64 protein-coding genes, 2 rRNA genes, 1 pseudogene and 1 other annotated feature (1 of these 68 running past the window's edge) are annotated in these 57,671 nt (G+C 34.3%); of the genes and pseudogenes, 55 read left to right on the forward strand and 12 right to left on the reverse strand.

Translation table 11 applies throughout. The annotated features are described in order from the left end of the window. Both BUB32_RS00030 and rrf read left to right on the forward strand, forming a co-directional pair. Nucleotides 1–193: ribosomal RNA gene (locus BUB32_RS00030) — 23S ribosomal RNA — on the forward strand; the annotation flags it as partial. Nucleotides 194–223: 30 nt separating this feature from the next. After that, nucleotides 224–332: ribosomal RNA gene (gene rrf / locus BUB32_RS00035) — 5S ribosomal RNA — on the forward strand. A 45-nt stretch (nucleotides 333–377) separates the two neighbouring features. On the opposite strand, the gene BUB32_RS00040 is transcribed toward rrf, so the two are convergent. Next, entirely contained in the window at nucleotides 378–596 is a 219-nt protein-coding gene (locus BUB32_RS00040; RefSeq protein ID WP_003871399.1) for a sulfurtransferase TusA family protein, read from the reverse strand. A gap of 12 nt (nucleotides 597–608) precedes the next feature. Next, nucleotides 609–1,502 (reverse strand): LysR substrate-binding domain-containing protein, encoded by an 894-nt coding sequence (locus BUB32_RS00045; RefSeq protein ID WP_029687704.1) that lies wholly within the window; start codon nucleotides 1,500–1,502, stop codon nucleotides 609–611. Nucleotides 1,503–1,692: 190 nt separating this feature from the next. Between BUB32_RS00045 and BUB32_RS00050 the strand changes: the two genes are divergently transcribed. From BUB32_RS00050 to BUB32_RS00120, 15 genes are all read left to right on the forward strand, one after another. Continuing rightward, nucleotides 1,693–1,935, forward strand: a complete 243-nt coding sequence (locus BUB32_RS00050; protein WP_029687703.1) for a sulfurtransferase TusA family protein — start codon at nucleotides 1,693–1,695, stop codon at nucleotides 1,933–1,935. A gap of 20 nt (nucleotides 1,936–1,955) precedes the next feature. After that, complete coding sequence (locus tag BUB32_RS00055) at nucleotides 1,956–2,972, forward strand: thiosulfate transporter TsuA (RefSeq protein WP_072966312.1); 1,017 nt, start codon at nucleotides 1,956–1,958, stop codon at nucleotides 2,970–2,972. Nucleotides 2,973–3,024: 52 nt separating this feature from the next. Beyond that, nucleotides 3,025–3,378: a DsrE/DsrF/TusD sulfur relay family protein gene (locus BUB32_RS00060; protein WP_072966314.1), complete on the forward strand. Its 354-nt coding sequence runs from the start codon at nucleotides 3,025–3,027 to the stop codon at nucleotides 3,376–3,378. A gap of 12 nt (nucleotides 3,379–3,390) precedes the next feature. Then, the gene (locus tag BUB32_RS00065; protein ID WP_072966315.1) at nucleotides 3,391–3,750 is read left to right on the forward strand and encodes a DsrE family protein; all 360 of its coding nucleotides are present in this window, start codon (nucleotides 3,391–3,393) and stop codon (nucleotides 3,748–3,750) included. Between the two features lie 12 nt (nucleotides 3,751–3,762). Continuing rightward, the gene (gene tusB, locus BUB32_RS00070) at nucleotides 3,763–4,041 is read left to right on the forward strand and encodes a sulfurtransferase complex subunit TusB (protein ID WP_072966317.1); all 279 of its coding nucleotides are present in this window, start codon (nucleotides 3,763–3,765) and stop codon (nucleotides 4,039–4,041) included. A 208-nt stretch (nucleotides 4,042–4,249) separates the two neighbouring features. Then, nucleotides 4,250–4,627: a glycine cleavage system protein GcvH gene (gene gcvH, locus BUB32_RS00075; protein WP_029687698.1), complete on the forward strand. Its 378-nt coding sequence runs from the start codon at nucleotides 4,250–4,252 to the stop codon at nucleotides 4,625–4,627. Nucleotides 4,628–4,776: 149 nt separating this feature from the next. Continuing rightward, on the forward strand, nucleotides 4,777–5,724 hold the full coding sequence (locus BUB32_RS00080) for an ROK family protein (protein WP_072966318.1): 948 nt from the start codon (nucleotides 4,777–4,779) through the stop codon (nucleotides 5,722–5,724). A gap of 10 nt (nucleotides 5,725–5,734) precedes the next feature. After that, the gene (locus BUB32_RS00085) at nucleotides 5,735–6,307 is read left to right on the forward strand and encodes a DNA-3-methyladenine glycosylase I (protein WP_072966320.1); all 573 of its coding nucleotides are present in this window, start codon (nucleotides 5,735–5,737) and stop codon (nucleotides 6,305–6,307) included. A 140-nt stretch (nucleotides 6,308–6,447) separates the two neighbouring features. Then, entirely contained in the window at nucleotides 6,448–6,672 is a 225-nt protein-coding gene (locus BUB32_RS00090) for a sigma factor G inhibitor Gin (RefSeq protein ID WP_084726965.1), read from the forward strand. Nucleotides 6,673–7,025: 353 nt separating this feature from the next. Then, complete coding sequence (locus tag BUB32_RS00095) at nucleotides 7,026–8,447, forward strand: aminotransferase class I/II-fold pyridoxal phosphate-dependent enzyme (protein ID WP_072966323.1); 1,422 nt, start codon at nucleotides 7,026–7,028, stop codon at nucleotides 8,445–8,447. Continuing rightward, the gene (gene tmk / locus BUB32_RS00100) at nucleotides 8,444–9,055 is read left to right on the forward strand and encodes a dTMP kinase (protein ID WP_042834307.1); all 612 of its coding nucleotides are present in this window, start codon (nucleotides 8,444–8,446) and stop codon (nucleotides 9,053–9,055) included. The genes BUB32_RS00095 and tmk overlap by 4 nt, the downstream gene beginning before the upstream one ends. A 13-nt stretch (nucleotides 9,056–9,068) precedes the next feature. Continuing rightward, nucleotides 9,069–9,398: a cyclic-di-AMP receptor gene (locus BUB32_RS00105; protein ID WP_042834306.1), complete on the forward strand. Its 330-nt coding sequence runs from the start codon at nucleotides 9,069–9,071 to the stop codon at nucleotides 9,396–9,398. Between the two features lie 10 nt (nucleotides 9,399–9,408). Then, complete coding sequence (locus BUB32_RS00110; RefSeq protein ID WP_072966324.1) at nucleotides 9,409–9,849, forward strand: YaaR family protein; 441 nt, start codon at nucleotides 9,409–9,411, stop codon at nucleotides 9,847–9,849. 8 nt (nucleotides 9,850–9,857) lie between these two features. Beyond that, complete coding sequence (gene holB, locus BUB32_RS00115) at nucleotides 9,858–10,832, forward strand: DNA polymerase III subunit delta' (RefSeq protein ID WP_072966326.1); 975 nt, start codon at nucleotides 9,858–9,860, stop codon at nucleotides 10,830–10,832. Nucleotides 10,833–10,834: 2 nt separating this feature from the next. Beyond that, nucleotides 10,835–11,716, forward strand: coding sequence for a PSP1 domain-containing protein (locus BUB32_RS00120; protein ID WP_072966328.1), 882 nt, complete (start codon nucleotides 10,835–10,837; stop codon nucleotides 11,714–11,716). Nucleotides 11,717–12,021: 305 nt separating this feature from the next. On the opposite strand, the gene BUB32_RS00130 is transcribed toward BUB32_RS00120, so the two are convergent. The 4 genes from BUB32_RS00130 to arcA form a co-directional block, all read right to left on the reverse strand. Then, nucleotides 12,022–12,417 (reverse strand): DUF1634 domain-containing protein, encoded by a 396-nt coding sequence (locus BUB32_RS00130; RefSeq protein ID WP_029687688.1) that lies wholly within the window; start codon nucleotides 12,415–12,417, stop codon nucleotides 12,022–12,024. Nucleotides 12,418–12,421: 4 nt separating this feature from the next. After that, on the reverse strand, nucleotides 12,422–13,255 hold the full coding sequence (locus BUB32_RS00135) for a sulfite exporter TauE/SafE family protein (protein WP_072966331.1): 834 nt from the start codon (nucleotides 13,253–13,255) through the stop codon (nucleotides 12,422–12,424). Between the two features lie 75 nt (nucleotides 13,256–13,330). Then, nucleotides 13,331–15,502: an alkaline phosphatase family protein gene (locus BUB32_RS00140; RefSeq protein WP_072966333.1), complete on the reverse strand. Its 2,172-nt coding sequence runs from the start codon at nucleotides 15,500–15,502 to the stop codon at nucleotides 13,331–13,333. A gap of 182 nt (nucleotides 15,503–15,684) precedes the next feature. Next, nucleotides 15,685–16,908 (reverse strand): arginine deiminase, encoded by a 1,224-nt coding sequence (arcA, locus tag BUB32_RS00145; RefSeq protein ID WP_072966334.1) that lies wholly within the window; start codon nucleotides 16,906–16,908, stop codon nucleotides 15,685–15,687. Between the two features lie 138 nt (nucleotides 16,909–17,046). Between arcA and BUB32_RS00150 the strand changes: the two genes are divergently transcribed. From BUB32_RS00150 to BUB32_RS00160, 3 genes are all read left to right on the forward strand, one after another. Then, nucleotides 17,047–17,793, forward strand: coding sequence for a tRNA1(Val) (adenine(37)-N6)-methyltransferase (locus BUB32_RS00150; protein ID WP_072966336.1), 747 nt, complete (start codon nucleotides 17,047–17,049; stop codon nucleotides 17,791–17,793). Nucleotides 17,794–17,795: 2 nt separating this feature from the next. Continuing rightward, the gene (gene rsmI / locus BUB32_RS00155) at nucleotides 17,796–18,617 is read left to right on the forward strand and encodes a 16S rRNA (cytidine(1402)-2'-O)-methyltransferase (protein WP_072966338.1); all 822 of its coding nucleotides are present in this window, start codon (nucleotides 17,796–17,798) and stop codon (nucleotides 18,615–18,617) included. A gap of 136 nt (nucleotides 18,618–18,753) precedes the next feature. After that, nucleotides 18,754–19,623, forward strand: a complete 870-nt coding sequence (locus BUB32_RS00160) for a cation diffusion facilitator family transporter (RefSeq protein WP_072966351.1) — start codon at nucleotides 18,754–18,756, stop codon at nucleotides 19,621–19,623. Between the two features lie 36 nt (nucleotides 19,624–19,659). Here BUB32_RS00160 and BUB32_RS00165 read toward each other — a convergent pair whose 3' ends face one another. After that, entirely contained in the window at nucleotides 19,660–19,911 is a 252-nt protein-coding gene (locus tag BUB32_RS00165) for an AbrB/MazE/SpoVT family DNA-binding domain-containing protein (RefSeq protein ID WP_003867347.1), read from the reverse strand. A 177-nt stretch (nucleotides 19,912–20,088) separates the two neighbouring features. Here BUB32_RS00165 and BUB32_RS00170 point away from each other — a divergent pair, with 177 nt between their 5' ends. From BUB32_RS00170 to BUB32_RS00205, 8 genes are all read left to right on the forward strand, one after another. Beyond that, nucleotides 20,089–20,673, forward strand: a complete 585-nt coding sequence (locus tag BUB32_RS00170) for a nucleoside recognition domain-containing protein (protein WP_072966353.1) — start codon at nucleotides 20,089–20,091, stop codon at nucleotides 20,671–20,673. 5 nt (nucleotides 20,674–20,678) lie between these two features. After that, nucleotides 20,679–21,200, forward strand: coding sequence for a spore maturation protein (locus BUB32_RS00175; RefSeq protein ID WP_072966355.1), 522 nt, complete (start codon nucleotides 20,679–20,681; stop codon nucleotides 21,198–21,200). 81 nt (nucleotides 21,201–21,281) lie between these two features. Beyond that, nucleotides 21,282–22,685: a CCA tRNA nucleotidyltransferase gene (locus BUB32_RS00180; RefSeq protein WP_072966358.1), complete on the forward strand. Its 1,404-nt coding sequence runs from the start codon at nucleotides 21,282–21,284 to the stop codon at nucleotides 22,683–22,685. A gap of 164 nt (nucleotides 22,686–22,849) precedes the next feature. Next, nucleotides 22,850–23,081, forward strand: a binding site (T-box leader). Continuing rightward, entirely contained in the window at nucleotides 23,080–25,026 is a 1,947-nt protein-coding gene (gene metG / locus BUB32_RS00185) for a methionine--tRNA ligase (RefSeq protein ID WP_072966360.1), read from the forward strand. It overlaps the preceding feature by 2 nt. A 12-nt stretch (nucleotides 25,027–25,038) precedes the next feature. After that, nucleotides 25,039–25,806: a TatD family hydrolase gene (locus tag BUB32_RS00190; protein WP_072966362.1), complete on the forward strand. Its 768-nt coding sequence runs from the start codon at nucleotides 25,039–25,041 to the stop codon at nucleotides 25,804–25,806. 186 nt (nucleotides 25,807–25,992) lie between these two features. Then, nucleotides 25,993–27,024 carry a ubiquitin-like domain-containing protein gene (locus tag BUB32_RS00195; RefSeq protein ID WP_072966364.1) on the forward strand — a complete coding sequence of 344 codons (1,032 nt, stop codon included), beginning with the start codon at nucleotides 25,993–25,995 and terminating at the stop codon, nucleotides 27,022–27,024. Between the two features lie 36 nt (nucleotides 27,025–27,060). After that, on the forward strand, nucleotides 27,061–27,882 hold the full coding sequence (rsmA, locus tag BUB32_RS00200) for a 16S rRNA (adenine(1518)-N(6)/adenine(1519)-N(6))-dimethyltransferase RsmA (protein WP_072966367.1): 822 nt from the start codon (nucleotides 27,061–27,063) through the stop codon (nucleotides 27,880–27,882). A 69-nt stretch (nucleotides 27,883–27,951) separates the two neighbouring features. Continuing rightward, nucleotides 27,952–29,010: a hypothetical protein gene (locus BUB32_RS00205; protein WP_072966369.1), complete on the forward strand. Its 1,059-nt coding sequence runs from the start codon at nucleotides 27,952–27,954 to the stop codon at nucleotides 29,008–29,010. Nucleotides 29,011–29,046: 36 nt separating this feature from the next. On the opposite strand, the gene BUB32_RS00210 is transcribed toward BUB32_RS00205, so the two are convergent. The 4 genes from BUB32_RS00210 to sigI form a co-directional block, all read right to left on the reverse strand. Next, nucleotides 29,047–29,286, reverse strand: a complete 240-nt coding sequence (locus BUB32_RS00210; protein WP_042834288.1) for an HPr family phosphocarrier protein — start codon at nucleotides 29,284–29,286, stop codon at nucleotides 29,047–29,049. A 423-nt stretch (nucleotides 29,287–29,709) separates the two neighbouring features. Then, on the reverse strand, nucleotides 29,710–30,978 hold the full coding sequence (locus BUB32_RS00215; RefSeq protein ID WP_072966372.1) for an S-layer homology domain-containing protein: 1,269 nt from the start codon (nucleotides 30,976–30,978) through the stop codon (nucleotides 29,710–29,712). Then, nucleotides 30,979–32,127, reverse strand: coding sequence for an anti-sigma factor domain-containing protein (locus BUB32_RS00220; RefSeq protein WP_072966374.1), 1,149 nt, complete (start codon nucleotides 32,125–32,127; stop codon nucleotides 30,979–30,981). It lies immediately after the preceding gene. Then, a complete protein-coding gene (sigI, locus tag BUB32_RS00225) occupies nucleotides 32,124–32,780 on the reverse strand; it encodes an RNA polymerase sigma factor SigI (protein ID WP_072966376.1) in 657 nt (218 codons plus the stop codon). Before sigI ends, BUB32_RS00220 begins: the two co-directional genes overlap by 4 nt. Before the next feature lie 117 nt (nucleotides 32,781–32,897). Here sigI and BUB32_RS00230 point away from each other — a divergent pair, with 117 nt between their 5' ends. Continuing rightward, nucleotides 32,898–33,953 carry an Mrp/NBP35 family ATP-binding protein gene (locus BUB32_RS00230; RefSeq protein ID WP_072966379.1) on the forward strand — a complete coding sequence of 352 codons (1,056 nt, stop codon included), beginning with the start codon at nucleotides 32,898–32,900 and terminating at the stop codon, nucleotides 33,951–33,953. Nucleotides 33,954–34,268: 315 nt separating this feature from the next. Here the strand turns inward: BUB32_RS00230 and BUB32_RS00235 are convergent, their stop codons facing one another. Continuing rightward, on the reverse strand, nucleotides 34,269–34,625 hold the full coding sequence (locus BUB32_RS00235) for a NifB/NifX family molybdenum-iron cluster-binding protein (protein WP_072966381.1): 357 nt from the start codon (nucleotides 34,623–34,625) through the stop codon (nucleotides 34,269–34,271). A gap of 139 nt (nucleotides 34,626–34,764) precedes the next feature. Between BUB32_RS00235 and BUB32_RS00240 the strand changes: the two genes are divergently transcribed. The 26 genes and pseudogenes from BUB32_RS00240 to BUB32_RS13010 all read left to right on the forward strand — a co-directional run. Further along, nucleotides 34,765–35,283, forward strand: coding sequence for a hypothetical protein (locus BUB32_RS00240; RefSeq protein ID WP_072966383.1), 519 nt, complete (start codon nucleotides 34,765–34,767; stop codon nucleotides 35,281–35,283). Between the two features lies 1 nt (nucleotide 35,284). Next, nucleotides 35,285–36,766 (forward strand): AAA family ATPase, encoded by a 1,482-nt coding sequence (locus BUB32_RS00245; protein ID WP_072966385.1) that lies wholly within the window; start codon nucleotides 35,285–35,287, stop codon nucleotides 36,764–36,766. A 619-nt stretch (nucleotides 36,767–37,385) separates the two neighbouring features. Continuing rightward, nucleotides 37,386–39,272 carry an NADH-quinone oxidoreductase subunit 5 family protein gene (locus tag BUB32_RS00255; protein ID WP_072966388.1) on the forward strand — a complete coding sequence of 629 codons (1,887 nt, stop codon included), beginning with the start codon at nucleotides 37,386–37,388 and terminating at the stop codon, nucleotides 39,270–39,272. Beyond that, nucleotides 39,269–40,123, forward strand: a complete 855-nt coding sequence (locus BUB32_RS00260) for a respiratory chain complex I subunit 1 family protein (RefSeq protein WP_072966391.1) — start codon at nucleotides 39,269–39,271, stop codon at nucleotides 40,121–40,123. The genes BUB32_RS00255 and BUB32_RS00260 overlap by 4 nt, the downstream gene beginning before the upstream one ends. A gap of 5 nt (nucleotides 40,124–40,128) precedes the next feature. Beyond that, nucleotides 40,129–40,596, forward strand: coding sequence for an NADH-quinone oxidoreductase subunit B family protein (locus BUB32_RS00265; RefSeq protein WP_042834279.1), 468 nt, complete (start codon nucleotides 40,129–40,131; stop codon nucleotides 40,594–40,596). Next, nucleotides 40,593–40,970: an NADH-quinone oxidoreductase subunit C gene (locus BUB32_RS00270; protein ID WP_072966393.1), complete on the forward strand. Its 378-nt coding sequence runs from the start codon at nucleotides 40,593–40,595 to the stop codon at nucleotides 40,968–40,970. Before BUB32_RS00265 ends, BUB32_RS00270 begins: the two co-directional genes overlap by 4 nt. After that, nucleotides 40,963–42,045, forward strand: coding sequence for a hydrogenase large subunit (locus BUB32_RS00275; protein WP_072966395.1), 1,083 nt, complete (start codon nucleotides 40,963–40,965; stop codon nucleotides 42,043–42,045). The genes BUB32_RS00270 and BUB32_RS00275 overlap by 8 nt, the downstream gene beginning before the upstream one ends. Before the next feature lie 9 nt (nucleotides 42,046–42,054). Then, nucleotides 42,055–42,426, forward strand: a complete 372-nt coding sequence (locus BUB32_RS00280) for a 4Fe-4S binding protein (RefSeq protein WP_042834277.1) — start codon at nucleotides 42,055–42,057, stop codon at nucleotides 42,424–42,426. A gap of 1 nt (nucleotide 42,427) precedes the next feature. Further along, nucleotides 42,428–42,769, forward strand: coding sequence for a hydrogenase maturation nickel metallochaperone HypA (gene hypA, locus BUB32_RS00285; protein WP_003868943.1), 342 nt, complete (start codon nucleotides 42,428–42,430; stop codon nucleotides 42,767–42,769). A 1-nt stretch (nucleotide 42,770) separates the two neighbouring features. Next, complete coding sequence (gene hypB / locus BUB32_RS00290) at nucleotides 42,771–43,427, forward strand: hydrogenase nickel incorporation protein HypB (protein WP_072966397.1); 657 nt, start codon at nucleotides 42,771–42,773, stop codon at nucleotides 43,425–43,427. Then, on the forward strand, nucleotides 43,385–45,640 hold the full coding sequence (gene hypF, locus BUB32_RS00295) for a carbamoyltransferase HypF (RefSeq protein WP_072966399.1): 2,256 nt from the start codon (nucleotides 43,385–43,387) through the stop codon (nucleotides 45,638–45,640). The genes hypB and hypF overlap by 43 nt, the downstream gene beginning before the upstream one ends. Before the next feature lie 2 nt (nucleotides 45,641–45,642). Continuing rightward, the gene (locus BUB32_RS00300; protein ID WP_003868946.1) at nucleotides 45,643–45,885 is read left to right on the forward strand and encodes a HypC/HybG/HupF family hydrogenase formation chaperone; all 243 of its coding nucleotides are present in this window, start codon (nucleotides 45,643–45,645) and stop codon (nucleotides 45,883–45,885) included. After that, nucleotides 45,860–46,921, forward strand: a complete 1,062-nt coding sequence (gene hypD / locus BUB32_RS00305; RefSeq protein ID WP_072966401.1) for a hydrogenase formation protein HypD — start codon at nucleotides 45,860–45,862, stop codon at nucleotides 46,919–46,921. The genes BUB32_RS00300 and hypD overlap by 26 nt, the downstream gene beginning before the upstream one ends. Nucleotides 46,922–46,936: 15 nt before the next feature. Then, the gene (hypE, locus tag BUB32_RS00310; RefSeq protein WP_072966403.1) at nucleotides 46,937–47,926 is read left to right on the forward strand and encodes a hydrogenase expression/formation protein HypE; all 990 of its coding nucleotides are present in this window, start codon (nucleotides 46,937–46,939) and stop codon (nucleotides 47,924–47,926) included. A 31-nt stretch (nucleotides 47,927–47,957) separates the two neighbouring features. Beyond that, complete coding sequence (locus tag BUB32_RS13205; protein WP_268807528.1) at nucleotides 47,958–48,089, forward strand: hypothetical protein; 132 nt, start codon at nucleotides 47,958–47,960, stop codon at nucleotides 48,087–48,089. A 106-nt stretch (nucleotides 48,090–48,195) separates the two neighbouring features. Beyond that, entirely contained in the window at nucleotides 48,196–48,546 is a 351-nt protein-coding gene (locus BUB32_RS00315; protein ID WP_072966405.1) for a response regulator, read from the forward strand. A 125-nt stretch (nucleotides 48,547–48,671) separates the two neighbouring features. Then, a complete protein-coding gene (locus BUB32_RS00320) occupies nucleotides 48,672–49,523 on the forward strand; it encodes a class II fructose-1,6-bisphosphate aldolase (RefSeq protein ID WP_072966407.1) in 852 nt (283 codons plus the stop codon). A 311-nt stretch (nucleotides 49,524–49,834) separates the two neighbouring features. After that, nucleotides 49,835–51,361, forward strand: coding sequence for a transcription termination factor Rho (gene rho, locus BUB32_RS00325; RefSeq protein ID WP_072966408.1), 1,527 nt, complete (start codon nucleotides 49,835–49,837; stop codon nucleotides 51,359–51,361). A 62-nt stretch (nucleotides 51,362–51,423) separates the two neighbouring features. After that, on the forward strand, nucleotides 51,424–51,633 hold the full coding sequence (gene rpmE / locus BUB32_RS00330; protein WP_003867319.1) for a 50S ribosomal protein L31: 210 nt from the start codon (nucleotides 51,424–51,426) through the stop codon (nucleotides 51,631–51,633). 69 nt (nucleotides 51,634–51,702) lie between these two features. Further along, nucleotides 51,703–52,284 carry a thymidine kinase gene (locus BUB32_RS00335; protein ID WP_072966411.1) on the forward strand — a complete coding sequence of 194 codons (582 nt, stop codon included), beginning with the start codon at nucleotides 51,703–51,705 and terminating at the stop codon, nucleotides 52,282–52,284. A 15-nt stretch (nucleotides 52,285–52,299) separates the two neighbouring features. After that, the gene (locus BUB32_RS00340; protein WP_072966412.1) at nucleotides 52,300–53,226 is read left to right on the forward strand and encodes a DUF1385 domain-containing protein; all 927 of its coding nucleotides are present in this window, start codon (nucleotides 52,300–52,302) and stop codon (nucleotides 53,224–53,226) included. Next, on the forward strand, nucleotides 53,213–54,052 hold the full coding sequence (prmC, locus tag BUB32_RS00345) for a peptide chain release factor N(5)-glutamine methyltransferase (protein WP_072966415.1): 840 nt from the start codon (nucleotides 53,213–53,215) through the stop codon (nucleotides 54,050–54,052). Before BUB32_RS00340 ends, prmC begins: the two co-directional genes overlap by 14 nt. Before the next feature lie 48 nt (nucleotides 54,053–54,100). Further along, nucleotides 54,101–55,171, forward strand: a complete 1,071-nt coding sequence (prfA, locus tag BUB32_RS00350; protein WP_072966417.1) for a peptide chain release factor 1 — start codon at nucleotides 54,101–54,103, stop codon at nucleotides 55,169–55,171. Between the two features lie 614 nt (nucleotides 55,172–55,785). Then, entirely contained in the window at nucleotides 55,786–56,505 is a 720-nt protein-coding gene (locus tag BUB32_RS00355; protein WP_072966420.1) for a ZIP family metal transporter, read from the forward strand. Nucleotides 56,506–56,532: 27 nt separating this feature from the next. Beyond that, on the forward strand, nucleotides 56,533–57,597 hold the full coding sequence (locus tag BUB32_RS00360; protein WP_072966422.1) for an L-threonylcarbamoyladenylate synthase: 1,065 nt from the start codon (nucleotides 56,533–56,535) through the stop codon (nucleotides 57,595–57,597). After that, nucleotides 57,594–57,671: pseudogene (locus BUB32_RS13010) on the forward strand (low molecular weight protein arginine phosphatase); its annotated part runs 327 nt beyond the window's last position; the annotation flags it as partial. The gene BUB32_RS00360 and the pseudogene BUB32_RS13010, both read left to right, overlap by 4 nt.

The raw sequence follows: 57,671 nt of genomic DNA on the forward strand, positions 1-57,671 counted from the left end.
AGGTGCACAGCTGGGTAGCCAAGTTCGGAGTGGATAAACGCTGAAAGCATCTAAGCGTGAAGCCCGCCTCAAGATTAGGTTTCCCACCCGAAAGGGGTAAGACACCTCGAAGACCACGAGGTAGATAGGCCGGGGGTGTAAGAGTGGAAACACTTTTAGCTGACCGGTACTAATCAGTCGAGGACTTGACCTTTGGCTTTGTGCAGTTTTGAAGGTCTAGATTTCCGGTGGCGATAGCGGAGGGGAAACACCCGTTCCCATTCCGAACACGGAAGTTAAGCCCTCCAGCGCCGATGGTACTGCTTTCGCGGAAGAGTAGGTCGCTGCCGGTAAAATTTTATAAAGCCCCCTTTATAAATAAACTCCTTTATAGGAGTTTATTTTTTTATATATACTTCCCAGACGCCAGTTAACACTTCCTCTATTTTTAAAGTGCAACCTATTTTAGAAAAGTACGTTTCTATATTGTCCAAGCTACAGCGATGGTCTACAACCACTTTTAATACATCTCCTTCTTTCATTTCTTCATATTTTTTTCTAGTTTTTAAAAGAGGCAAAGGACAGATTTCCCCCATACACATGATTTCATGAACCAATTTGCATCACCTTTAGCAGAAAAAATTTTTACCGCTGTTTTTTATAAAGTCGATGAAATCGGACTTGGATTTTTTGTAAATCTTTTTATTGTATATGATTGAATAAGTGTAATTAAATTCTATGTTTTCAACCTGAACTATAGACAAGGTCTTAGTATATAATTCTTTCTTTATGGCTATATAGGGTAAAATAGACAGACCGTGTCCTGCTGCTACAGAGGACTTTATCGATTCAATAGAGGGAGATTCCATTTCAATTTTTAATTTTTTGATGTCAATTCCATTGGCTAAAAGTGTTTCTTCAATTACTTTTCTTAGAGCGCATTTTTTATGTATTATAAAAAAATTATAACGCAATAATTTGTTTTTTAACAAGCTTTTTTCTTCCCAATTACCACTTGCGACAAAATGCATTTTGAATTCTCCCAGAGGAATGCAGGAAATATTTTCATCTATGTAACAGCCTTCTATAAACCCAATATCTATTCCTCCTTCTTTGATGTTATAGATCACTTCTGGTGTGAAATTGTGTTCCACATGAACTGTAACATTCTTATACCTTCTCTTAAATTCGTGAAGTGTGCAAGGAAGAGCATATTGGCCAATAGTGGGGCAAGAGGAAATTGTAAGCCTGTTCATGCAGTCGTTTTCGCAGCACTCTAAGTCCTTAATCATATTATCATATAGATTTAATATCCTCTCTGCGTACTGATACACCAATTCTCCAGCTACGGTAGGAATAACTCCTCTGTTACTGCGCTTTAAAAGAATAGCTTTTAAGTCTTTCTCTAATGCTTTTATTTGTTGACTTATGGCCGGCTGGGAGAGATACAATTCTTTTGCTGCTGAGGAAATGCTCTTATAGTATACGGTTTTATAAAATGCTCTCAAATTTTCAATATTCACAATGACCCCCCCTGTTTGTTAAAAAGCTATCGCAGTACAACGTTTTGCTTGATTAAGTTTTATTATACTACAAAGTTTGTTATAAGTAAAACTAATATCACATAATAATTTCAAATAATATATAGGGAAAATTTTATAGTATAATAAAATTGAAATGTTAAAATGATAACAAAGTGAGGAGGTATGTAAAATGGGAAATGATGTTAAACCTACCTATACTTTAGACGAAAGAGGAGAGGTGTGCCCTGTTCCTGATGTAGACACGAGAAGAAAACTTAAGGAGATGAAATCAGGAGAAATTCTTGAAGTGTTAATTGACTATGCACTTTCCAAAGAGAGAATTCCATCTGGGGTTAAAGAAATAGGAGGGGAAGTCATCTCTATTGAGGAAATTGGACCAAGTGAGTGGAGAATTCTCATTAAAAAGCTTTGATAAGATGAGGGGGAGATTTTATGGATCCGAGGTTACAGGGGCTTTTAGTTGGTATTCTTTTTGGAATTGTTCTGCAAAGAGGTAGGATTTGCTTTAACTCAGCTATAAGAGATGTGAAGATGACAAAAGATAATTATCTTGCAAAATTAGCCTTACTTGCAATACTGGTGGAGACAGTAGGGTTTCAATTAGCTGCTCAATTAGGCTGGATTAAATTGAATCCAATAGCTTTTGTACCTCTTGCACAGATAATTGGAGGATTTTTATTTGGTATGGGTATGGTCTTGGCAGGAGGATGTGCCAGTGGTATTACTTACAGGATAGGTGAAGGTTATATAACAGCTTTTGTAGCCGCAGTATTTTTTGGTGTCACTGCTTCTGCCGTAAGAGGAGGGCCTCTATCATTTGTAAATAGTTGGATGGGGAAACCCATAACTACTGCTAATAACCCTGGAGGATTTTACGCTGCAAAAGATGGAGCTGTCAATTTAACTTTGGCAAATCTTTTGAATATTAATCCATGGATTGTAGCAATTATTTTTGCATTGTTGCTTCTCATAGTACTGGTATTTTGGAAGACCACTGAAAGAAAAGTTTCAGGATTCGATTGGGTTACAGGCGGTATTGCATTAGGACTTGTAGGAATTATAGCATATCTTTCTCAGAAGTCATATCCCCTTGGCATAACAGGAGGCTGGGTGAATCTTTTTAGAACCACTACTGCAAATTTAGACCTCACTAAGCCTATTCCGTACAACTGGATGGGCATGGAGATAGTTGGTATTATAGTAGGAGCATATCTGGCGGCACTTTTTGCGAAAGAATTCAGATTGAGAGTTCCAAAAGACCCAAAAACTTTTGTTCAGGTAGCAATAGGCGGTATTTTAATGGGATTTGGTGCAGGGAGTGCTGGAGGATGTAATATAGGGCATATTCTTTCGGGACTTCCCCATTTAGCTATAAGTTCAATAGTGTTTACAATCTTTGCAGTATTGGGAAACTGGTTTATGGTTTGGTACCTTTTTGAGAGAAAATAAGTGGGAGGGCGGCTTTGCCCTTCCCACAAAATTTTAAGAGGAGGGAATAAATATGCATATAGCAATACAAGTAAATGTGCCCCCTTATACAAATGAAGACATGGATACAGCAATTCATTTAGCAGAAGTTTTTGTGAAAAGAGGGCATAAGGTGTCAATATTTTTGTTTGCTGATTCTGTTCTTGCAACAAATAAACTAGTAAAACCCATGAAAATTGATAGAAATATTCCATTAAAACTTCAAGAACTTTCAGATAAGGGAGTAGAGGTTCACATTTGCGGTCTTTGTGCACAATACAGGGGAATTACAGAAGATATGAAAATTGAAGGCTCAGATTTTTCCGGAGTGCCGGAGATGGCAGCACTTATTTACAATTCCGATAGGTACATCAATTTACTGCCATAGGAGGTGTAAAGAATGAAAAAAGTTTTATTTGCAGTGTACAATTCGCCCGTTGGAAGTATCTGGATAAACGAGGCTCTCAGAAGTGCTTTTGGTATGTACGGAGAAGACCTTGAACCGGTTGTACTTTTTGTAAACGAAGCAGTTCTTGCAGTTCGCAAACAATGCAAACCAGAAATAATTGGATGTTTACCGCTATCCATTACATTTAAATATTTGGAAAAATACAATACTCAAGTATATGCAATAAAAGAAGACCTTGAAAAATATAGCATAAAAGAAAATGAAATTGAACCTCATTGGAATTTAAAGACGATAATAAAAGAAGAACTTCCAGAGTTTGTACATTCTTTCGATAAGGTAGTATTCTTTTAGGAGGGAAAAGATATGGCGTTGATAATTGTTAAGAAAAGTCCGGCTAATCAACTTCCAGAATTTTTGTTGAAACTTGCACTGCCCCAGGATAAAGTTATTTTCATACAGGATGGGGTCATTTTTGCAATTGAAAAAAATCTAAAGGATCTTGTAAAAGAAGGGGTTGAGCTCTTCGCGCTTAAAGAAGATTTTATTGCAAGAGGATTTGAAGAGAGTGAAAGCCCAATTCCTTTGATAGATTATGAGGAATGGGCTGATCTTATAGAAAGGGATGAGAAAATAATTTCTTAGAGGGATGATTGTGCTGGCTCATGTTGCTTCAGCACAAGCAGAAGTTGCGGTAGGTAATATTTTTGGCGAATCAAACGCAATAGATTATCTGATTTGGTGAGTCTGTGCACAAAATGTAATTTTCTTAAATACAAACTATTATTAAAAACTTAAAGTTTGGGAGCTTTTTGAATGAACAAAATATTTCATGGAATAGGGGGTTTTTAAAGTGAAAGTTTTGGAGGGATTGTACTATTCTAAAGACCATGTATGGCTTAAAATAGAAGGAGATAAAGCATATATAGGAATAACTGACTATGCACAGGATTCTGTAGGAGATATAGAATATATTGAATTACCAGAAGTAGAGACTGAATTCACTGCCGGCGATGTACTTGGAGTACTAGAATCTGCAAAAGCAGCCTCTGACGTTTATATACCAGTGGATGGAAAAGTAGTTGAAGTAAACAACAATATTCTTGATGACCCTTCTTTAGTAAACAGTGATCCTTATGATAGTTGGCTTGTATTAGTAGAACTTAAAAATAAATCACAAGTTGAGAATTTAATGACAGCCGAAGAATATAAAAAATTATTAGGAAAATAATAAAAGAGAATGCCTGAAAAGGCATTCTCTTTTTGTGTGTTGACTTTATTAATAATTTTAGTAATGTTATAATTATTTAAAGGTTTTTTATTCAGAAGGGTATATATGTAATTTTTTGAAGGTAGTAATATGGCAATGGAGGGATAAAAATGGCGAAGATCTTATGCGGTGTGGACTTAGGTGGGACAAAGATAAGTACAGGGCTTGTAGATGAGAAGGGCAATATCATAAAGAGCATCAAAATACCTACTATGGCAGAAAAAGGGCCAGAAGAAGTAATTAAGCGAATCGAACAAAGTGTTTATGACGTTTTAAAAGAAGCAGGATTAAAAATATCTGATTTAAAAGGAGTTGGGATTGGATCTCCAGGGCCCCTTGATGCCAAAAGGGGGGTAGTTATAAGCCCACCTAATCTTCCAGATTGGGACAATGTTCCCATTGTGGATATTTTATCTCATAAGCTGGGAGTTGAAGTAAAATTAGAAAATGATGCAAATGCTGCAGCTATTGGAGAACATTTATTTGGCGCAGGAAGAGGTATAGACAATTTTGTTTATATAACTGTAAGTACTGGGATTGGTGGTGGCGTAATAATAGAAGGGAAACTTTATAGCGGAGAAAATTCTAATGCAGCTGAGATTGGGCACCATACTATAAATTTTAATGGGCCTCGATGTAATTGCGGAAATTATGGGTGCTTTGAGGCTTTTGCTTCTGGTACGGCTATTGCGAAATTTGCTCAAGAAGGAATTCAAAATGGGAAAGATACAATGATAAGGGATTTAGCCAAAGATGGAGTAGTAAAATCGGAACATGTATTTGAAGCGGCAAAATTGGGAGATGAGTTTGCGGAAGAATTGGTTGACAATGAAGCTTTTTATCTTGGAGTGGGAATTTCAAATATCATGGCTTTTTATAATCCAAAAAGAATTGCCATAGGTGGTGGCGTATCCACACAATGGGAGATGCTATATGATAAAATGATGGAAACAATAAAGAAAAAAGCTTTGAAGCCTAATGCCGAAGTATGTGAAGTAGTAAAAGCAGAGCTTGGAGAAAACGTGGGCGTTTTAGGAGCGGCAGCATTACTTTTATAAGAGGTGAAATATGGATAGGTGTCCTTGGTGCCTTAGTGACGACATTTACATAAAATATCATGATGAAGAATGGGGAGTGCCTGTTCATGAGGATAAAAAACATTTTGAGTTTTTGGTTTTAGAATCGGCACAAGCGGGTCTTAGTTGGATTACTATTTTAAGAAAAAGAGAAAATTACAGGAAAGCCTATGCTGACTTTAACCCTATAAAAGTGTCACAATATGATGAAAAGAAAGTGGAAGAACTCTTAAAAAATAGTGGAATTATAAAAAACAAAAAGAAAATAGAGGCTTCAATACACAATGCAAAAAGGTTTATAGAAGTACAAAAAGAATTTGGAAGTTTTGATCAATATATTTGGGGTTTTGTAAATTATAAACCTATAATAAATGCGTGGGAAAAAATTGAAGATATACCTTCTAAAACTGAATTATCAGATAAAATCAGCCAGGACCTTAAAAAGAGAGGATTTATTTTTATAGGTTCTACTATCATATATTCCTATATGCAGGCTGTAGGTATAGTAAATGACCATTTAATAAGCTGCTTTAGATATAAGGAGTTAATTGAGCCTTTTAAATAATACAGGCAGGGCTTGGTGCAATTTGCATTGAGACTTGCTTTTTTCTTTTGCGAAAAAATATAATGAAATTAGGAAATACAAAAAATGGTGAATATATTTTTGCACAAAAGGGAATAATTACATTAGAAAAATTTTGAAAGATGGTGTTGCATATGGAAATCATAGTAACAAAAAGGAAATGCTTTATATGCGAACAGGAATCACGAGATGGAATAGAAGTGCTAGGGAAATTTCTTTGCGCAAATTGCCAACAAAAATTGATAAACTTATCTCCTTTTGATGAAGGTTATGATTTTTACAGGCAAAAGATGATAGACATATGGGAAGGCTATATGAAAGACATAAAATATGGAAACCGGATATGAATCCGGTTTCAGTTTGTTGACAAAGCAAAAAAATATTCAAAAGGAGATATTTTGTATCGTCGCTCCGATGTTCCAAAGCTACAAAACTAAACTCAACCTTCGGGTTCCGGCAGGGTACCGGGCACATTCGACATCCTTGTCTTAGTGCCCGCTTCCGCCATCCTTGGCTTCAGCCCTGCCTCCACCCTCGGTCTTGTTAAGTTTTGTTGCCGCTTTGTCACAAGTCACTCCTTATACAAAATATCTCCTTTACGAAAGTTTGTCTACAGTCTGAAACCGGATATGAATCCGGTTTTCATATTTTTATGGTATAATCAAAATAACGAAAAATTATGATTATACGGAGGTATTGTATGACAGCTCCATTATATGAAGCACTTATGAGTTATGTAAAAAACCAAATTATACCTTTTCATATGCCAGGCCATAAACAAGGAAGTACTTTTCCAGGAGAATATCTCGTTAATTTGGCAAAGATTGATCTAACAGAAGTACCAGGACTTGACAATCTTCACAATCCTGAAGGTCCCATACTGGAGGCACAAAAACTTGCAGCAAAAGCTTTTGGGGCAAGAGAGTCTTTTTTTCTTGTAAATGGGACGACATCCGGCATATACGCAGCGATGTACGCAGCTTTAAATCCTGACGATAAAGTGCTTATAATGAGGAATTCTCACAAATCTGTGTACAATGGCCTTGTACTAACAGGAGCAGTACCTGTCTACATAAACCCGGAAATTGATTATGAAGACGGCATTCCAATGGGAGTTGATATAAACAAACTGGAAGAATATTTAAAAAAGGATGAGTCTATAAAAGCAGTAGTGATGACTTATCCCAATTATTACGGGTTCTGTAGCGATATCATAGGAATTTCTGACATTGTTCATAAATATAATAAAATTTTAATTGTAGATGAAGCCCATGGAGCTCACTTTCCTTTTTCTAATAATTTGCCTCTTTCTTCTATACAGGCAGGAGCAGATATTGTGGTACAGAGTGTACACAAAACCTTGTCTTCTTTTACTCAAAGCTCTATACTCCATTTAAATTCCGATAGAATAGACATAGATCGCTTAAAGTATTCCTTAAGCCTTTTTCAATCAACCTCTCCTTCTTACCTTCTTATGTCTTCTCTTGACCTTGCAAGAGATTATATGGAGAAAGAAGGCAAAAAAAGATTAGAAAAAGCAATTATTCTTGCTGATTATGCAAGATATGAGATAAACACTCTTGGGGAAATAAGGTGTTTAGGAGAAGAAATAGTAGGTAGCTTTGGCATTGTTGACTTTGACAGAACTAAACTTACTGTAAGTGTAAAGAAGTTATGTATAACGGGGCCTGAAGCAGAAAGATTTTTGAGAGAGAATTTTAATATACAAGTAGAGATGGCTGATACTTTTAATATGCTTGCCATGGTTACATTAGCGGATGATAAAGAAAAGGTTGACCTTTTAATAAAGGGGATAAAAGGGCTTGAAAATGTAAAAAAAGATAAAAAAACAGCTGAAAAAGTGGCAGCTTATCCTGATACTCCAGAAATGGTTTTAAAACCTTCTGAAGCGGTAAGGCAAAAAACTAAATTAATATCTTTAGAAGAAGCAGAAGGTCGTATTTCTGCTGATTTTATTATTCCTTATCCTCCAGGTGTTCCGCTTATTTGTCCAGGAGAGCGCATAAAAAAAGATATGGTAAAATATATAAATGTGTTATATAATAAAGGTATTAAGGTATTAGGTCTTAAAAATAACAACCTATTGGTGTGTGAAATATGAGAGGAAAATTTATAAGCTTTGAAGGAATAGATGGATGCGGTAAGACTACTCAGATAAAATTTCTGAAGGAGTATCTTTTAAAACAGGGTTATAATATTTTGGTATTGAGAGAGCCCGGAGGCACAAAAGTTGGAGAAAAAGTTAGAGATATTTTATTGGATAAAAATAATTTCATTTCTCCAGTTACAGAGATGCTTTTATATGCTTCTTCTAGAGCTCAGCTGATGGAGGAAAAAATTTTACCGGCCATTGAAGAGGGTAAAATTGTACTCTTAGACCGTTTTGTGGATAGTTCTTATGTATATCAGGGTTATGCGAGGGGCTTAGGGATAGAAAAGGTTAAGATAATTAACGAAATAGCTACAATGGGGATTTTGCCTGACGTAACAATTTATATAGACATTACTCCTGAAGAAGCAATGAAAAGACGAGGCAAAAGAGAAGCAGATAGATTAGAGAGAGAAAGTTGGGATTTTCATAAAAAAGTAAGAGAAGGTTATATTAAGTTAATTAAAGAATTTCCTCAAAGGTTTGTATTTATAGACGGAATGCAAGAGCTTATGAAAGTGCATCAAGACATACTTGATGTAGTAAAAAAATATTTGTAAGGAGGGTCATAACATGAAATTAGTATTAGCTATTGTGCAGGACGAAGATGTAAGGAGACTTATGGATGGCTTGACTGAGGGAGGATTTAGCTTTACGAGAATAGCATCTACTGGGGGATTTTTAAGGTCTGGCAATACAACCTTGATAATAGGTGTAGAAGACGAAAAATTAGATGATGTTATCAGCATAATAGAGAAAAAATGTAAAACTCGCGATAGAATAATTACCTCTCCTACACCTATGGGTGGTGCTACAGACATTTTTCTGCCACAAGCAGTTGAAGTTACGATTGGTGGAGCTACAGTTTTTGTAATAAATGTAGAAAAATTCTTCAGAATTTAAGGTGTTTGACATGAGAATTGAAGAGGTAAAATCTCCGAAGATTTCATCTGATATAAAAAGTGAGTACAATAAGTCTTATAGAGTTACTAAAAGATTTATTGATACTTTTGATGAAGAATTAGATCAATTTCATCAAGACAAATTAAATGGGATTTTATCAGAGATAGACAGTGCAGCACAAAAATTAAAAGAAAATTTGACTTTGCAGGACTTAATTAATTACAAAAAACTTGTAAAGAAGTTTTTGCAAGAAACGACAAATGGTATGTTAAAATACACAAAAAAAGAATATGTCGACTCAAGAGGTAGGAAGAAAATTTATTCTCTAGTTGAAAAAGTAAATGACAAATTAGAAAAACTTACAGAAGAGTTTTTAAAAGACTCCAAACACTTGGAACTTTTAAAAATGATAGATGATATAAGAGGATTATTAATAGACATATATTCATAGGTGATAACGTGTATAGGATTTATGGGCATGAAGCCGTATTAAATATTTTTAAAAATATAATATCTCAAAATAAAATTTCAAATGCCTATTTGTTTGTAGGGGAAGAAGGATTAGGGAAAAGATTTATGGCAGAGTATTTTGCCATGATGATAAATTGTAAAGGGGAAATTGAAAAGCCTTGCTTTAGGTGTAGTTCTTGCCTCAAGATAGTGGATAAAAATCATCCAGATGTGTTTTTTATAGAGCCGGAGGAGAATTCTATAAAAGTAGATACTATAAGATATATAACTAATGAAATTAATATAAGACCTTATGAAGCTAGCAAAAAGATTTTTATTATAGACAAAGCTGATAAAATGACTGTAGCAGCTCAAAACGCCTTTCTCAAAACTTTAGAAGAACCTCCTTTATATGGACTTTTTATATTGATTGCATCCCAACAACAAGAGCTTTTGCCTACAATTGTTTCTCGCTGTAATATAGTCCGTTTTAATAAAGAAAGTAAAAATACGATAAAGAATTATTTAATGCTTGAACACAATATCTCTGAAAAAGATGCGGAAGTGTTATCTCATATTGCTGATGGAAATTTTGCTCAAGCCAACAAATTAACTGATAATGAATATTTAAATTTTAGAAGAGAGACAATACAAGAAATAGAAAAGATTCTTACGACAAAGGGATTTGAAGTGATAGATGAGTTTGAGTTTTTTGATAAAAATAAAGACAATATAGAAGAAATTTTAAAAATTCTACTTTCCTATATGAGAGATTTGTTAGTTTTTAAGGCTACAAAAGATGCCTCTTTCATAAAAAATATAGATTTTTTAGATAAAATACAGAAAATGGAATCTCAATTGACTATCGATAGACTTAACAATATAATTAATAGAATAGAGCAATTTAACTTACAAATTAATTCAAATATAAACTATCAATTGGCGGTAGAGAATCTACTCTTAGATATGGCGGGAGGTTTATAATTTTGGTTACTGTTGTAGGTGTGAGATTTAAAAAAGCAGGGAAGATATATTATTTTGACCCCGGGGATTTGTCAATAAAAGTAGGCGATAAAGTTATAGTTGAAACAATAAGAGGAATAGAATTTGGCGAAGTAGTTGTCGGTATAAAAGAAGTACCAGAAGAAGAGATTGTGGCTCCTTTAAAAAAAGTAATAAGAATTGCGACGCCAGAAGATGTAGAACATTATTATGAAAACAAGAAAAAAGAAGCTGAGGCTTTTGAAATATGTCTTCAGAAAATCGGGCAGCATGGTTTGGAAATGAATTTAATTGATGTAGAATATACTTTTGATAATACCAAAGTCATATTTTATTTTACTGCAGAAGGTAGAGTAGATTTTAGAGAATTAGTGAAGGATTTGGCTGCAGTTTTCAGGATGAGAATAGAACTAAGGCAAATAGGGGTAAGAGATGAAGCAAAAATCATAGGAGGTTTAGGACCTTGTGGAAGGCCTCTATGTTGTACCGCCTTTTTAGGGGAATTTGAGCCTGTCTCTATCAAAATGGCTAAAGACCAAAATTTATCTTTAAATCCCACCAAAATATCAGGTATTTGCGGGCGATTAATGTGCTGTTTGAAGTATGAACAGGAGATGTATGAGAAAATTAGAGCAGAGCTTCCTAAAGTTGGTAGTATAATAAGAGCTGGAGATAAAGAAATGAAGGTTGCAGAAGTAGATGTAATTAGGCGAAAACTTAAAGTAAAAATGAAAAATGTAGAAGGAATAGAGATAATAAAAGAGTATGATCCTGAAGAAGTGGAAGTTATAGAAGAAAGAGAAGAAACTGAAGAAACCTACGAGGAGAAACTATTTGGGGAGGACTTGGAGAAAATAGAGGAATAAATTTCCTATATTCAGACTGTAGACAAACTTTCGTAAAGGAGATATTTTGTATAAGGAGTGACTTGTGACAAAGCGGCAACAAAACTTAACAAGACCGAAGGTGGAGGCAGGGCCGAAGCCAAGGATGGCGGAGGCGGGCACCTTAAGGCATGGATGCCGATTGTGCCCGGTACCCTGCCGGAACCTGAAGGTCGAGTTTTAGTTTTGTCGCTTTGGAACATCGGAGCGACGATACAAAATATCTCCTTTTGAATATTTTTTTACTTTGTCAACAAACTGAATAGAGGAATAAATTTCCTCTATTTTTATTCTATTTTTCCAAGTATAAAGCTTATTATCAAGATTATAAAAACAAGCGTAGTAATACCCGTGTATAAATAATCTTTTTCGTATAAAAAAGTAATTATCGAAACGGCCACACGAAATGCAGGGGTTAATATAAGCAATAAAAGTCCGGTAAGGATAATAGCATAAGGCTTTAAAGATATGAAACCTTTTAAAATTTCCCCTGGGGAAGTGGGATAATAACCAATAGGATATCCACTTTTCCCTGTTATTATAAGCATTAAAAGTCCTATAAGAATGACAAACGCGCTGGTTTTAACCCCTATATTTAAAGCCTTGCTTATTATAAGCTCCATAGCCATTATTTTTTCATTTTCTTTTTTTAATATTAAATCTTTATTGCTTTCCCTTTCCATAGTTTTATACCCCCAAGCCTTTTATAAGCATTTGAATAGAGATGTAAGCAAGTACAGGTATAAATATTTTCCTTATAGTGGTATTTCTAAGTTTTTCCATTATTCTTGTTCCTAACGTTGCTCCTAATAGAACTCCTAAAGCTACTGGACCGGCTATTTTTGGGTCTATATAACCTCTCATTAAATACACACCTGCACTGGCTGCAGCTGTAACACCAATCATGAAATTGCTTGTAGCAGTAGAGACTTTCATAGGCAATTTCATGAATAAATCCATTGCCATAACTTTAAAAATACCACTTCCTATTCCTAATAGTCCGGATAAAACACCGGCAGCATACATCGTTCCAAATCCACTGTAGACTCCTGCTACTTTGTATTTTACTTCTTTATTTAACACTTTATCAAAATAAGATCCTTCTAATTTCAATTTTTTAGCCAAAGGGTGAGATACGACATTTTGAGGTAATTCTTCATGCCTTTTTCTAAGCATAGCTAAAGCCGAATACAAAAGCACAATGCCAAAAATTATATAAAGATATTTTGGACTTATCAATCCAGCAAGGTAGGCTCCTGTTATAGCTCCTGTAGTTGTAGCGATTTCCAGAAACATTCCTATTCTCAAATTTGTAATCTTGTCTCTTACATATGCGACTGCTGCCCCACTGGAAGTTGCGATGACTGAAACTATACTTGCACCTATAGCATATTTGATGTCTACACCTAATAACAAAGTAAGGGCTGGGATTACGATTATTCCTCCTCCTAGTCCTAAAAGAGCTCCAAAAATTCCTGCTATAAAAGAAAAAGCGAGAATTTCTAGGGAGGTTAAAACCACATTATCATCTCCTTTTTTACCGGGTTACTTGCTACAATAATAAATTATAACATATACTTTAAAAGGAACAAAAAGTTATACTTTTCTTTGAAGAAGTAGTAAAATAGGAGGTATTGCATATATACATGTAGTAGCTGCTGCTACAATGCCAGCATCGTTGAAGGCAAGAGCAAAAAGCATACCTACGATACTGCCAAAAAATCCGTAATACACGTATTTATAATTTTTGAAGATGTTTTTAAGTACACCCGTTGGCCTATATGATAGTATAAATAGCACTAAAATAGATATTATAAGTACCCATGACCATATAGTGTATCTTATAAGTTTAAGTTCCATTTGAAGCTTTCTTGCAAAAATTTGGAATAAAGAATTTATACCTTCACTTCTTACAATAATAGCTGTTTGAGCCATATGGGTAGTAGTTCCAAAAAACATTGAGGCTATAAACATCAAAAATAGCAATATTACCATAGAGATAAACATTATTAAAAAGGTCTTTTTATTTATTTTTACTCCAAAGAGCATCAAAATTGTGGAACCAAAAGCCATAAAACCAGTTATAAATCCCCCGACTTTTGCTCCAAATTTAGGTAGAACCATTAACCAAAATGCAACAGTAAAAAGGATAACGCCTAAAATTTTTACGCTTTTGGTTTTATATTTTTCAATTAATGCCATAGTTCCCATAATTGAAGAACCTATCAAGACTCCCATGTATTCATTTCCTATTCCATAGAACCTAGCTCCGCTTATAACGTCATATCCTAATATAGAGTTTTTCATCAAAGGAGAATTAAGTAACAAGTCTATTATTATTGTGATTGTGGTTACTAAACTTATTACCATTAGTCTGTCTAAATCATTTTTTACAAAATACATGATTAACCCGTCAATTAATCCAGTTAAAACGACAACAGCCACAATGTTTAAGTAAAGAGATAAGGGGCCTAATAAAGGCAGAATTAAAAATGTCAGAGGAACAGTCATTACTCCCAAAATTATGGGTGTCAAATACTTTAAATATTCCTTTTTTAAAAACAATAGACCTATATAAAGTATTAGCACAATAACTACAAGTAAAACATAATTTTTTAACACTAATGGCCTAGCATTGTGGACAGAAACAATCATTTTATCTGCGTTAATGAGATAACCAAGGGCATTTTGGTATTTGATGCTTTCAATTGGATGTCCCAACATTTCTACAGGAGGTTCTATGTTAAAGTATGATAATATTGTTGGTGCTATGTCTAAATTTGCAATAATTCCTTGGCGCTTTGTAGTATTAGAAGTTGCAAAACCTTGTGAATAAGAAGGGCCTGCTATTATTACAGGAGTAATTAAATTGTCAATTTGTATATCTTGATTAGAAGGATAAGGAGTCACGACAATAAATAAATCTTTAGACAAATCCAAATCAGATAATATTTTACCTATGAGTTTATCAGATTCATATAATGCCTTTTCTCTGTAACGCTGAGCCAAGGAAGGGGTAGTATATTTAGAAAATACATCTGCCCTTAAAAGGTCCCCTGGGTCTATAATTATGAGGCCGCCATTCTTACTGTATTCTACAAATTTATTGTAGAGTTTTTCATAATCGGCTTTTATCATATAAGGACTATTATCATCTTTTATTAATAAATCTTCGCTAACATCTCCTTGGGCTATCCCGTTTTTGTCCATACCAATTAAAGGAGCATATCTGTTATATAATATTCCTGAAGAAGTTTTTATATCAGAGTTTCCTAATACGTGAACATAAATTCCATTTCTTTTTAAAAGTTCACCTAACAATCCCGGCGTAACAGTATAATTTAAAGTAGAAGTTTGATTTATTAAATCTTGTATTCCTAAGTTAACTATATTACCTTCTTGTGGAAGTTTCCCGGTATAAAGGTGATATAATTTTTCTGCAGAAGTATAGCCATAAACTTCATCCTTGTTAAAACATAGGCTACCCATTTCACCAGCTGAAGCTCGGGTACCTGTTCCTATGGTGAGATAAGAAGAAGGTTCTGAATAACTTCCTGCTGCTCTTGTATTCATAAGTGCTAAAGAACCCATGTCTAATAACTTTTTTATATTTGGAAGATTGTATTTAGCAAAGTCATTAATACTTGTCCTATCTAAAATAAAGAGCACTGCTATTTTATTCTTTGTTGGAGATGCAAAAGAAATTGAAGGGGAAACTATAAAGAAAATAAACACAAGGCACAAAAAAATTGCAAAAAATTTTTTCATAAATTATCCTTCCTTTTCAATTAGTAAATTGACACTCAAACATTATACCATTAAATTATTAAAAATTTATTAACAACAGAAAGGTTAAATCTATTAATTTGTTAGTAACTTTTCAATGTAGATAAAAAAATCCCCTTTTTTATGCTTTAAATTTGTGCATAAAAAGGGGACTGTGATTTAATTTATTCTCTTAAAAGGGGCATAGTCATACAACGAGGGCCGCCTCTTCCCCTTGAAAGTTCCGACCCTTCAATAGGGATTACCTTTATTCCTTCTTTTTCCATTATTTTATTAGATATTTCATTTCTGGAATAGGTTACAATAACTCCCGGAGAGATAGCTAAAGTGTTTGTACTGTCATTCCATTGTTCTCTTGCAGAAGTTATTGCATTTAACCCGCCAGTTGGTATTATATCTATTGTGTAGAGATTTAGCGCATTTTTTAATGCTGTTTGCAAATCTTTTTCTTGATGTATAGAGAAACCTTTTTCCTCTTTTATGATGCTAAATACTCTCAACTCGTTTTTTATTCCCGGATAAAAAACAAATCTGTTTATATCAACCATCGTGAAAACTGTATCCAAATGCATATAAGAACGGTTTATAGGGATTTGCACCACCAATATTCTTTCGACAGAGGAACCTTTTTCAAATAAATTATGGGCTAATTGCTCTATTGCCTGAGGAGTTGTTCTTTCACTACATCCTACGGCAATTACTTTTTCACTTAATACTAGCACATCTCCGCCCTCTATGGAATGAGGATAGCTATCATCATACCACCAAGGAATATTATTTTTTCTAAAAATTTCATGATATTTATAAATGTATTTTAATATTAGAGTTTCTGGTTTTCGCGCTGCTGTTTTCATAGAACTTATCATTAAACCGCCATCTATCATTGCTCCGGGGTCTCTTATAAAATAAAGATTTGGTAAGGGCTTTATATAAAAATAACTATCTTGGTATATGTATTCTGCTAAACCCATCATAGATTTTTTTATCTTTATTTCATTTAGAGCCAAACCTGCAATTGCTATTTCGGCAATCTCGTTTGAAGATTTTTCTTTAAGGAATTCTTTTAAATAGTTATTGATTTTTGGAGAGGTAACTCCATTTACTTGAAGTAATTCCTCAATAAATTTTTCTTTTACATCTTCTTCTTTTAATATTTCTTCTAAGAGATTTTGTAAATACAGTACTTGGACTTCATTTTGCTGCAATACTTTTGCAAAGTTGTCGTGTTCTTCTTGGATTCTTCTAACCCAAGGGATATCGTCGAAAAGAAGCTCGGATAAATTTTGAGGGGTCAATCTTTCCAATTCTTTCCCTGGCCTGTGCAAAATCGCTGTTTTTAATTTATTTATTTCTGAATTTACGCGGGGAGCAGTAACTACTTTTGTCAACTTTTCATCCTCCTAATGTTTAAATTCTTTATATAGTATACTGTGCACTACTTCAATTTTCAATACGTATTTAAAAAGTTAATAAAAACTTTTGGCAATTGTGATAAAATAAATCAAGAATATTATAGAGGTGATAAAATGTTAAAAAATGGTGAAAGATTAGATGAATTAAACTTGAAAGATTTAGTTATAATTCAACACAAGGATAAATTTAAATTCGGAATGGATGCGGTATTGCTTGCTAATTTTGTTACTGCTAAAAAAGGAGATAAAATTGTAGATTTAGGATGTGGATCTGGCATAATACCTATTTTAATTGCTGCTAAAACTCAAGATACCTTTATTTACGGTGTTGAGATACAAGAAGATATGGCGGATATGGCTACAAGAAGTGTAGCTATTAATAAAATGGAAGAAAGAATAAAAATAATAAAAGGCGATGTAAGAGGATTAGAAAAGATATTAGGATATGAAAAATTTGATATAGTGACTTCAAATCCTCCCTATATGCCAGTAAAAACGGGATTTGATAAAAAACAAGAGTCGGAAAATATCGCGAGATACGAAATATATGGAGGACTTGAGGAATTTATAAAGGCTGCTTCGAAACTTTTAAAATTTGGAGGAAAATTTTTTATGATTCATAGAACAGAAAGATTAGTTGACATTTTGTATTTTTTAAGAAAATACAATTTAGAACCTAAAAAATTGAGATTTGTGCATCCTTATGTAGATAGTAAACCCAATCTTTTGCTAATAGAATCAAAAAAAGGTTCTCAGCCAGGTTTAAACATATTGGCTCCCCTTTATGTGTATGAAAAAAGTGGGGAGTATACAAAAGAAATTATAGAAATATACTCTAAAACGCAATTAGAGGAGGAATAAAGATGGAAAATTCTGGGGTATTATTTTTATGTCCCACTCCTATTGGTAATTTAGAAGATATAACTTTAAGAGTTTTAAAAACTTTAAAAGAAGTTGATATTATAGCTGCCGAAGATACGAGGCAAACTCTTAAACTTTTAAATCATTTTGACATAAAAAAACCTCTTACCAGTTACCATGAACATAACAAAAGGACAAAAGGGATAAAACTTATAGAGGAACTAAAAAAAGGGAAGTCAATTGCCTTAGTTACAGATGCAGGTACACCGGCAATCTCAGATCCTGGGGAAGACCTTGTGAAACTTTGCATAGAAGAAGACATAAAAGTTGTATCATTGCCTGGTCCAACTGCTGCAATTACTGCCTTAGTTGCTTCAGGATTAGATACTTCTTCCTTTGTCTTTGAAGGTTTTTTGCCGACAAAAAATAAAGAAAGAGAAGAAAGGCTAAACCGTATTTCAAAAGAAGAGAGAACTGTCATACTTTATGAGGCACCTCATCGTTTAAAAGAAACTCTCCACGAATTGAAATCTTATGTAGCTGAAAGAAAAATTGTCATAGCAAGAGAACTTACTAAAATTCACGAAGAATTTGTAAGAGGGACAATAGATGAAGTTTTAAGGAAACTGGGGGATGAAATAAAAGGTGAAATTGTACTAATTATTGAAGGAGCACAAAAACAACAAGTTGAAGAAAAACCAGAGATATTAATTCAAAAATACCTTGAGGAAGGAATGGATAAAAAAGAGGTTATTAAAAAAGTTGCTAAAGAATTGGGAATATCCAAAAGTCAAGTGTATAAACTCACTATAGGAAAAAAATAAAGAAGTTGGAAATAATAGTTACTATCAATTGAATTTGATTTTCAATATCCTAAATTAAAAATATTTGCATATTTTTCAGCAATAAGCTATAATATATATCAACAGTGAAATTTCAATTGAGAATATGGAGGATGTTATGAATAAACAAAACGCAGCTTTGCTATCTGTGGTTTCAAACAGTGTATTGATAGCTATAAAATTGCTGGCAGGAATACTAATGCATTCAGTAGGGGTAATTTCTGAAGCTATACATTCTTCAATTGATTTAATTGCTAGTCTAATTGCATTTTTTTCTATACGGGTAGCAGTAAGGCCCGCAGATGAGGACCATCCTTTTGGACACAGTAAATATGAGAACGTTTCTGGCTTTGTGGAAGCTATCTTAATTTTTTTTGCAGCTATATTTATCACATATGAGGCAGTGCGAAGAATAATTACTCGTACTTATGTAGAAAATTTAGGTATGGGCATTATTGTCATGCTTTTTGCATCTTTTGTAAATGGAGTAGTATCATATTTTTTGTTTAAAGTATCTAAAGAAGAAAATTCTATTGCCTTAAAAGCAGATGCAATGCACCTTTTAACTGATGTATTTACGTCCGTGGGAGTTACACTAGGACTTGTTGTCATAAAAGTCACTAAATTGGATATTTTGGATCCAATCATAGCTATTTTTGTTGCATTGCTTATTATAAAAGCATCAATTGGGTTGACAAAGGAAGCTTTAAAAGATTTGACAGACACTAGTCTTCCAGAAGAGGAAGTTAAGGAAATAGAGAATATAATAAAATCAAATTCTGAAATTACAAGTTTTCACAAATTGAGAACTAGAAAATCGGGACCTCGAAGAGAAATAGACGTTCATTTGCGAGTGGACAAAAATTACAACATAGTAGAAGCTCATGAATTGTCACATAAAGTTTCAAAACAAATAACGGACAAATTTCCTGATTCTCATGTGATAATTCATATAGAACCGGAAGGGAGAAAAGAAGAGGATAAATAATAGGAGGTATATTGCCTCCTATTATTTATCCTGCTATTAGTCTACAGATTTCTTTAATTCTTCAAGACAATTTTTGCATATATTTTTGCCTTTGTAGTTTATTACATTTTCAGCGTTGCCGCAGAAAATGCAAGCAGGCTCATACTTTTTGAGGACTATTTGTTCTCCATCAACATAAATTTCAAGAGCATCTCTCTCTGCTATGTTGAGCGTCCTCCTGAGCTCGATTGGTATTACTACCCTTCCCAATTCGTCTACTTTTCTTACAATACCTGTGGATTTCAACATTTTTCTCCCCTCCTGAGTTACAAAATTCGACAACTAGACTTCACTTATAATAATACCAAGTTTTGAAAAATAAGTCAACACCTTTTTTGGAATTTTTTAAGGTTAATAACATAAATTTTATTACATAAGAAGAAAAGCATAAACGAAGTTTTTTTGGTAATTTGGGAGGGCTATACCATGATAAATTACATATGGTTTTTTATGATAGCGATAGGAGTTTTGGTAGGAATAATAAATGGCAGAATGGAAGAAGTATCTAAAGCTATAATTGATTCAGCACAGACTGCTGTTGCTATTTCGATAGGGTTAGTTGGTGTAATGGCTTTGTGGCTTGGGATAATGAAAATTGCAGATAAGTCAGGTCTTACAGATATTATAGCAAAATTACTAAAACCTACAATTATAAGGCTTTTTCCTGATGTGCCAAAAGACCATCCAGCTATTTCAGCGATGATAATGAATATATCAGCTAATATGTTAGGATTAGGTAATGCAGCAACGCCTTTTGGAATTAAGGCTATGGAATACCTTCAAGAGCTTAATAAAAAAGACAGTGCTTCAAATGCAATGGGCCGTTTTTTAGTGATAAATACAGCTTCAATACAGCTTATACCTGCAGTAATGATTGGAATAAGGGCTTCTTTGGGGGCTAAAAATCCTGCGGATTTTGTGATTGTCAGCGTACTTTCAACTAGCACTGCACTTGTAGCTGGCCTTATTTTGAATAAATACCTTGAAAAAATGCCTATATTTAAGGAGTGAAAATAATGATGAAAATTATATCTGAATGGATTATTCCTATACTTGTTCTTGCTATTCCTTTTTATGGAATCATAAAAAATATCAAAGTGTATGAAGTGTTTGTCGATGGGGCAAAAGAAGGAATTTCTGTAGTTATAAAAATATTTCCAGCTCTTGTAGCAATGCTTGTGGCAATAGGTGTATTAAGAGCGTCAGGCGCCCTTGACTTATTGGGGGAATTTTTAATGCCTTTTACAAATAAAATAGGCATGCCACAGGAGCTTGTGCCTCTTGCTTTAATAAGGCCCCTTTCGGGAAGTGGTGCTTTGGGGATTGCGACTGAGATTATAAAAACTCATGGTGCTGATTCTCTAATCGGGAAAATGGCTTCTGCTATGTATGGATCTACTGAGACCACTTTTTATGTTCTTGCTGTTTACTATGGGGCAGTGGGAATAAAAAAGATGAGACATTCTGTTATCTCTGGAATTTTTGCAGATATTATCGCAATACTTTCTTGTGTATTTTATAGCAGATTATTTTTTTAATACTTGTACACTTTTTCACTTTTGTTATACTATATATTGTAATGTTGTTTTTGCCTTTTAAAAGGAAAGGAATGATTTTTTGTGGCAACAATACCAAAATTAATAAGAAAATTAGGAAAAGAAGCATATAATTTGTATATTGTTGGGGGATACATAAGGGACAGGATTTTAAATAGAGAAGCTAAAGATTATGATTTTGTAGTTCAGGAAGATGCAGAGAAAATCGCCACATTAGCGGCAGAAAAATTAGGGGGTACTTTTGTGCCTTTTATGGCGGAAAAAGGCACATATAGGGTTGTTGTAGGAGATGAAATATTAGATTTTACTAATTTAAGAGGTGAAGATATATACATAGATTTAGCTCATAGAGACTTTACAATGAATGCTATGGCTATAAAACTGACGGATTATTTTGAATTTGAATATATTATTGACCCTTTTGGTGGCATGATGGACATAAAAAACAGGAAAATAAAGCATGTGGGTGTGATGACCTTTAAAGAAGATCCTTTAAGGGCTTTGAGGGCTGTGAGATTTGCTGCGACTTATAAATTTAATATTGATGAGGGTACAAAGGCTAAAATAAGAGAAGAAGCGGCCTTAATAAAACAAGTAGCCTCAGAGAGAATAATGAATGAAATTTTTATAATATTAAAAGAAAAGAATTCTCACAAATATTTAAGAATGATGGAAGATTTAAAACTTATGGAAAATATATTTGAAGAAGTTGCTAAAATGAAAGAAGTAGGAAAGTGCTATTATCACCTTACGAATGCCTGGATACATTCACTAAAAACTGTAGAAGAATATGAAAATATCATAAATTCTATGAGATTTCCCAAAGACGTATATGATATAGTTTCGGAGTATTTAGATAGAAAGCTTTCTTCTGACAACAAAGTAAAGGACATAATAAAACTTGGAGCTCTTTTTCACGATATAGGTAAACCAGAATCCATATATATTGATACTGAAAATAAAGTACATTTTTATAATCATGAGATAAAAGGGGCTGAAATTGTAAAAAAAATATCTTCAAGAATGAAAATGCCCAAAAAGGAATCTTCTTTGCTTAAAAAGCTTGTTCTTTATCATATGAAGCCTTTGATGTATTATGTAAATGGAGGGCCGACTAATAAATCGCTTTTTAGGTTTTTTTCCGAACTCAAAGATGATTCTATAGGAGTTTTGCTCTTATCTTTAGCAGACTTTACAGCAACAAGGCTCAATTTAGGTAAGGAAGAAGATATACCAAAATACACGGATTTCATAACTAAGCTTCTAAGAAGATATGTAGAATTTAAGGAAACACAAGAGCATTTACTTTCTCCCTTAGATATAATAATAAATTTTGATATAAAAGATGGTAAAAAACTAGGACAAATTTTATATGAAATAAGAAAAAATAGATTTTATGGTGAGATTGAAAGTAAAGAAGATGCCATTGAGTTTGTAAAAGAGAGATTGAGAATAGAGAAAATATGATTCAAAAAGAGATGCAAAAATTTTCATTGCATCTCTTATGATAGTTATTTTGCAAAGGAATTAAAACATTCTGTAAATAAAGAGTAATAAAAAGATGGGAATAATCAAAAAGGCAGTTGACAATACTTTTTATAAAGGGTATATTAAAAAATAAATAGATATAGTAAAAGGCTATGAAGGAAAGAGTAAAAAGCTTGAACTTTTACAGAGAGTCGGGCGAGGTGCGAACCGATAAAGTTTGGGCTTTTGAAGATGGCTCCGGAGCCGTACTGCTGAAGGCTAGTAGGTTTTACCGGGAACTCCCGTTACAGGGTAGGAGTGTGTTAGCACTCTGTGAGGCATGCGTCGTGAGACGTATGTGAAGAAGGGTGGTACCGCGATAATCTCGCCCCTTATGTGGAGGCGAGTTTTTTATTTACAAAAAAAGAGGAGGATGGATATGAAAAAGACTTTTTATATTACGACACCTATCTATTATCCCAGTGATAAATTACATATTGGTCATTCATATACTACAGTTTCTGCAGATGCGATGGCAAGGTTTAAAAGGCTTACCGGATATGATGTCAAGTTTTTGACCGGTACTGATGAACATGGGCAAAAAATTCAAAGAATAGCAAGAGAAAAAGGGATGTCTCCTAAAGAATATGTAGACGGGATAGTTGAATGGATAAAAGATTTATGGAAGACAATGGATATAAGTAATGACCAATTTATTCGCACAACCGATAAATATCATGAGGAAATAGTACAAAAAATATTCACGAAATTGTATGAAAAAGGAGATATATACAAAAGCGAATATGAGGGATGGTACTGTACTCCTTGTGAATCTTTCTGGACGGAGTCCCAGCTTGTAGATGGTAAATGCCCGGACTGTGGTAGACCAGTAGAAAGGGTAAAAGAAGAAGGGTATTTTTTTAAATTGTCTAAATATGGGGATAGGCTGTTACAATATTATGATGAACATCCTGATTTTATACAGCCGGAGTCAAGGCGCAATGAGATGATAAACTTTATAAAATCAGGTTTGGAGGATTTGTTTGTCTCAAGGAGTTCGTTTGACTGGGGTATAAAGGTACCTTTTGACCCAAGACATGTGATTTATGTTTGGATAGATGCTTTGTCAAATTACATAACTGCTTTAGGATATTCTACAGACCATGACGACGACTTTAAAAAATACTGGCCAGCAGATGTTCATTTGGTTGGAAAAGAGATAATGAGGTTTCACACAATAATATGGCCAGCAATGCTTATGGCTCTTGACTTGCCACTTCCTAAAAAAGTGTTTGGACACGGTTGGCTTATACTGGAAGGAGGCAAGATGTCAAAATCTAAAGGCAATGTAGTAGACCCTAAAGAGCTGGTTAGGAAATACGGCGTGGATGCTGTAAGATATTTTCTTTTGAGAGAAGTTCCTTTTGGGGCGGATGGAGTGTTTTCTAACGAAGCTTTGATAAATAGAATAAATTCAGACCTTGCTAATGACCTTGGAAACTTGCTGAGTAGAACTGTTACAATGATTGAAAAATACTTAGAAGGCATTCTGCCAAAGCCTTCCCAAAAAGAAGAAGTAGATGATGACCTTATAAATACTGCACAGAATCTACCTAAAACTGTTGAAGAGTACATGGATAAACTTCAGTTTTCCAACGCTTTAATTGAAATATGGAAATTAGTAAGACGAGCTAATAAGTACATTGATGAAACAATGCCCTGGGTTTTAGCGAAGGATGAAAGCAAAAAGGGAAGATTGGGTACTGTTTTGTATAATTTGGCGGAAGCTTTGAGATTTATTGCAGTACTTATATCTCCTTTTATGCCAAATACCCCGCAAAAAATGTTTGAACAATTAGGAATAGAAAAAGATTTGACGACTTGGGAGAGCTTAAAGTTTGGCTTGTTAAAAGAGGGTACAAAAGTAAAAAGAGGAGAAATTATTTTCCCCAGAATAGATGTAAATAAGGAACTGAATGTTATAGAAGAAGAAGCAGAGAAGGAGGAGAAAAAGATAGATTATATCACTATTGAAGATTTTGCAAAAATTCAGCTTAGGGTTGCAGAGATTTTAGAAGCTGAAAAAGTGGAAGGCTCTGACAAACTTATAAAGATGAAGCTTAAAGTGGGAGAGGAGACAAGGCAAATTGTAGGAGGAATTGCGCGTCATTACACTCCTGAAGAGCTTGTGGGAAAGAAAATAATTATTGTATATAACTTAGAGCCAAAAAAACTAAAGAGTATTGAGTCTCAAGGAATGCTTTTAGCAGCATCTACCGAAGGGAAAATGTCCCTTCTTACAGTGGACAGGGATATAGAAAGTGGGGCAAAGATAAGCTAAGGAGTGATAAAATTGTTGGTAGATTCTCACGCTCATCTTGAAGATGAGAAATACGATAGAGATAGGGAAAAAGTTATTGAAGAATGTAAAAAAGACCTCACATTTTTAATAAATGTGGGGTCTAACCTCTTAACTTCTAAACAGTCTATTGAGCTAGCTCATAACTATGACTTTATATATGCTTCTGTTGGAATTCATCCTCATGATGCACAAAGAGAATTTGACAAAGTGGAAGAAATAGAGAGATTAGCTTTGCAGGGAAAGGTTGTAGCAATAGGAGAAATAGGTTTAGATTATTATTACAATGACCCTCCCAAAGAGTTTCAAAAAGAGGTCTTCACAAAACAAATAAGGCTTGCGAAAAAACTAAATCTTCCAGTAATAATACACGATAGGGATGCTCATGGAGATATACTAGATATATTAAAACAGGAATGGACAAAAGATTTAAGAGGGGTTTTTCACAGTTATTCTGGAAGTGTTGAAATGGCTTTTCAAGTAATTGAAATGAATTTTTACATTTCTTTAGGAGGGCCTGTGACATTTAAAAATGCAAAAAAACCTAAAGAAGTAGCAAAAGCTGTTCCCATCGAAAAACTTTTAATTGAGACAGATAGTCCTTATCTTACTCCTGAGCCTTATAGAGGAAAAAGGAATACACCGGTGTATGTGAAATTTGTAGCAGAAAAAATTGCAGAATTAAGAGATATGTCTTGTGATGAGGTTTGTAGGATTACTGCTGAAAATGCCATGAAACTTTTCACCATCCATATCAAATAAAAATTTTAAAAAAATAATCTCCTGTTTTTAGGGAAGGTATCGAAAGACAAAAAAATGCGTATAATATCATTAAGTTTAATTTCACCATAAATGAAAAATTGTGTATAAAAGTTTGACAAATCAATTTAATTGAATTAAAATTACTTACGACTCCCCTAAATTAAATTTTTAACAGGAGGTTATGGGATGGATACAGACGATTTTAGAAAGCGACTTGGTGAAATAATTAAAAAACCAGTTGCTCTTCTAACATTGGCTGCCATACTATTATTGATTGTCGGAGCTATAACATACGCAAGCTTAAAAAAGGAAATAACCCTTCAGGATGAAGATAAAAAAATAGTTGTTACAACATTTAAATTAACAGTTAAAGATTTGTTAGAAGAGAAAGGAATTAAACTAAGAAAAGAAGATGTAGTAATGCCTTCTTTAGACACTGCTTTAAAAAATGGCATGAAGGTGACTATCAAAAGAGCAGTTCCTATCACTATCTGTGTGGGTGGAAAAGCAAAGGGTATTTACACTGCTGCATCTAATGTAAAAGAAGTACTTCAACAAAATAGTATAACTTTAGGACCACAGGACAAAGTAAATATGAGTTTAGATACGCCTGTGTTTAGGTACATGTACATCGACGTTACAAAAGTAACAGAAAAAATTGTTACTCAAGAGCTAGATATACCATATCAAACAGAGACAGTGAAGAATGACAATATGGAAAGAGGCCAAGTAAGAGTAGTTCAACAAGGAGAAGTTGGGAAAAAACAAATTGTGATGAAAGTTACTTATGAAAACGGCAAAGAGGTAGCAAAAAATATAATAGAGGAAAAGATAGTAAAAAATCCGATAAACCAAATTGTGTATGTTGGAACACTAGGGGTTTTTACTACTTCAAGAGGAGAGACTTTTAGATATAGGGAAATTAGAACTATGGTTGCTACTGCTTATACTAATGGCGTAGCAGATACCGGCAAAAAACCAGGAGATCCCAATTATGGGATAACTGCTACTGGTACGAAAGCTACAAGGGGAGTAATAGCTGTAGATCCAAGGGTTATACCTTTGGGCACACGACTTTACGTAGAAGGATATGGATTTGGAATTGCTGCAGATACAGGTGGAGCTATTAAAGGGGATAAAATTGATGTTTTCTTCCCGACTCTTGAGGAAACAATTAAATGGGGAAGAAGATACGTGAAAGTTTATATTTTAAAATAGACAGGGTTTCCCTGTCTTATTTTTTGAGGTGGAGCTATGAAAGTAAAAGGAGTTAAAGTAAAGAAAAAATGGGGACAAAATTTCATCTTTGACAAAAATATTTTAACAAAAATTGTGACTGCTTCGGGAGTTATTCCTGAAGATTTTGTACTGGAAATTGGAACAGGATTAGGGACTTTGACAGAAGAGTTGGCTAAAAGAGTTAAAAAAGTAATTTCTTTTGAAATTGACAGAGAACTTTATGCCGTAGCAAAAGAAAAACTTAACATTTATAACAATGTAATTGTCATAAATGAGGATATAATGAAAGCAGATTTAAATAGAATAGCTAATGAATATTTTGAAGGGAAACCTTTTAAAGTAGTTGCTAATCTTCCCTATTACATAACTTCTCCTATAATAATGATACTTTTAGAGTGTAAATTTGTAAAAGAGATAACTGTGCTAGTGCAAAAAGAAGTTGCTGAAAGAATTTGTGCTCTGCCGGGTACTAAGGACTATGGGATACTTACGGTTTTTGTAAATTTTAAAGCAAAGCCTAAGATGCTTTTTGACTTACCCCCAACTGTTTTTGTCCCTCCACCTAAAGTAGATTCTTCTCTGGTTAAATTAGAGATACTTGATAAACCTTCAGTTGAGGTAAAAGATGAAAGGTTATTTTCTAACGTGGTAAAATCTGCTTTTGGACAACGAAGAAAAGTCTTGTCCAATGCTTTAAAAACTTTAGGAATTCCAAAAGAAATTATAGATAAAGCTTTTACTCTTTCAAACTTATCACCTCAAAGGAGAGGAGAAACTCTTAGTATAGAGGAGTTTGCTGCTTTGGCAAATGTTATTTATGATTTGACAAAGCAGTAATAATAATCCCCCTCTTTTCATAATATATATTGCAAAGTTATATTTAAGATAAATGAGGGGGAAGAATAAATGCCAATAAATATATATAAAAGGTTTTATGTTGTCTTTAATCAAGAAGACAAGGGATGTTCTATTGAAGGAAAAGAAGTGACAGGTTATTTAAAAGTGGAGTTTAGGGGGAACAGAGGGAGAATAACAGCGGCTTTGCAAAATCTTAATCCCACGTATTCCTATAATGTGAAATTGCTAAAAGGCGAGGGAGGAGTTACTGTTGTAGATTTTGGAGCAATAAAAGTAGATGATAAAGGACGCGGTGGAGGAGAATGGACTTTTAATGTAGAGAATGTAAAAGATTCGCGAATTAGTTGGGAGGAATTTTCTGTAGCATTTATAGAAGCCCATGATGGCATAAAAACTTTAGTACCTTTGGCATCTGTTATAAACAAGAAAACTACAAACTGGAAGGCTGCTTATAAAAAATATTTATCAAAGGTAAAAGAAGAAGAAACACTAGCAGAGAAGAGTGATAAGAATGATAGAGAAATTAAGCAAAGAGAAATTGAAACTGCGATACCCCAGGAGTATGAAAGTGCGGAAAATGAAACTGAAAAAGTTGAAACTTCACAAAATGTTTTGGAAGAGGTTCAATCTGAAACTCCTGCATCTGAAGAAACTCCTGAGGTATTGACAGATTATTCTGATATCCAACGACCTGAAACTTCTTTTAAGTTTGGGGAAGAAGCAGAGGAAGGATATATAAAGTATTTAAGAGAGTATGTTAACAACATAGTGAGCTTTTTAGAAGAAGTAAAGCCTTTTGAAAAAAATTTTGAAGGTTATAGATGGTGGAAAGTTAAAACGGGTTACAGGGAGGGAAGCTTTGACCATTATCTTGTGGGATTTGTAAATGATGAAAAGGGTGAATTAAAATATATTGTATATGGAATGCCAGGATTTTTTACTCTTGCAGACCAGCCTTTTGGTGGTATGACAGGATTTGTAGTATGGAAGCCAGTTAAGGAAAATTTAAGAGGCGCAAGGGATGAGGGATATTGGATTTTGCATATTGATGCGAAGACAGGACAAATTGCAGTGCCTATAGAACCAACTCCACCGCCTTTGATATAAAAATAAAAGCGTAGTCTCTACGCTTTTATTTTTATACTATTTTACTATGAATTCTTTTAAATCTTCTTCTAATTTTTTCAAGCTTTCTTCATCAGTTGTGTGAGGTATTACTGTAAGGACATTTTCTAAATTAAGACTAAAAAGGCCCATTATTGATTTTGCGTCTATTACATAGCGACCGGAAGTTACGTCTATGTCAAAAGGATATTTTGAAGTTTTTTCTACAAAATTTTTGACACTTTCAATGGAAGTCAATTTAATTTTTATTTCTTTCACGATAATTCCCCCTTTTATGGATTTAACTTTATCGTATATGATTTTTGGACTTTTATCAATTAGCTTTTTTCACAAAAATTTTATGATTATTTTAGTAATTGTTTTCAAAAGTAAAATCCCTCCAATGAGGGATTTCAGACTGTAGACAAACTTTCGTAAAGGAGATATTTTGTATAAGGAGTGACTTGTGACAAAGCGGCAACAAAACTTAACAAGACCGAGGGTGGAGGCAGGGCCGTAGCCACGGATGGCGGAGGCGGGCACCTTAAGGCATGGATGCCGATTGTGCCCGGTACCCTGCCGGAACCTGAAGGTCGAGTTTTAGTTTTGTCGCTTTGGAACATCGGAGCGACGATACAAAATATCTCCTTTTGAATATTTTTTTACTTTGTCAACAAACTGAAATCCCTCCAATGAGGGATTTTACTTAACATTTGAGGCTAAATCAATATCAACAGAAACATTTATATTTTTATCTGTTTTAACACTTATTTGTGTAATTTTACTATCATAAGTAAAACTTTTTATGTCATATGGATAAGTTATAGTTTGTGTCACAATTGCATCAGGAGAAGGGTCTATATATTTTACTTCAACTTCTAATATGGTATCCTTTGATGTTTTTATTATGTGAGCCTTTTGTATATTTACGATATATCCACCTGTTCGCATCATACCACGAGTTGCGATTACATAATATATTCCATTTTCTTCTACTAGTTTAACAGCAGGATTATTTTTAATAGCTTCCACAGCTGATGATACTTTTTCAGGAGGATTTTTAACATCTTTAAGTTCTATAGGAATCACTTCCTCACTTTTATTGTTTAACACTTCCACAAATATTATATTATTTTTGGAATCTAATATTAATCTTATTTGATAGCCGGGATTTAGATAATCTATTCCTACATACTCATTTCCGTTGTAAACTGGCACATTTTTTAATATATTGAAAGTTCTTAGTCCACCATTGACTTTTACGGTTATAGTATTGTTATCTATAGCATAAACAGTAGCAACGACATCACGGCCATTGAGGTTATTTTGTACCTTTTCGTCAAGCCTTTCCAATAAAACAGCCATTTCTACTCTTCTGACTGGATCGTTTGGTTTGAGTTTTTCTCCATCGCCTTTGATGAGGTTCTGTTCTACAGCTACGTACATATAACCTATGGCATCTTTAGGAATATTATTCCAATCTTTGTAGTTCAAAACTTTATTCATATTTTGCTGAGCTTTATCTTCTAATCCTAAAGCGCGAACTAAATATTTTGCTATTTCGTATCTTTTTGCCTTTTCATTTGGATTAAACCTTTTTAACTCGTCATAAGTTAATATGCCCTTTTGGTATGCCAGCGTAATAAAGCCTTTTCCCCAACTAAGTTTTGGGCCTTTGTACTCTTTAGGTAGCTCAGTTATTTTATTAGCCTGTTCTTCATAACCCATCGCCCGTAAAATCATTACTAATGCCTCTAAGTGAGTGACAGGCTTTGAAGGGTTAAATTTTTTATCTCCAACTCCTTTTATAAAACCTTTTGCATACATTTTTTCAATTGCTTTTAGTGCCCATGTAAGTTGTTTAATGTCGTCAAAAGAGTATTTTGGTTGAGGTTTTGCATATGCTGTTGTGAAAAACAACAGTGAAAGGATTATGATTACTGAAACAAAAAGTCGAGATTTGTTTAACACTTATTTTTCCACCTCCTTCATTTTTTCATTATATTCTTCGTCATTTTTGTCATCTTTTGGGGGGTAGTTTTTTATGTCTTTTACATTTTTGTAAGTATCTTCGTTGGTGCCTTTATCTACATTGTCTAACTCCTTATCATCAGAAGCGGGTTTTACCTCATTTTTTTCTTTTTGAGTAGGAACGTTATTATCGCTTTTTGAGCGTGTATTTTTTTGGGTTCCATTATCTTGCTGGTTGTACTTATTATCGCTATTTTCATCTTTTTTGACTTCCTTGCTTTGGCTTTTTACTTCTTCGTCTTTTATATTTTTTATAGTTTGAGTAATTTTTTCTTGAGAGCGGTCTTTTTCATTTGTTTTAAGGATTTTATCTGTAATAAATTTGGATTTAGATGGACCTGGAGAAAGTTGAGGTATAGTTGTAGCTTTTGTTTGTTCGTCTTTTTCTTTTATTTTTGTATAAGCTTGTTTTAGTTCTTTAAAAAATTCAGGGCTATTTAATTTATCTTTTGGTATGTTTATTCCTTCGCTTTTAGCCTTTTCCCAGAGGATAAGCCTGCCAGGAGAAGTTTTTTCTTTTTTAGCTTCTTCTCTTTGTGTTTCATCGGATTTTAAAGTTTCTATTTGAATATTTGTGTTTATTTTTTTAATATTTTTAACAGATTTTTCTATTTGTTCATTTATAAATAGCGAATTTTTAATAGGGACAGTAGTAATTATTACTGTATCATCTTTTTTTAAAAACCCTAATTTTTGCGATTCTTCAACTGTTTGATTTATAAAAGTTGTAATGTCAAGCCCTTTATAAGGAAATTTATCTAAAATTTTTTTGCCATCTTCATTTAGAGGAAGGGCATTTATTATTTTACCATTTTTATCTATTGAAATTTCAATGCTTGGATTTATATCTATATACACATAAGCGTAAACTTCTGCTGATTTAAAATTGATAATAGTAAAGATTAGTGCGAGAAGAATAGAAGCAGCTATTAAAATTTTAGCAGTAGACTTAAAGCCTAAAAAATTCTCGTTAAGTTCGATAGTTTCACCTACATTTACATTTTGCAAATTTTTAAGACATTTAAATTCTCCTTTTTCAGTCATTACATAAGTTTTATTTTTTTCTTTTTGAACCACAACAGCCTTCATATTTTTGCCACCTCACTTTCGGGGCTTATGTATTGTTTTAGAAGAGGTAAATCTTCAGAAATAATTATTACTAATGCTATTATGTATTTCCTATGTTTTTCTATAGTTTTGCGGCTTACTTTTAAAATACTTATTAATTCTTTTATAGGAAGATTCTTTTTGTTTTTTAAATATTCCAGCAATTTCTTGTTTTGACAAATTGTATAAGCAATTTTTGCAGTTATTTTTCTGGTGTCTGAGTGTTTGGGGGATTGTTTAACTAAATCGTCTAAAGTTATATTGTAAAGACTTAGCAAATTTACAAAAGAAATCATTTCCAGTTTTCTGTTTTCTGCCTCATAATCAGAACCTTTTTCTACATATAGTTCTAAAGGAATGGTATTTTGCTGATTTTGCCGCAAAAAATCTATAAGTCGCCTTTTAATGAGCATACTTGAAAAGCTTAAGAATGAACCTTTTGTATTATCAAAACTGTCTATAGCTTCGTTAAAAGCTATAAGTCCTATGCTTAATTCATCACTATTTTTTTCATCTATGTATTTGTTTGTAAATAAAGACAATTGCTTTATGATAAAGGGGGTATATTCCTCAATTAATTTTTCTCTTTCAGAGGGGTCTTTTTTAGCTGCGTATATTCTGTCGTTTATATCCAACTTAACCACCCCACTATATTATTCGCATCGACAAAATTTTTTGAGGGTATTCTATTAATAATAATTATATATTATAATATAAATGTCAACAAAAAAATACCAATGGGAGGTATAGAGTTGCTTACAAAAGAACAAGTATTAAACGCTTTAAGAAAGGTCTATGACCCAGAAATAGGAAGAAGTATAGTTGACCTTGATATGGTGAGAAATATTCAAATAGAAGGGGATAAAGTTACAATTGACATAAACCTTACTGTGAAAGGTTGCCCTCTTCAAGATACTATTAAAAAAGATGCTATCGAAGAAGTATCCAAACTTGAAGGAGTTTCAGAAGTAATAGTAAATTTAGGTAGCATGACAGAAGAAGAACGACAAAATTTAGCAAGAAAGCTTAGCGGTGACAGGAAACCTATATTTGAAAATACGAGAGTAATAGTAGTAGGTAGTGGAAAAGGTGGAGTAGGCAAGTCCACTGTTGCAGTTAATTTAGCTGTAGCCCTTGCTAGATTAGGTTTTAAAGTAGGGCTTTTGGATGCTGATGTGTTGGGATTTAGTGTTCCAAGGCTTTTGGGAATTGTGGATGAAAGACCTTACGCATTGGATGAGCACACTATTTTGCCATTAGAAAGATTCGGGATAAAAGTGATTTCAATGGGTAATTTTACTGACGAAGATACACCTTTAATATGGAGAGGTCCACTTTTGTCAGGAGTTCTTGATCAGTTTTTCAATGATGTATATTGGGGAGAATTAGATTATTTAGTATTGGATTTACCCCCAGGGACAGGAGATATACCTCTTACAGTGATGCAAAAATTGCCTGAGTCAAAATTTGTGCTTGTGACAACTCCACAAGCTTCAGCTTCTCACGTAGCAGGAAGAATTGGTTATATGGCTAAGAAAGTTAATTTAGAAGTTATAGGCATTGTGGAAAACATGTCATATTTTGAATGTCCTAACTGCCACCAAAGATATAATATTTTTGGTGAAGGGGAAACAGAAAAATTAGCGCAAGATTTAGGAACGGAAATACTTGTAAAGATTCCCATAACGGTTAAAGTCAGAGAATTAAGCGATGTAGGTATACCACCTGCTTTTGATGATGGACCTGAGGGACTTCCTTATATTGAGCTGGCGGAAAAAGTTGTGGAGAAAGTAAGGCCTATCAAATAAAAAAGCCTCTTTGTGAGGCGCCAGACTGTAGACAAACCCTTTTTCATAATAAAGGAGGCATTTTGCATTTGTGAGGCGACTTGTTACAAAGCGGCAACTAAACTTAGCGAGACCGAGGAACGGAGGCAGGGCCGAAGCCAAGGAGGGCGGAGGCGGGCACATGAGGCAAGGACGCCGAATGTGCCCGGAACCCTGCCGGAGTCCGAGGGGAAGCTTATGTTTAGTCGCTTTGTAACTCTGGAGCGAACAATGCAAAATGCCTCCTTCAAAGAAAATAACTTTGTCGACAAACTGAAGCCTCTTTGGGAGTATCTTTTATTTTGCAAGTTCGTCTTCAGGAATTGTATCAGTTAAATTTTCAACATATTTTGAGAGGTTTTGTATAACTTCTTCATAAGGCAAACTTTTCTCAAGACGTATAAATTTTAGCCCTTTTTGCTTTGCTTTTCCATAAGAAAGACTGCAAAAAGCTTCAGGCACAGTTATTACTACATCGGTTTTTTGGTCAAGGAGAAAATCCACAATAGCACTTCTTCTACCTTCTTTTAGAAAGTATCCCGGATTATCGTACTTTTCACTATTTTCTTTTTGGGTATCAAAAATAATTATATATGGCCCGTCGGGAAGTTTTTCAATATAACCCTCCTCTGTTGTTGTAGCAGCTATTCTCATACAAATTTGCCTCCTTATTTTTACGTATTTTCTATAAATTAATTATACTCCTTATAGAGAGAAAACAAAATTTTTAATATTGTGCTCGATATATATTCTATGATATAATACAGTATATCGTAGACAAGGAGTGAGGGTTTTGCTAAAGGGGATAAAATGGCAGATTGTTTTGATAACTTTTGTAGTAGTTTTTGGATTTTTATTTGCCGGCTTTCAATTGTATCAAAATAAAATTCTGCCCGATAAGATTTCAAAAGATGTAAGTACGGTTAAATTTGTTAAAATGGCAACAATTTCAACTGATACCAATGGATATACTATAAAAGTTAGATTAGGAGAAGTAGAAAATTTAATGGAAACTTATAAAGAAATAGAAAATAAGGTGAATAAATATCCTGTTAAAATAAATATTTTACTTATTGACAATCCTAATGAGAAGTTGAATAATGTTTATTATAACTGTCAGTTTTCAATTTACGAAGGCATACAAAAAGGCGATTATATGAAGATGTATGATACAATAAAAGAGATTTCAAGTAAAAATAGTGTAATATCTTATGTATATATTGATAAGCAAAATGTCTATTTAGATTTAAGTGATGGTTCTCATTATTTATATAAAATAATACCGCGTGAGGCTTACAAGGGGGAAAGCTAAAATGGTTAAAGAAATTTTATTAGGAGTAGTTATTGCTTTTGGAATATTTGCAGCTTTTCTAGGTATAAATGTTACTCCTTTACTCTTTCTGGCAGGTGCTTTTTTGCTTTTTAACTATGTTATGGAAAATAAAGGGTTAATAGCAGGGAGCAAAAATATTATAAAGCCCGAATCGGAAATATCCTTTGAAGATATTGGAGGACAAAATACTGCTATTTCTGAGTTAAAAGAAGCTTTGGATTTCGTAATAAATAGGGAGAAAATATCTAAGATGGGTATACGGCCTATCAAGGGCATATTACTGACAGGACCTCCTGGAACTGGTAAAACTTTATTAGCTAAAGCAGCTGCAAAATATACAAATTCGAGTTTTATAGCTACTTCAGGTAGTGAATTTATAGAAATGTATGCGGGAGTAGGTGCTCAAAGAGTTAGAAATCTTTTTGAGACGGCAAAAAATCTTGCTAGAAAAGAAGGCAAAAACAGTGCAATAATATTTATTGATGAAATTGACATATTAGGTGCTAAAAGAGGAACTAATGAAAGCCATCATGAATACGACCAAACCCTTAATCAATTGTTAGTGGAAATGGATGGGATTAAAAGTGATGGAGAAATAAATATTTTACTAATTGCTGCAACAAACAGGCCAGATTTATTAGATCCTGCTCTTTTGCGACCTGGCAGATTTGACAGGCAAGTAGTTGTGGATTTACCAGATAAAAGTGGAAGGCTGCAGATTTTAAAAATTCATACAAAGAATAAGCCTTTGGGGAAAGATGTCAATCTCGAAAAAATAGCTGAAGATACTTTTGGTTTTTCTGGAGCTCATTTAGAGAGCCTTTGCAATGAGGCAGCGATTCTTGCTATGCGAGATAATTCAGAAGCTATTTTACAAAAGCATTTTAAAGAGGCTGTAGATAAAGTTATATTGGGAGAAAAAAGTGATAGAAAACCTACAGAAGAAGAGATATTTAGGGTTTCTGTTCATGAATCGGGACATGCGATAATAAGTGAAACAGTAAATCCAGGTTCTGTTGCGACTGTTACAATTGTACCGAGAGGTAGAGCACTTGGATTTGTGAGGCAGACAGACAAAGAAGACATGCTCATTTATACAAAAGAACAGTTGGAAAAAGATATAATGGTGGCTTTAGGTGGTACAGTAGCTGAGCTTTTGGTTTTGGGCAATAGAAGTACTGGTTCTGCTAATGACTTTGAACAGGCAGTTGATATTGCAAAGAAGATGGTATACACTGGATTGTCCGATTTAGGGATAGTAAGTAAAGAAGATGTTCCTAAGGAAAAGGTCAATGAGGAAGTAAATAAAATTATTCAGGTCCAAGAAGGAAAAGTAAAAGAAATTTTAGAGGGAAAACTGGAAGTATTAAAAGCGATTGCAGATATTTTAAGGAAAGAAGAAACTATATCAGGAGAGAAACTAAGAAAACTGATAGGTGAGAAGGAAGTTGCTATAGCTTGATTTGTATAAAAAGCCCTTGAATATTTTTTAACTTTGTCAATAAGCTAAAGCCCTTAAAGGGATCAGACTGTAGACAAACTTTCGAAAAGAAGATATTTTGCAATCGGTGCGACTTGTGACAAAGCGCTACCAAAACTTAGCGAGACCTAGGGTGAAGGCAGGGCCGAAGTCATGGATGGCGGAGGCGGGCACTAAGGCAAGGATGTCGAATGTGCCCGGGATCCTGCCGGAACCCGAAGGTCAAGCTTTAGTTTTGTCGCTTTGGAACATCGGAGCGACGATGCAAAATATCTTCTTCAAAAAATTTTTGATTTTGTCAACAAACTGAGCCCTTAAAGGGTTATTTTTATGACAAAAATAAACCAAATTATGAGAAAAAAACAAGGGTATTATCTATTTTAATAAGCGAAGAGTTAAGTGATAGTTAAGATAAGGGAAAATCCAGTTTGTTAAAATAATAACACAAAAAAATATTATTATTTCATGATAAATATTATCTATTGTTATTGACTTTGCACAGATGAAACCTTATAATTATTGTAGAACGTTTATCAATTAATTAGAATTCTGTATACAATATGTAAGGTGTAGTTAGTTAAATTGTAAGAGAGGTGTTTTTATGCAGTCAAATCTATTACTGCTAAGCGTTTTATTCCCTATTATAGCGGGTATTATCGTTCTTTTTTTGAGACAATCTTCTATTAGAAAAGTTTTCATTGCTACATCTTTAGGTGTAATCGTTTTACTATCTTTAATTATGTTGGTAACCTTAAAAGTACCTGATATTTTTAATTCTCCGGCTTATTACAATGGAATGGATTTGGCTATCAAAATAGGGGATTTTGCTCTTTTGTTTTATGTGCTTTATATTTCTTTTAAAATTAAAGAATGGAGAGCTACTTTTTTTGCGGTATTACAACTTGTTCCTTTGATATACTTTGAGTTTTTTATGTTAAAAGAACATGAAGTCGCAATGTTTTTTGTAGACGAGCTCTCTATCATTATGAATTTAATTATATCGATTGTTGGTTCTTTAATAGCTATTTACGCTTTTGGATATATGGACCATCATGAAGAAGAGAAACATGTATCACCCACAAGACAGCCGAGATTTTTTGCTATTATACTTGTATTCCTTGGTGCAATGAATGGAGTAGTATTTTCAAATAATTTAATGTGGATTTATTTCTTCTGGGAAATAACTACTCTGAGCTCTTTCCTGTTAATAGGTCATGACCAGACTGAAGAGGCTATTAAAAATGCTTCAAGGGCATTGTGGATTAACATGATGGGGGGAGTTGCGCTTTTATTAGGTATAATATTTATCTACACAAACTACAATACTACCTCTTTAGCAGAAGTATTGAGCATAAAAGATGCTACGTATATACTTCTACCCATGTTTTTCATAGCGTTTGCAGCATTTACTAAGTCTGCTCAACTGCCTTTTCAGAGTTGGTTGCTTGGCGCAATGGTGGCTCCTACGCCAGTTTCTGCGCTTTTGCACTCCAGTACAATGGTTAAGGCGGGTATATATATTTTACTGAGATTTTCGCCACTTTTTAGAGGTACATTGTTGAGTGATTTTATAGCAATATATGGTGCGTTTACTTTCGTAGCTACAGCTTTCCTTGCTGTAAGTCAAAGTAATGCCAAAAGGATATTGGCATATTCTACTGTGTCAAATTTAGGGCTTATGATAGCAAGCATTGGACTCAATACTTCAAGTGCTATTGCTGCAGCTATATTGCTTTTGATATTCCATGCTGTGTCTAAAGCTTTGTTATTCTTGTGCGTTGGAACGATAGAACAGCACATTGGGAGCAGAGACATTGAAGATATGAAAGGTTTGATAAATAGGATGCCTGTAACAGCAGCAATAACTTTTATAGGAATTTTGACTCTTATGGCAGCACCTTTCGGAATGCTGGTTTCTAAATGGCTTATAATAGAAGTAGCAGCTAACCAAATTTTGATTTCCATCATATTAGCGATAGGAAGTGCTTTGACTGTACTTTATTATACCAGATGGATAGGAAATCTTTTGTCGGGGACGTATTTTAGCCAACATTCAGAAGAACATGTGAATCCCACAGTTGGCATTTCCCTTTACAGTTTGACAGCTATAGCTATTGCATTAAGTTTTATAGTTTCTATCCTTTATAACATGCTTGTAATGCCTCAGATATTGACTATGAAAATGGATGTTGTACTAAAAGCTGTGAGAGGTTATTTATATACGCCGGCTGGTGGGTTTACTATATATCCAATTTTCATAACTCTTGGCATAGCAATAGTGCTTTCATTGATTTCTATAAGAAAATCTACGAAAGTTGTGGTAAAAACAACTCCTTATACGGCAGGGCTTAATTATATAGAGGATAATGGATATAATGTAAGAAATTATTACCTTACGACTTTTGCAAATGAGGGAACATTGACGAGATATTTTAATTATGTTTCTATTGCTTTAATTGCTGTAATTCTGGGAGGTGCTTTGATATGACTTTGAATGAAGTGGTAATATTTATCGCAGCAATAGTTATAGCTCCATTGATTGGCGGTTTTTTGTCTGGAATTGATAGAAAACTAACAGCCTTTATACAAGGAAGATATGGACCTCCCATCTGGCAACCTTTTTACGATGTAATAAAACTTTTGTACAAGCAAAAACTATTAGTAAATGACTTTCAAGTATTTTCTGCCTATATGTATCTTTTATCAGCGATTCTTTCTGTGGGGCTTTTTGCATTGAAAGCTGACCTTTTGATGATTTTATTCATCATGTCTGTAGGGCTTGTGTTCTATATAGCAGGGGCTCTTTCAACAAAATCACCCTATAGTCAGGTAGGAGCACAAAGAGAGCTTATGCAGATGTTGGCTTACGAGCCCATGCTGATATTTTTTGTTATATCGGTATACAATGTAACAGGGAGTTTTAATTTGGCGCAAATAATGACGCATGGCAGATTGATTTTAGATTTACCTTTGATGTTTTTGTTGCTGGGCTTAGTATTGACAATAAAGCTAAAGAAATCTCCTTTTGATTTATCAGCATCAGAACACGCTCATCAAGAGTTGGTAAGAGGCATTTTGACAGATTATTCAGGGCCTTACCTGGCATTAATTCATATTGCTGACTGGTATGAAATGATTTTAATACTAGCAATGATAGCTATATTATGGTCTCAAAATCTTGTAATAGGTACTCTTATTGCTTTGGCGACATTTTTTATGGATATAGTCATAGATAATATAACGGCAAGAATGACAGTAAAGTGGATGTTAGCTTTTAGTTGGAGTATAAGCATTTTGTTTACAATTATAAATATAGCTTATATTTACTTTAGGAGATGATTGTGATGGGTTTAAAAGAGTTTATTGAAAAATCTTTTAAAAAGTCACCGTGGGTTTTGCATTACAACTGTAGCAGTTGTAATGGTTGTGATATTGAAATCTTAGCTTGTATGACTCCTCTCTATGACATGGAGAGGTTTGGTATGGTAAATGTAGGGAATCCAAAACATGCGGATATTTTAGTGGTGACAGGTACAGTTAATACAAGAAATAAGGAAGTCTTAAAAAATATATACGACCAAATGCCTGACCCTAAAGTTGTGGTAGCAGTAGGAGTTTGTGCCGCAACTGGTGGAGTATTCAGAGAAGCTTATAATGTTATAGGAGGAATTGATAAAGTAATTCCTGTAGATGTCTATGTGCCAGGTTGTCCTGCGAAGCCGGAGGCTATAATAGACGGGCTTTATAAAGCGGCTGAGATTTTAAAAGAAAAATATGAAAAAATGGGGAAAGCTGAAGAGGTGTTAAAATGATTACGACTAAAGAAATAAAATTGGAGGATATCGAAAAAGAAACGAAATATTATTATGAAAATGGGTATAGATTTGTTACTGAAACATGTCTTGAAGAAGAAGGCAAATTTAAAATAATTTATACCTTTGAAAAAGACTATCAAATGGATAGTTTTCATGTTTTTGTATCTCCACAAGAAGAGGTACCCAGCATTTCAAAAGTATATTTTGCTGCACTTCCTGTAGAAAATGAGATACATGAAATGTTTGGAATAAAATTTAAAAATTTAGTACTTGACTTCCAAGGATTGTTATTTTTAGGGGAATACGCTCCTATTTCTCCACAAGCTAGTATAGAAATCATGAGAAGGGATAAAGGTGATAAGAATGAGTGAAAAAAGTACAATACCATTTGGTCCACAACATCCTGTTTTGCCAGAGCCTATACACTTGAAATTGGTCGTTGAGGATGAAAAAGTAGTAGAGGCTTACCCGGCTTTTGGTTTTGTTCATAGAGGGCTTGAGTTGCTTGTTAAGAAAAAGGATTTTAATCAAATGGTATATGTGGTTGACCATATTTGTGGCATCTGCAGTGCTATGCATGGCCAAGCTTATTGCCAGGCAGTAGAGGAATTGATTGGCGTTGATGTACCAGAGAGAGCAAAATATTTAAGGGTTATTTGGGCAGAAATTCACAGGATTCACAGCCATCTTCTCTGGTTTGGCCTTTTGGCAGATGCTTTTGGATTTGAGAATCTTTTTATGTTGTCTTGGAGAATAAGGGAAAAGATAATGGATATACTGGAAGCTACAGCTGGTAACAGAGTGATTATTTCTGTAAACATTGTTGGTGGTGTGAGAAGAGATATTGATAATGAGCAGGCAAAATGGGTACTTAATGAGCTTAAAGAAGTCGAAGAAGGCTTAAAAGAGCTTGATAAAATAGTTAGAAATAATTATACTATTAAACAAAGAACCGTAGGTGTTGGTGTACTTTCTAAAGATGAAGCCTATAAGTTGGGAGCTGTAGGACCTACTCTGAGAGGAAGCGGTGTACCAATCGATATGAGAACGACAGGATATGCTGCTTATAAGGACTTAGATTTTGAACCAATTGTAGAAAAAGATGGAGATACTTATGCGCGAACAATTGTAAGGGTAAAAGAAATGTTTCAGTCAATAGACCTTGTAAGACAAGCAATAAGTAAGCTGCCAGAAGGGGAACTTAATGTAAAAGTAAAGCCTAATTTACCTGCTGGTGAAGTTATCTCAAGAGTCGAACAGCCTAGAGGCGAAGTATTTTACTACATTAAATCCACTGGAGGAAAATACTTAGATAGGCTTAGAATAAGAACGCCTACTTTTGCAAATTTAGCATCTCTTTTGTACATGCTTCCAGGCAGTACTTTAGCAGATGTACCTGTGCTTGTTTTGACAATTGACCCATGTATCAGCTGTACTGAAAGGTAGGTGGTGTAGATGCTGGATATGCTTAAAAATGTAGTAAGTAATCTTACTCATAAACCGGCTACAAGAAAATATCCTTTTGAAAAGAGAGAACCTTTCGAAAGGGCAAGAGGCCATATAGAAAATGATATTGAGAAGTGTATCTTATGTGGTATATGCCAAAGAGTTTGCCCTTCAAATTGTATACAGGTAGATAGAAAAGAAGGGACGTGGAGCTTTGAGCCTTTTGCATGTATAATATGTGGTGCTTGTGTGGATGCTTGCCCTACTAAGTCCCTGACCATGCTAAGAGAATATCGACCTATTTCTAATGACAAATATGTCATATTGCAAAAGAAAGAGGTTAAAAATCCTCCTGAAAAGGATAAGAAGGAAGGAATATAAATTGCATGAGTTGTCTGTGACCCAAAGTCTGGTTGACATGGTGCTGGAAGAAGCAGAAAAGAGAGAGGTTAAAAAAGTTACCAAAGTTACAGTTGTAATAGGGGAACTTACTGGTCTTGAAAGTGAAAGTATAAAGTTTTATTTTGACATATTATCAGAAAATACGGTAGCAGAAGGAGCAGAGCTAACGTTTAAAATTATAAAAGCACAGTTTAAGTGCAGGCAGTGTGGTACCATTTTTGAAAGGTCTAATTTTACTTTTAACTGTCCTGTATGTGGAGGAGTAGGAGTTTTGGTGAACAAAGGGAAAGAATTTTACATTGAAAGTATAGAGGTGGAATAGTATGGAGGAAATTGTAATTATAAGAGATGTACTAGAGGCTAATAATAATGTAGCTCATGAAAACAAAGCCATAAAAGATGAAAAAAACATCTTGATGGTAAACCTAATAGGCTCACCTGGAGCTGGAAAAACAACTTTTATTTTACGGGCAATTGAAAATCTCAAAGTGCCTTGTGCTGTAATTGAGGGGGATGTCACTTCAGACATTGATGCTAGGAAAATGGCTGAAAGAAATATACCTGTTGTGCAGATAAATACAGGAGGGTCTTGTCATTTAAATGCTGGTTCAGTAAACAAAGCGCTTAAGGCTTTATCTTTTGATGATGGTATTGTATTTATTGAGAATGTAGGAAATCTCATATGCCCTTCTGCCTTTGAATTAGGTGAAGACTTTAAATTGGCAATGGCTAATGTTCCAGAAGGTGATGATAAACCTTATAAATATCCAGCACTTTTTACCAAAGCAAAAGCTGTAGTTTTGAATAAAATTGACATGCTTCCCTTTTTTGAATTTGATAAGAAATTCTTCTATGATGGGATAAGGGCTTTAAATCCGGATGCACCAATTTTTGAAGTTTCTGCAAGGACAGGAGAAGGATTTGGTGAGTTTGCAAAATGGTTAGAAGAAGAGTATCACAAATTCAGGCAAGACAAATAAATATTTATGGCATTGTACAGGGCGTTGGTTTTCGCCCTTTTGTCTTTAATATTGCACAAAAATACAATTTAAAGGGAATGGTATATAACAATTCCTCTGGAGTGTATATAGAGGTTGAAGGAGAAAAAGAAAACGTAGAATGTTTCATAAAAGAAATAAAAGAAAATCCTCCTTCTTTAGCTGTTATAGACGAGATAAAAATAAAAGAGTCAGAAGTTAAAAATTATAGAGAATTCAAAATTAGGGAAAGTAAAGAAGATGACGGATTTGTCCCTGTGTCCCCTGATATGGGAGTTTGCGACGATTGTTTAAAGGAAATGAACGACCCAAATGACAGAAGATACAGGTATCCTTTTATAAATTGTACAAATTGTGGGCCAAGGTTTTCTATAATAGAGGATATTCCTTATGACAGACCTAAAACTTCTATGAAAGTATTTCCAATGTGTGAAAAATGTGAACAAGAATACAATAACCCCAATGACAGGAGATTTCACGCGCAACCGATAGCCTGTTTTGACTGTGGTCCTAAGCTTGAATTTGTAGGAGATAATTGTCAGGAAGATGAAATAAAATGTGTTGTAGATTCTCTTAAAAGGGGTAAAATTGTCGCTATTAAAGGTATAGGCGGTTTTCACTTAGCAGTAAATGCTCTTGACGATGAAGCTGTTTCTACTTTGAGAAGTCGAAAAAAGAGATATGGAAAGCCTTTTGCAGTTATGATGAAAGACATAAAGCAGGTAGAGGAGTATTGCATTGTAAGTGAAGAAGAAAAAAAACTTCTTTTAAGTCAGAGAAAGCCGATTGTACTTTTAAAGAAAAAAGGAGAAAAACTTGCAAGAGGTGTTGCTGACGGATTAAATACGTTAGGAGTAATGCTTCCATACGCTCCTATACATTATCTTTTGATGGAAGAGATTGATTTTCCTATTGTAATGACAAGCGGAAATGTCAGTGAAGAACCTCTTTGCAAAGACAATGAAGAAGCTTTAGAAAAATTAAAGGATATAGCTGATGCTTTTCTTTTAAACAATAGAGATATAGTCAATAGAATAGATGATTCAGTAACTTCCTTTAATGGAGGTGCTGAGAGGATTATAAGAAGGGCAAGAGGATATGCCCCTCAGCCAATTTTATTGAAAAAAGATGTCAAAGCAAATGTGCTGGCGGTTGGTGGCTTTTACAAAAATACCTTTTGCATGACTCGCGGTCAATATGCTTTTATAAGCCATCACATAGGAGATTTGGACAATGGAAAGACTTTTGAATATTATAAAGAGCAGATAGAAAGGTATAAAGGACTTTTTAGAGTGACCCCTCAGGTAATAGCTCATGACATGCATAAAGGTTATCTTTCTACTCAGTACGCCTTGTCCTGTGACTTGCCCCGAGTTGAGGTCCAACACCATCATGCTCATATTGCTAGTTGTATGGCAGAGTATAATATTACAGATAAAGTGATAGGGATAGCCTATGATGGCACTGGATATGGTACAGATGGTAATATATGGGGTGCAGAATTTTTGATATGCGATTTAAAGGATTTTTTAAGAGTAGGACATTTGAAATACAAGCCACTTCCAGGTGGAGAGTTGGCGATAAGAAAGATTTACAGGGTAGCTTTAGGTTTTATTTCAGAGGATATAAATTTTTATAAAGATTTTGTGGAAAGATTTGATTCTAAAGAAGTTGATTTAATTTTAAAGCAAATTGAGAAGAAGATTAACACCCCCTATGTGTCTAGTATGGGAAGATTTTTTGATGCAGCGGCTTCTTTGCTAGGGGTAAAAGACCAAGTACTTTTTGAGGGGCAGGGTGCAATGGAGCTGGAGAGTTTAATAATTGAAAATGATGATTTTTATGATTTTGATGTTTATCGCGATGAAGAATATATAATAAATCCAGAAATAATATTACACCAACTCTATGAGGACTATAAAAATGGAATTGACAAAAGAATAATTGCGACAAAATTTCACAACTCCATTGTAGAGTTTACTCACTATTTAGCATTGGAGTTGAGAAAAGAGTTTGGTATAAATAAAGTGGTATTAAGCGGCGGAAGTTTTCAAAACAGGTATTTATTAAAGAAACTACTGGCTAAGCTTACTGCTTCAGGGTTCGAAGTCTATTCTAACAGTAAAGTCCCCTGCAATGATGGAGGAATTTCATTAGGTCAGGCTGTTATTGCGAATAGAAAATTGGAGGGATAAACATGTGCATTGCAGTTCCATCAAAAGTGTTAAAAATTGAAGGAAAAGTTGCAGAAACAGAATTAGGCGGTGTAATAAGAAGAGTATCGATAGAGATGGTGCCAGAGGTTAAAGTGGGAGATTATGTAATGGTTCATGCAGGGCTTGCTATAAGCATTGTGGATAAAGAAGAAGCAGAAATGGAAAGGGAGCTTTGGGAAGAACTTATGGAGGTTTTAAATGATGCAGCAGACAGAAATGATTGAAAAGGCAAAAAGAGCAATTGAAGCTTTAAATCCGGGTGGTCCTTTTAATATCATGGAGGTATGTGGTTCCCATACAATGGCTATCTCAAAATTTGGATTAAGACAGCTTTTGCCTAAAAATATAAGGCTTATATCAGGCCCAGGATGTCCTGTGTGCGTGACAGCGCAGAACGAAATAGATAGTGTAGTAGAACTTGCTAATAGAAATGTTGTAATTGCTACTTTCGGGGACCTTATAAGGGTGCCAGGTAGCAAGTCATCATTGCAGTTAGAGAGAGCAGCAGGCAAAGAGGTAAAAGTGTTTTATTCACCTCTTGATGCTTTAAAATACGCTGAGGGAAATCCGAGCAAAGAGGTAGTTTTTATAGGAATAGGATTTGAAACAACTGTTCCGACTGTTGCTGTTACTATAAAGGAGGCGAAGAAGAAAAATATAAAAAATTACAGTGTATACTGCCTTCATAAGACAATGCCTGAAGCTTTAAGAGCACTTCTTGAAGGAGGTTCAAACGTACAAGGTTTTTTACTTCCAGGACATGTGAGTGCAATAACTGGAAGCAAGATATATGAGTTTATTCCTAAAGAATTTGGAGTTGGTGGTGTAATTTCTGGCTTTGAAGCAATGGATATTTTGATGAGTATTATAATGCTTCTCAAAAATTATAAAAATCCCGCTATTGAAATTCAGTATAAAAGAGTGGTAAGAAAAGAAGGAAATCTTGAAGCACAAAAGATAATTGATGAAATTTTTGAACCTTGTGATAGTACTTGGAGAGGTCTTGGAACGATCAAAGGTTCAGGACTTAGGATAAAAGACAAGTATAAAGACTTTGATGCGGCGGTAAAATTTGATATAAAACCAATTGGAGAAGAAATCGAGATAAAAGGTTGCCGATGTGGAGATGTTTTAAAGGGAAGTATTTATCCTAATGAGTGTCCTCTGTTTGGAAGAGCATGTACACCTGAAAATCCTGTGGGGCCTTGCATGGTCTCTTCAGAAGGTTCTTGCGCAGCTTTTTATAAGTACGGGGCTTAAGAAAGGATGAGAAGTATGGATAAAGTTTTGCTGTCCCATGGTGGCGGCGGAACCATGATGGAAAATTTAATTGAAGAAATTTTTTCAAAGGCTTTTGATAATGAATATATAAAAGGGATGGAAGATGCGGCATTGCTTTTTGGGAACATCACTCTTACCACTGACAGTTTCACAGTAAAGCCTATCTTTTTCCCTGGAGGAGACATAGGAAAACTCGCAGTGTGCGGGACAGTAAATGATGCGTCTATGAGAGGAGCTAAACCTCTATATTTAACCTCAGCCTTTATAATTGAGGAAGGTTATCCAATAGAAGATTTGAAGAGAATAGTAAAATCTATGGCTGAAACAGCGGAAGAAGCAGGTGTGAAAATAGTCGCGGGGGATACTAAAGTTGTAGAAAAAGGCGGAGTCGACGGCGTATTTATAAACACTTCTGGGATAGGCGTTGTGTATGAAAATGTAGATGTATCAATTAAAAATGCAAAACCTGGAGATGTAGTGTTAATTTCTGGAACAATAGGAGACCATGGAATGGCTATTATGAGTGCGAGAGAAGAGTTGCAATTTGACCCACCAATTTTGTCAGACGTATCACCTCTTAACAAGATGATAGAAAAACTTATGACTTTGGAGAAAGCTGTTAAGGTATTGCGGGACCCTACAAGGGGTGGAGTGGCAGAAGTACTTTATGAGATATCAAAAATGAGCGGTGTTGGTATTAAAATATACGAAGATAAGTTGCCTGTAAAAGAGAGTGTAAAATCTGCTTGTGATTTGATGGGATTTGACTTTTTGCACTTAGCAAATGAAGGTAAGTTAATTGCAGTTGTTGACAGGAAATACGCGGAAGAAGCCTTAGAAATCATGAAATCAGATAAATATGGAAAAGATGCTGCTATAATAGGTGAAGTGAATGATTCAAAACTTGTTACAATCAATACAGTTTATGGCACTTCGAGAATTATAGATAGACCCATAGGGGAACTGCTTCCTAGGATATGCTAAACTGCTTGTAGGAGAGGAGATATAAGGTGTATTGAGGCAGAGCCTTTTTAGAGATGGCGAATATTACGACGAGTATATAATGAGCATGTTAAAAAGGAATTTTACGAGAAATATGGAAGGAGATAGACAGGAATTTAAAGTAAGTGGGGAAACTAATTCATAAAATTTTTAATAAATTTTTGATTTAAAAAGAGGAATATTTGTTTTTTTGTAGAATATTAATTATTGTGTGTTAAAAAAAGATTTTTAGGTACAAAAGGTGGCATAAAATGAGTAAAATTTTAGTTTTAGACGATAATAAAGGAATTTGTAGTTTAATAGAAGAAATTTTTACAATGGATGGACATGAAGTAAGAACTTACAGTGATATTAGCTATTTTGACAAAGAGATAGAAAAATTTAGACCTGATGTAGGATTATTTGATTTACACATGGCAAAAGATATGATAAAAATTATTAAAAAAGTTAAGAATATTCATCCAAATATGAGAGGTATTATAATGTCAGCAGATGAGCCACAAGAGCCTTTTGTGGAGTTTCCTTTTATCTCTAAACCTTTTGACATAATAACACTAAAAAATTTAGTTTATGATAGTCTAAAGCAAGAAATGTTTGTATAAGGTACGGTTGTACCTTTTTATATTTTTCTTGAGCTAGCTTTAAACAAATGCTATAATGAAAAAGTAAAGTTACATAATATTAGGTAGTATTTTAAAAATCAGTTATAATAAAGGAGCTGTTGGCAATGTTAGTGACAGGTATAGAGATATTAGAAAAGGCCCATAAAGAAGGATATGCAGTTGGAGCTTTTAACACCAGTAATTTAGAAATTACCCAAGCCATTGTGGAAGCGGCAGAAGAAACTAAATCACCAGTCATAATACAAGTCAGTGAGGGAGGATTGAAATACGCTGGTATTGAGACGATTTCTGCGATCGTCAGGACAATGGCTGAAAAGGCGTCAGTTCCAATTGCTCTTCATCTTGACCATGGTACAGATTTCAATACAGTCATGAAATGCTTGAGAAATGGTTGGACTTCTGTAATGATGGATGCCTCTAAATTGCCCCTCGAAGAAAATATAAAAGTGACGAAAACTGTAGTGCAAATTGCTCACGGAATGGGGGTTTCTGTTGAAGCTGAAATCGGGAAAATTGGTGGTACAGAGGATAATATCACAGTAGATGAAAGAGAAGCGGCCATGACAGACCCACAAGAAGCTTTAAAATTTGCAAAAGAAACAGGAGTAGATTATTTAGCTATAGCTATCGGGACAGCTCATGGACCTTACAAAGGAGAACCTAAGCTTGACTTTGATAGACTTAAAAAGATAAAAGAAATGCTCAATATTCCTTTAGTTTTACATGGAGCTTCAGGAGTCCCTGAAGAGGCTATAAAAAAAGCAGTGAGTCTGGGCATAAATAAGATAAATATAGATACGGATATAAGACAGGCATTTGCACGAAGACTAAGAGATTTATTAGAAAAAGATAGTGAAGTATACGACCCAAGAAAAATTTTAGGTCCTTGTAGAGATGCGATGAAAGAAGTAATTAAACAAAAGATGATTTTATTTGGAGCAGCAGGAAAAGCATAATTTAAAGCGGGGTTTACCCGCTTTTTATACTTTATGTTTATGTATAAATTTCCTACAAATTGTTAATTATAAATTTTGGGACTGAAAATAACTACTTGACATTCCAAAAAAATATAAATAAAATAGAATAAGATTATACGTATTCATTTCTTCAGCATTTTCTTTTTGTGTTTTTAATAAGTATCCTTTGCGCGAAGTGTGTTGTGCAGAAATTCTCATTTTTATCTTCAGATAAGTTCCCTCTTATACTTTTTAAAAATGAGGTAATGAGGACTTAGTTTGTTAAAATTCTACTTTTGGGAGGTGTACATTTGCATTTTGATATTGGTACTTTGGAAAATTTAAGTTTGATGGAACTGAGGGAAATTGCAAAAGAGTTAGGTATTAAAAGTATTACGAGATACAGAAAACAAGAGTTGAGAGAAAAAATTTTGGAAAAAGCTAGTCAGCTAAATGGAGAAAATTTAATTCAAGAGGATAACAAAAAAGAAGAAGGTTTAAATGAAGGGCAAACAGAAGGATTACAAGAAAGTGCGATAGATAAAAGTACAGATGATACTTCAAATACTAATTCTGACATATCGAAAAATGGTTATGCAAAGTCTATTGCTACTGAAAATAGCGCAAATGGCTTACAAGCTCAATCAACTTCTTCAAAAGCGAACTTGCCAATTGCTAAAGAACTTTCTGATCCGTTGAAAGAACTTATACAGACACAAGGAGATGTAGTGGCAGAAGGCATTCTTGATATTTTGCCAGATGGTTACGGATTTTTAAGAGTAGAAAATTTTGTTCAAGGGCCCAAAGATATATATATTTCTCAATCGCAAATAAGACGCTTTGGCTTAAAAGTTGGCGACAAAGTAAGGGGTATTACAAGGATTCCTAGAGAAGGGGAAAAATATTCTGCAATTCTGTATGTGGAATCTATAAATGGTGAAGATCCTGAAAATGCTAAAAAAAGAATTCCCTTTGATGAATTAACTCCTATTTTTCCCAATGAAAAATTGAAGTTAGAGACTTCACCTACGGAATTTTCTATGAGATTGGTAGATATCATTGCTCCTATAGGTAAAGGGCAAAGGGGCATGATTGTTGCACCGCCAAAAGCAGGAAAAACCACTTTACTTAAGCAAATTGCCAATAGCATTTCACAAAACCATCCAGAAGTTATTCTCATTGTGCTTTTAATTGATGAACGACCTGAAGAAGTAACTGACATGAAACGTTCTATAAGAGGAGAAGTAGTATATTCTACTTTTGATGAACTACCAGAACACCATACTAAAGTGGCTGAAATGGTATTAGAGTACGCTAAAAGACTTGTGGAGTATAAAAAGGATGTGGTGATTCTTTTAGATAGTATTACAAGGTTGGCAAGAGCTTATAACCTTATTACACCTCCTTCAGGAAGAACTCTTTCTGGTGGCATTGACCCTTCTGCATTACATCCTCCGAAAAGATTTTTTGGAGCAGCTAGGAATATAGAAGAGGGTGGAAGTTTAACTATCCTTGCTACTGCTTTGATTGAAACGGGAAGCCGTATGGATGAAGTTATATTTGAAGAATTTAAGGGAACGGGCAATATGGAACTTCATCTTGATAGAAAATTACAAGAAAGAAGGATATTCCCTGCTATTGATATATACAAATCGGGTACAAGAAAAGAAGAATTGCTGCTTACAAAAGAAGAATTGGAGGCCATGTGGATATTAAGGAAAGCTATGTCAAATTTACCGCCTGCAGAGGTTACAGAGATGTTAATTGAAAAATTAATACGAACTAAATCTAATGCGGAGTTTATAAATATGATAAGGGCACAATTATATAAATCTTGATATTGTGTATAACTTGTGTTATAATTTCTCCGTATGAGTTTTGGTTGAAAGAGGTGAAAGCTGTGAAACCGAATATACATCCTACCTATTATCATGATGCGGTTGTAAGGTGTGCATGTGGAAATACTTTTATAACAGGTTCTACAAAGAAAGAAATTAGAGTAGAAATATGCTCCAAATGCCATCCTTTCTTTACAGGCCAGCAGAAGATTGTAGATACAGGTGGAAGAGTCGAGAGATTTAGAAAGAGATTTAATTTAGAAGAAAAATAATTTGGGGGTTAGAGTGGTGAAGACTCTAACCTTTTGTTTTTAATTTGTCATTAAGAAAGGTGGTTTTCCATGATATACGGTTCTTTGGATCATGGCTTTATAGAGGTTATAGTTGGTCCTATGTTTAGCGGTAAAAGTGAAGAACTAATAAGAAGGATTAAAAGGGCACAGATTGCCAAACAAAAAGTACAAGTCTTTAAACCGGCTATTGACGATAGATATTCTATTGACAAAGTGGTATCTCACAATGGCACTAATATAAATGCTATTAGTATAGTAAAGGCTTCTGAAATAATTGAGCTTTTAGAAGAAGACACAGAGGTTATCGCAATTGATGAAATTCAGTTTTTTGACCATTCGATTGTGGATGTTGTAAGAGAAATTGCAGATCTAGGCAAAAGAGTCATTTGTGCTGGCTTAGATATGGACTTTAGGGGAGAACCTTTTGGCCCTACTCCTGATATAATGGCAATTGCGGAGTCTGTAGATAAACTGACGGCTATATGTGTGAAATGTGGCAATCCTGCTACTCGCACTCAAAGGCTTATCAATGGGAAACCTGCAAAATACGATGACCCAATCATTTTAGTAGGGGCCCAAGAAACCTATGAAGCAAGGTGCCGAAAATGCCATGAAGTTCCTCGTACATAGAAAAGAGGTGTAAAGATGAAGAAAACCGATATAGGTGGTCAAGCAGTAATTGAAGGAGTTATGATGAGAGGACACAATAGTGTAGCGACAGCTGTGCGTAAAGGAGATGAAATAATTATAAAGAAAGAGTATGTAAAACCCTTGACTAAAAGGAATAAATTTTTTTCATTGCCTTTTATAAGAGGTACTTTTGCTCTTTTTGATTCTCTTATCATAGGTATAAAAAGCCTTACTTATTCTGCAGAACTTTTTGAAGAAGAAGACGAAGAAAATATTTCAAAATTTGATTCATTTTTACAAAAAATTTTTGGAGATAAGTTAGATGATGTTTTGATGTATTTTTCTGTCGCAATATCTTTAATTTTATCGATTATCATATTTTTTATTGGGCCGACATATGTAGCCGATTATATCAAATTATTTACAAAAAATACTGTAGTTATAAATTTTGTCGAAGGATTGTTAAGAGTTGCTATTTTTATTTTGTATCTTGTATTAATATCACAGATGAAAGATATAAGAAGAATATTCGAATATCATGGGGCAGAGCATAAAGCTATTCATTGCCTTGAGCATGAAGAGGATTTGACAGTGGAAAATGCTCGCAAATATACTACTTTACATCCTCGATGTGGGACAAATTTCCTCTTCATAGTCATGATTGTCTCTATAATAGTTTTTTCTTTTTTAAAATGGCCTACTCTTTATATAAGGATACTTAGTAGAATTCTTTTGCTTCCCGTAGTTGCTGGTATATCTTATGAAATAATAAAATTAGCAGGGCGAAGTGACAATAAAATAATAACGATTTTTGTATATCCTGGTTTGCTATTACAAAAGCTTACCACAAAGGAACCTGATGACAGTCAATTAGAAGTTGCTATTGCATCACTAAAAAGTGTTTTGGAAGACGAGGGAGGACAGGAGTTTGAAAGTATATGAGGTTATAAATTTGGGAGCAAAAGAACTTCAAGGCATTGGCGAAAATCCTAAACTTGAAGCGGAACTGCTCCTTGCTTACTGTTTAGGGGTAGATAGGATAAATCTAATAATTAAAAGAGAAGATGAAGTGGAGGAAGGGGAATTAGCAAAGTTTTTAGGACTTTTAAATATGAGAAAATCTCACATTCCTTATCAGTACCTTGTAAAAAAGCAGCATTTTATGGGACTAGAGTTTTTTGTAGATGAGAACGTGTTAATTCCTAGGCCAGAGACAGAGATTCTTGTAGAAGAAGTGTTAAAAAGGGTGGAAAGAGGAAATGTAATTTTGGATATAGGTACTGGTAGCGGTGCTATAGCTGTAAGCATATCTAAATATTTTGCAGATTGTACTGTGTACGCAGTTGACATCAGCAAAAAAGCTATTGAAGTTGCAAAGTACAATGCTGAAAAGCAAGGAGTTTTAGATAGGATATTCTTTATAGAAAGTGACCTCTTTCGTAATCTTCCGCCAAATTTAAAGTTTGACTTTATTGTGTCAAACCCTCCCTACATTAAAAGAAATGAAATTGAGCTACTGCAGGAAGAAGTGAAAAAAGAGCCTATTGTCGCGTTAGATGGAGGAGAAGACGGACTTTTCTTCTACAGAAAAATTATAAAAGAAGCTCCTTTTTATATGAAATCAGGCGGGAAAATTGGATTTGAAATAGGATATGGCCAAAAAGGAGAAATAACTAATTTTTTAGAAAAAGGTGGATTTAAGGATATAGAAATAATTAAAGATTTGGCGGGTATTGACAGAGTGATAATAGCGAAGTATAAGTTATAGTTTTCACAACAGATAATATGTGGTATAATCAATCTTTGAGGTGAGATAATGATTGATAAATTGCAAGCAATAGAAGATAGATACGTAGAATTAAGCCAAAAAATAAGTGACCCTAATATTATTTCAAATGTAAATGAATGGAGAAAGTATGTAAAAGAGCATGCGGCTATTGAAGATATTGTGCTAAAATACAGAGAATACAAAAAAGTTTTGGAAGATATAGAGGCTACAAAAGAGTTGTTGTCTTCAAATGATGAAGAGCTTAAAGAGATGGCAGAGGAAGAACTTTCTCAATTAGAAGAAAAAAAAGAAAAATTATTAGAGGAGATAAAAATTCTTTTAATACCAAAAGACCCAAATGATGAGAAAAACGTCATAATGGAGATTAGGGCAGGAGCAGGAGGAGAAGAGGCAGCTCTTTTTGCCCATGACCTTTTTAGAATGTATTCCATGTATGCAGAGAAAAAAGGTTGGAAAGTAGAAATAATGAGCTCCAATGAAACAGATATAGGAGGATTTAAAGAAGTAATTTTAAATATTTCTGGGAAAGGAGCTTACAGCAGGTTAAAATACGAAAGTGGCGTTCATAGGGTTCAAAGGGTTCCAACCACTGAAGCTGGAGGAAGAATACACACTTCTACCGCTACGGTGGCAGTTTTGCCTGAAGTCGAGGAAGTTGATATAGAGATAAATCCAAATGATATAAAGATAGATGTATTTAGGTCAGGGGGTCATGGAGGACAGAGTGTAAATACGACTGATTCCGCAGTCAGAGTTACCCATATTCCAACAGGAATTGTCGTAACTTGCCAAGATGAAAGGTCACAGATTCAAAATAGAGAAAGAGCTCTTAAAATTTTGCGAGCAAAGCTTTATGAAATGGCTCTAGAAGAACAACAAAGAGAAATTGCTGAGACACGGAAATCCCAAGTAGGTACTGGGGAAAGAAGCGAGAGGATAAGAACTTACAATTTTCCACAAGGTAGAGTCACTGACCACAGAATAGGTTTAACTTTATATAGATTACAGGAAGTTCTTAATGGGGACTTGGATGAAATTATAGAGGCTTTAATTTTAAATGACCAGGCGGAAAAACTCAAGAATATGAATCTAAATTAAAGGAACAGGGAAACCTGTTCCAGTTTGTTGACAAAGTAAAAAATATTCAAAAGGAGATATTTTGTATCGTCGCTCCGATGTTCCAAAGCGACAAAACTAAAACTCGACCTTCAGGTTCCGGCAGGGTACCCTGTCAGGTGGCCTCCATGCCTTAAGGTGCCCGCCTCCGCCTTCCTTGGCTTCAGCCCTGCCTCCACCCTCGGTCTTGTTAAGTTTTGTTGCCGCTTTGTCACAAGTCACTCCTTATACAAAATATCTCCTTTGCGAAAGTTTGTCTACAGTCTGGAACAGGGAAACCTGTTCTTTTTTATTCCTTAAAGGGATATGAAGTGTGTATTATCAAAAAATATAGGTATAATTAAAATTTTTGTGCTTGACTAAATAATCGTTATAAATTATAATTATAAAAAAACACTTTATTAAGTTAAACTAAGAAATAGCAGTATGTGACAAAATACATACAATTTAATATTGCCCCCCAGCTGTCCTCTATAGAGGACGCTTTATTCGCTCGATGGTCCTCCTACCTTCGAGCGAATTTTTTTGTGCTAAGCATAACTTCAATAATGATTTAATACATTTGAAGTAGATTTAAAAATTAAGGGGATGTTTTTATGTATGTCTTCAATGCGATGATAATAGGCTCTTTGGTCGGAATAATCGGTACGGGAATGGGAGGAGCTGCGACTTATTTTTTAAAAAAACCTTCTAATAGATTTTTTAGTGGAATTATGGGCACTGCTGCAGGTTTAATGCTTTCTATTGTTGTTTTTGACCTTTTGCCTCACGCTTTTGATATAGCAGGTCTTACATTGGGGACAGTTGGGATATTAATAGGAGCTCTTTTGATTTCTTTTTTTGACATGATGATAGAAAATATGGATATTACTGGAGGATTCATAAAAGAAGGTGTATTATTAGGAATTGCAATTGCTTTACATAATTTTCCTGAAGGACTTGCGGTGGGCTCTGGCTTTATGGTATCTCAGTCATTAGGTATTAACATCGCGTTGGTTATTGCTTTGCACGATTTTCCTGAGGGTTTAGCAATGGCAACGCCATTTTCTGCAGGCGGCATACCTCCTTACAAAAATGTAATATACACCGTATTAGCTGGGATTCCTACAGGAATAGGGGCTTTAATTGGAGTTTTGACGGGTGGTATATCCCCTTATTTTATTGGATTAAATTTGGGTATAGCAGGAGGAGCAATGCTTTATGTAACCTGTGGCGATGTAATTCCTGAGGCCAGAAATATTTACAAAGGGAAAATTTCTATTTTGGGGATGATATTAGGTTTTATAGGTGGTATAATAATAACAAAGTATTTGTAAGTTTTGTTTATGCAAGGAGTGCCTTAAATGACAAAAATAGTACGCATTAATAAAAATAATCCAGAAATTGATCTTATTGATTTTGCAGCAAAAGTGATAAAAGGAGGAGGACTTGTAGCTTTTCCTACAGAGACAGTTTATGGAATTGGAGCTAATTCTTTTAATGAAGAGGCTGTAAAAAAGATATTCATAGCAAAGGGAAGGCCTCAAGATAACCCTCTTATTGTTCATATCGCAGAACTAGAGCAGATTTATGACCTTGTGGAAGAAGTACCTCAAAAGGCTAAAACTCTTATGAAGAGATTTTGGCCAGGCCCTTTAACACTTATTTTTAAAAAATCAGAAAAAGTACCCTATGTTAATACGGCTGGCATGGATACTGTAGCTATAAGGATGCCTTCAAATCCGATTGCTCATCTTTTAATCAAAAGGGCAGAAGTACCTATATCTGCTCCCAGCGCTAATGTTTCAGGTAAGCCTAGTCCTACTGATGCTTCTCACGTTATTGAAGATTTGTATGGAAAAGTAGATGTAATAATAGATGGAGGAAAATGTGATGTTGGCGTAGAATCTACTGTTTTGGATTTGACAGAAAAGGTGCCGGTCATTTTAAGACCGGGAGCAGTTACTTTGGAGATGCTTAAAGAAGTGATAGGAAATGTTGAAATGGATCCTTCACTTTTAAAAAAGCCAAAGGAAGATTTAAAGCCTAAGTCTCCTGGCATGAAGTACAAGCATTATTCTCCTAACGCGGAGGTTTATATAGTAAAAGGAGACCTTGAGAAAGTTGTAAAAAAAATTCAAGAATTGACAGAAGAACAATTGAAATATGGTAAAAAAGTTGGTATAATGGCAACGGTACAAACTTCGACACAATATGAAAAAGGAGAAATTATTGTCGTAGGGGATAGAAATAGACCAGAGACGATAGCGAAGAATCTTTTTGCAGTCTTACGACAATTTGACAAAAAGGGAGTAGATGTCATTTTTGCTGAAAATTTTGAATATGACAATATTGGACTTGCTATTATGAACAGATTGGAAAAAGCTGCCGGTTATAAAGAAATAAGTGCTGAAGGAGAATTGCCATGAAAGTATTATTTGTGTGCACTGGGAATACTTGTAGAAGCCCTATGGCAGAGGGACTTTTTAATGACAAAGCGAAA

This window comes from Thermoanaerobacter uzonensis DSM 18761 (assembly GCF_900129115.1).
GTDB classification, from domain to species: Bacteria; Bacillota; Thermoanaerobacteria; order Thermoanaerobacterales; family Thermoanaerobacteraceae; genus Thermoanaerobacter; species Thermoanaerobacter uzonensis.

Coding starts and splice junctions, on each gene's coding strand:
- BUB32_RS00130 (WP_029687688.1), bottom strand. CDS start 12,417: ATGGAAAGGGAAAGCAATAAAGATTTAATATTAAAAAAAGAAAATGAA.
- BUB32_RS00265 (WP_042834279.1), top strand. CDS start 40,129: ATGGGTTTAAAAGAGTTTATTGAAAAATCTTTTAAAAAGTCACCGTGG.
- BUB32_RS00050 (WP_029687703.1), top strand. CDS start 1,693: ATGGGAAATGATGTTAAACCTACCTATACTTTAGACGAAAGAGGAGAG.
- tusB (WP_072966317.1), top strand. CDS start 3,763: ATGGCGTTGATAATTGTTAAGAAAAGTCCGGCTAATCAACTTCCAGAA.
- BUB32_RS00255 (WP_072966388.1), top strand. CDS start 37,386: ATGCAGTCAAATCTATTACTGCTAAGCGTTTTATTCCCTATTATAGCG.
- BUB32_RS00095 (WP_072966323.1), top strand. CDS start 7,026: ATGACAGCTCCATTATATGAAGCACTTATGAGTTATGTAAAAAACCAA.
- prfA (WP_072966417.1), top strand. CDS start 54,101: ATGATTGATAAATTGCAAGCAATAGAAGATAGATACGTAGAATTAAGC.
- BUB32_RS00065 (WP_072966315.1), top strand. CDS start 3,391: ATGAAAAAAGTTTTATTTGCAGTGTACAATTCGCCCGTTGGAAGTATC.
- BUB32_RS00235 (WP_072966381.1), bottom strand. CDS start 34,625: ATGAGAATAGCTGCTACAACAACAGAGGAGGGTTATATTGAAAAACTT.
- BUB32_RS00315 (WP_072966405.1), top strand. CDS start 48,196: ATGAGTAAAATTTTAGTTTTAGACGATAATAAAGGAATTTGTAGTTTA.
- BUB32_RS00270 (WP_072966393.1), top strand. CDS start 40,593: ATGATTACGACTAAAGAAATAAAATTGGAGGATATCGAAAAAGAAACG.
- BUB32_RS00165 (WP_003867347.1), bottom strand. CDS start 19,911: ATGTTGAAATCCACAGGTATTGTAAGAAAAGTAGACGAATTGGGAAGG.
- rsmA (WP_072966367.1), top strand. CDS start 27,061: ATGAAAGTAAAAGGAGTTAAAGTAAAGAAAAAATGGGGACAAAATTTC.
- BUB32_RS00170 (WP_072966353.1), top strand. CDS start 20,089: ATGATAAATTACATATGGTTTTTTATGATAGCGATAGGAGTTTTGGTA.
- BUB32_RS00175 (WP_072966355.1), top strand. CDS start 20,679: ATGATGAAAATTATATCTGAATGGATTATTCCTATACTTGTTCTTGCT.
- hypE (WP_072966403.1), top strand. CDS start 46,937: ATGGATAAAGTTTTGCTGTCCCATGGTGGCGGCGGAACCATGATGGAA.
- BUB32_RS00340 (WP_072966412.1), top strand. CDS start 52,300: ATGAAGAAAACCGATATAGGTGGTCAAGCAGTAATTGAAGGAGTTATG.
- BUB32_RS00360 (WP_072966422.1), top strand. CDS start 56,533: ATGACAAAAATAGTACGCATTAATAAAAATAATCCAGAAATTGATCTT.
- BUB32_RS00055 (WP_072966312.1), top strand. CDS start 1,956: ATGGATCCGAGGTTACAGGGGCTTTTAGTTGGTATTCTTTTTGGAATT.
- BUB32_RS00060 (WP_072966314.1), top strand. CDS start 3,025: ATGCATATAGCAATACAAGTAAATGTGCCCCCTTATACAAATGAAGAC.
- BUB32_RS00300 (WP_003868946.1), top strand. CDS start 45,643: ATGTGCATTGCAGTTCCATCAAAAGTGTTAAAAATTGAAGGAAAAGTT.
- BUB32_RS00195 (WP_072966364.1), top strand. CDS start 25,993: ATGGATACAGACGATTTTAGAAAGCGACTTGGTGAAATAATTAAAAAA.
- BUB32_RS00105 (WP_042834306.1), top strand. CDS start 9,069: ATGAAATTAGTATTAGCTATTGTGCAGGACGAAGATGTAAGGAGACTT.
- BUB32_RS00260 (WP_072966391.1), top strand. CDS start 39,269: ATGACTTTGAATGAAGTGGTAATATTTATCGCAGCAATAGTTATAGCT.
- hypF (WP_072966399.1), top strand. CDS start 43,385: ATGGTTAGAAGAAGAGTATCACAAATTCAGGCAAGACAAATAAATATT.
- BUB32_RS00245 (WP_072966385.1), top strand. CDS start 35,285: ATGGTTAAAGAAATTTTATTAGGAGTAGTTATTGCTTTTGGAATATTT.
- metG (WP_072966360.1), top strand. CDS start 23,080: ATGTGGAGGCGAGTTTTTTATTTACAAAAAAAGAGGAGGATGGATATG.
- rsmI (WP_072966338.1), top strand. CDS start 17,796: ATGGAAAATTCTGGGGTATTATTTTTATGTCCCACTCCTATTGGTAAT.
- BUB32_RS00150 (WP_072966336.1), top strand. CDS start 17,047: ATGTTAAAAAATGGTGAAAGATTAGATGAATTAAACTTGAAAGATTTA.
- BUB32_RS00160 (WP_072966351.1), top strand. CDS start 18,754: ATGAATAAACAAAACGCAGCTTTGCTATCTGTGGTTTCAAACAGTGTA.
- hypD (WP_072966401.1), top strand. CDS start 45,860: ATGATGCAGCAGACAGAAATGATTGAAAAGGCAAAAAGAGCAATTGAA.
- BUB32_RS00085 (WP_072966320.1), top strand. CDS start 5,735: ATGGATAGGTGTCCTTGGTGCCTTAGTGACGACATTTACATAAAATAT.
- BUB32_RS00335 (WP_072966411.1), top strand. CDS start 51,703: ATGATATACGGTTCTTTGGATCATGGCTTTATAGAGGTTATAGTTGGT.
- BUB32_RS00080 (WP_072966318.1), top strand. CDS start 4,777: ATGGCGAAGATCTTATGCGGTGTGGACTTAGGTGGGACAAAGATAAGT.
- hypB (WP_072966397.1), top strand. CDS start 42,771: ATGGAGGAAATTGTAATTATAAGAGATGTACTAGAGGCTAATAATAAT.
- tmk (WP_042834307.1), top strand. CDS start 8,444: ATGAGAGGAAAATTTATAAGCTTTGAAGGAATAGATGGATGCGGTAAG.
- BUB32_RS00320 (WP_072966407.1), top strand. CDS start 48,672: ATGTTAGTGACAGGTATAGAGATATTAGAAAAGGCCCATAAAGAAGGA.
- BUB32_RS00110 (WP_072966324.1), top strand. CDS start 9,409: ATGAGAATTGAAGAGGTAAAATCTCCGAAGATTTCATCTGATATAAAA.
- BUB32_RS00355 (WP_072966420.1), top strand. CDS start 55,786: ATGTATGTCTTCAATGCGATGATAATAGGCTCTTTGGTCGGAATAATC.
- BUB32_RS00205 (WP_072966369.1), top strand. CDS start 27,952: ATGCCAATAAATATATATAAAAGGTTTTATGTTGTCTTTAATCAAGAA.
- BUB32_RS00140 (WP_072966333.1), bottom strand. CDS start 15,502: ATGAAAAAATTTTTTGCAATTTTTTTGTGCCTTGTGTTTATTTTCTTT.
- BUB32_RS00220 (WP_072966374.1), bottom strand. CDS start 32,127: ATGAAGGCTGTTGTGGTTCAAAAAGAAAAAAATAAAACTTATGTAATG.
- BUB32_RS00275 (WP_072966395.1), top strand. CDS start 40,963: ATGAGTGAAAAAAGTACAATACCATTTGGTCCACAACATCCTGTTTTG.
- BUB32_RS00090 (WP_084726965.1), top strand. CDS start 6,448: ATGGTGTTGCATATGGAAATCATAGTAACAAAAAGGAAATGCTTTATA.
- BUB32_RS00280 (WP_042834277.1), top strand. CDS start 42,055: ATGCTGGATATGCTTAAAAATGTAGTAAGTAATCTTACTCATAAACCG.